The organism is Geminicoccus sp. (assembly GCF_036263595.1).
GTDB lineage: Bacteria > Pseudomonadota > Alphaproteobacteria > Geminicoccales > Geminicoccaceae > Geminicoccus.
Genome location: NZ_DATAGQ010000201.1, coordinates 1 through 57,671, shown reverse-complemented (window position 1 = coordinate 57,671; position 57,671 = coordinate 1). Strand labels below are relative to the sequence as shown.

45 protein-coding genes and 1 pseudogene (1 of these 46 running past the window's edge) are annotated in these 57,671 nt (G+C 68.7%); 24 read left to right on the top strand and 22 right to left on the bottom strand.

Translation table 11 applies throughout. The features are described from left to right. The 3 genes from VHL31_RS22220 to VHL31_RS22210 all read right to left on the bottom strand — a co-directional run. Positions 1-248, bottom strand: the 5' end (the start) of a protein-coding gene (locus tag VHL31_RS22220) for an endonuclease/exonuclease/phosphatase family protein (RefSeq protein WP_329663432.1). The gene continues 631 nt to the left of window position 1, outside the view; the window shows 248 of its 879 coding nt (coding positions 1-248); the start codon lies at positions 246-248; its stop codon lies beyond the left edge, outside the window. Between the two features lie 88 nt (positions 249-336). Beyond that, entirely contained in the window at positions 337-1,470 is a 1,134-nt protein-coding gene (locus VHL31_RS22215) for an adenylate/guanylate cyclase domain-containing protein (protein ID WP_329663431.1), read from the bottom strand. After that, the gene (locus VHL31_RS22210) at positions 1,457-1,789 is read right to left on the bottom strand and encodes a hypothetical protein (RefSeq protein WP_329663430.1); all 333 of its coding nucleotides are present in this window, start codon (positions 1,787-1,789) and stop codon (positions 1,457-1,459) included. The genes VHL31_RS22215 and VHL31_RS22210 overlap by 14 nt, the downstream gene beginning before the upstream one ends. 2 nt (positions 1,790-1,791) lie before the next feature. Here VHL31_RS22210 and VHL31_RS22205 point away from each other — a divergent pair, with 2 nt between their 5' ends. Beyond that, positions 1,792-3,144 carry an Nramp family divalent metal transporter gene (locus VHL31_RS22205; RefSeq protein WP_329663429.1) on the top strand — a complete coding sequence of 451 codons (1,353 nt, stop codon included), beginning with the start codon at positions 1,792-1,794 and terminating at the stop codon, positions 3,142-3,144. 9 nt (positions 3,145-3,153) lie between these two features. Here VHL31_RS22205 and VHL31_RS22200 read toward each other — a convergent pair whose 3' ends face one another. After that, the gene (locus tag VHL31_RS22200; RefSeq protein WP_329663428.1) at positions 3,154-3,777 is read right to left on the bottom strand and encodes a 2-dehydro-3-deoxy-6-phosphogalactonate aldolase; all 624 of its coding nucleotides are present in this window, start codon (positions 3,775-3,777) and stop codon (positions 3,154-3,156) included. After that, a complete protein-coding gene (locus VHL31_RS22195) occupies positions 3,774-4,712 on the bottom strand; it encodes a 2-dehydro-3-deoxygalactonokinase (RefSeq protein WP_329663427.1) in 939 nt (312 codons plus the stop codon). Before VHL31_RS22195 ends, VHL31_RS22200 begins: the two co-directional genes overlap by 4 nt. A gap of 143 nt (positions 4,713-4,855) precedes the next feature. Here VHL31_RS22195 and VHL31_RS22190 point away from each other — a divergent pair, with 143 nt between their 5' ends. Both VHL31_RS22190 and VHL31_RS22185 read left to right on the top strand, forming a co-directional pair. After that, a complete protein-coding gene (locus tag VHL31_RS22190) occupies positions 4,856-5,743 on the top strand; it encodes a sugar phosphate isomerase/epimerase family protein (protein WP_329663426.1) in 888 nt (295 codons plus the stop codon). Positions 5,744-5,951: 208 nt separating this feature from the next. Continuing rightward, on the top strand, positions 5,952-6,434 hold the full coding sequence (locus VHL31_RS22185; protein ID WP_349262523.1) for a cupin domain-containing protein: 483 nt from the start codon (positions 5,952-5,954) through the stop codon (positions 6,432-6,434). 55 nt (positions 6,435-6,489) lie between these two features. On the opposite strand, the gene VHL31_RS22180 is transcribed toward VHL31_RS22185, so the two are convergent. Together VHL31_RS22180 and VHL31_RS22175 are read right to left on the bottom strand one after the other, a co-directional pair. Beyond that, positions 6,490-7,281 carry a potassium channel family protein gene (locus VHL31_RS22180; RefSeq protein WP_329663424.1) on the bottom strand — a complete coding sequence of 264 codons (792 nt, stop codon included), beginning with the start codon at positions 7,279-7,281 and terminating at the stop codon, positions 6,490-6,492. A gap of 6 nt (positions 7,282-7,287) precedes the next feature. Next, positions 7,288-8,097, bottom strand: coding sequence for a DUF2243 domain-containing protein (locus VHL31_RS22175; RefSeq protein WP_329663423.1), 810 nt, complete (start codon positions 8,095-8,097; stop codon positions 7,288-7,290). A 159-nt stretch (positions 8,098-8,256) separates the two neighbouring features. Between VHL31_RS22175 and VHL31_RS22170 the strand changes: the two genes are divergently transcribed. Beyond that, positions 8,257-8,652, top strand: coding sequence for an acyl-CoA thioesterase (locus VHL31_RS22170; RefSeq protein ID WP_329663422.1), 396 nt, complete (start codon positions 8,257-8,259; stop codon positions 8,650-8,652). Between the two features lie 3 nt (positions 8,653-8,655). Here VHL31_RS22170 and VHL31_RS22165 read toward each other — a convergent pair whose 3' ends face one another. Next, positions 8,656-9,561 carry a methyltransferase domain-containing protein gene (locus VHL31_RS22165; protein WP_329663421.1) on the bottom strand — a complete coding sequence of 302 codons (906 nt, stop codon included), beginning with the start codon at positions 9,559-9,561 and terminating at the stop codon, positions 8,656-8,658. Between the two features lie 167 nt (positions 9,562-9,728). On the opposite strand from VHL31_RS22165, the gene VHL31_RS22160 reads away from it, so the two are divergent. From VHL31_RS22160 to VHL31_RS22150, 3 genes are read left to right on the top strand one after another with little or no spacing between them, the layout of a single operon-like run. Continuing rightward, a complete protein-coding gene (locus VHL31_RS22160; protein ID WP_329663420.1) occupies positions 9,729-11,168 on the top strand; it encodes a cytochrome ubiquinol oxidase subunit I in 1,440 nt (479 codons plus the stop codon). Beyond that, entirely contained in the window at positions 11,165-12,172 is a 1,008-nt protein-coding gene (cydB, locus tag VHL31_RS22155) for a cytochrome d ubiquinol oxidase subunit II (RefSeq protein ID WP_329663419.1), read from the top strand. The genes VHL31_RS22160 and cydB overlap by 4 nt, the downstream gene beginning before the upstream one ends. Before the next feature lie 2 nt (positions 12,173-12,174). After that, positions 12,175-12,291, top strand: a complete 117-nt coding sequence (locus VHL31_RS22150; protein ID WP_329663418.1) for a DUF2474 domain-containing protein — start codon at positions 12,175-12,177, stop codon at positions 12,289-12,291. Positions 12,292-12,309: 18 nt separating this feature from the next. Here VHL31_RS22150 and VHL31_RS22145 read toward each other — a convergent pair whose 3' ends face one another. After that, the gene (locus tag VHL31_RS22145; protein WP_329663417.1) at positions 12,310-13,653 is read right to left on the bottom strand and encodes an alpha/beta hydrolase fold domain-containing protein; all 1,344 of its coding nucleotides are present in this window, start codon (positions 13,651-13,653) and stop codon (positions 12,310-12,312) included. Positions 13,654-14,031: 378 nt separating this feature from the next. Further along, positions 14,032-15,444 (bottom strand): alpha/beta hydrolase fold domain-containing protein, encoded by a 1,413-nt coding sequence (locus VHL31_RS22140; RefSeq protein ID WP_329663416.1) that lies wholly within the window; start codon positions 15,442-15,444, stop codon positions 14,032-14,034. A gap of 254 nt (positions 15,445-15,698) precedes the next feature. Between VHL31_RS22140 and VHL31_RS22135 the strand changes: the two genes are divergently transcribed. After that, on the top strand, positions 15,699-17,054 hold the full coding sequence (locus VHL31_RS22135) for a dicarboxylate/amino acid:cation symporter (RefSeq protein ID WP_329663415.1): 1,356 nt from the start codon (positions 15,699-15,701) through the stop codon (positions 17,052-17,054). Positions 17,055-17,294: 240 nt separating this feature from the next. Further along, positions 17,295-18,674 carry an MFS transporter gene (locus VHL31_RS22130; RefSeq protein ID WP_414653804.1) on the top strand — a complete coding sequence of 460 codons (1,380 nt, stop codon included), beginning with the start codon at positions 17,295-17,297 and terminating at the stop codon, positions 18,672-18,674. 34 nt (positions 18,675-18,708) lie between these two features. Here the strand turns inward: VHL31_RS22130 and VHL31_RS22125 are convergent, their stop codons facing one another. Further along, positions 18,709-19,029 carry a hypothetical protein gene (locus tag VHL31_RS22125; RefSeq protein ID WP_329663413.1) on the bottom strand — a complete coding sequence of 107 codons (321 nt, stop codon included), beginning with the start codon at positions 19,027-19,029 and terminating at the stop codon, positions 18,709-18,711. Between VHL31_RS22125 and VHL31_RS22120 the strand changes: the two genes are divergently transcribed. The 3 genes from VHL31_RS22120 to VHL31_RS22110 are packed head-to-tail and all read left to right on the top strand — an operon-like array spanning position 18,992 to position 21,426. After that, complete coding sequence (locus VHL31_RS22120; protein ID WP_329663476.1) at positions 18,992-19,945, top strand: NAD-dependent epimerase/dehydratase family protein; 954 nt, start codon at positions 18,992-18,994, stop codon at positions 19,943-19,945. The two genes, VHL31_RS22125 and VHL31_RS22120, sit on opposite strands and share 38 nt — an antisense overlap. Before the next feature lie 30 nt (positions 19,946-19,975). Next, positions 19,976-21,067 (top strand): glycosyltransferase family 2 protein, encoded by a 1,092-nt coding sequence (locus VHL31_RS22115; RefSeq protein ID WP_329663412.1) that lies wholly within the window; start codon positions 19,976-19,978, stop codon positions 21,065-21,067. Then, positions 21,067-21,426 carry a hypothetical protein gene (locus tag VHL31_RS22110; protein WP_329663411.1) on the top strand — a complete coding sequence of 120 codons (360 nt, stop codon included), beginning with the start codon at positions 21,067-21,069 and terminating at the stop codon, positions 21,424-21,426. Before VHL31_RS22115 ends, VHL31_RS22110 begins: the two co-directional genes overlap by 1 nt. Positions 21,427-21,619: 193 nt before the next feature. Here the strand turns inward: VHL31_RS22110 and VHL31_RS22105 are convergent. From VHL31_RS22105 to VHL31_RS22090, 4 genes and pseudogenes are all read right to left on the bottom strand, one after another. Further along, positions 21,620-22,264, bottom strand: a pseudogene (locus VHL31_RS22105) (SLC13 family permease); the annotation flags it as partial. Positions 22,265-22,485: 221 nt separating this feature from the next. Continuing rightward, positions 22,486-23,127, bottom strand: a complete 642-nt coding sequence (locus VHL31_RS22100) for a redoxin domain-containing protein (protein ID WP_329663409.1) — start codon at positions 23,125-23,127, stop codon at positions 22,486-22,488. A 26-nt stretch (positions 23,128-23,153) separates the two neighbouring features. Beyond that, positions 23,154-25,268, bottom strand: coding sequence for a protein-disulfide reductase DsbD family protein (locus tag VHL31_RS22095; protein WP_329663408.1), 2,115 nt, complete (start codon positions 25,266-25,268; stop codon positions 23,154-23,156). Between the two features lie 153 nt (positions 25,269-25,421). Further along, on the bottom strand, positions 25,422-27,350 hold the full coding sequence (locus tag VHL31_RS22090) for a cytochrome c (protein WP_329663407.1): 1,929 nt from the start codon (positions 27,348-27,350) through the stop codon (positions 25,422-25,424). A gap of 167 nt (positions 27,351-27,517) precedes the next feature. On the opposite strand from VHL31_RS22090, the gene VHL31_RS22085 reads away from it, so the two are divergent. The 7 genes from VHL31_RS22085 (at position 27,518) to VHL31_RS22055 (ending at position 34,580) form a co-directional block, all read left to right on the top strand. Then, a complete protein-coding gene (locus VHL31_RS22085; protein WP_349262524.1) occupies positions 27,518-28,039 on the top strand; it encodes a YidB family protein in 522 nt (173 codons plus the stop codon). A 185-nt stretch (positions 28,040-28,224) separates the two neighbouring features. Further along, positions 28,225-28,788, top strand: a complete 564-nt coding sequence (locus tag VHL31_RS22080; protein WP_329663405.1) for a glucose-6-phosphate isomerase family protein — start codon at positions 28,225-28,227, stop codon at positions 28,786-28,788. Between the two features lie 58 nt (positions 28,789-28,846). Beyond that, positions 28,847-30,313, top strand: coding sequence for an ABC transporter substrate-binding protein (locus VHL31_RS22075; RefSeq protein WP_329663404.1), 1,467 nt, complete (start codon positions 28,847-28,849; stop codon positions 30,311-30,313). 61 nt (positions 30,314-30,374) lie between these two features. Next, complete coding sequence (locus VHL31_RS22070; RefSeq protein WP_329663403.1) at positions 30,375-31,520, top strand: sugar ABC transporter permease; 1,146 nt, start codon at positions 30,375-30,377, stop codon at positions 31,518-31,520. Further along, positions 31,517-32,554, top strand: coding sequence for a carbohydrate ABC transporter permease (locus VHL31_RS22065; RefSeq protein WP_329663402.1), 1,038 nt, complete (start codon positions 31,517-31,519; stop codon positions 32,552-32,554). The genes VHL31_RS22070 and VHL31_RS22065 overlap by 4 nt, the downstream gene beginning before the upstream one ends. A gap of 23 nt (positions 32,555-32,577) precedes the next feature. Then, positions 32,578-33,627, top strand: coding sequence for an ABC transporter ATP-binding protein (locus tag VHL31_RS22060; protein WP_329663401.1), 1,050 nt, complete (start codon positions 32,578-32,580; stop codon positions 33,625-33,627). Beyond that, positions 33,624-34,580: a carbohydrate kinase gene (locus VHL31_RS22055; RefSeq protein ID WP_329663400.1), complete on the top strand. Its 957-nt coding sequence runs from the start codon at positions 33,624-33,626 to the stop codon at positions 34,578-34,580. The genes VHL31_RS22060 and VHL31_RS22055 overlap by 4 nt, the downstream gene beginning before the upstream one ends. Before the next feature lie 6 nt (positions 34,581-34,586). Here the strand turns inward: VHL31_RS22055 and VHL31_RS22050 are convergent, their stop codons facing one another. The 6 genes from VHL31_RS22050 to VHL31_RS22025 all read right to left on the bottom strand — a co-directional run bounded on the left by VHL31_RS22050 (position 34,587) and on the right by VHL31_RS22025 (position 43,917). Continuing rightward, positions 34,587-35,492: an NAD(P)-dependent oxidoreductase gene (locus tag VHL31_RS22050; protein ID WP_329663399.1), complete on the bottom strand. Its 906-nt coding sequence runs from the start codon at positions 35,490-35,492 to the stop codon at positions 34,587-34,589. A gap of 63 nt (positions 35,493-35,555) precedes the next feature. Next, on the bottom strand, positions 35,556-38,366 hold the full coding sequence (locus VHL31_RS22045) for a PAS domain S-box protein (protein ID WP_329663398.1): 2,811 nt from the start codon (positions 38,364-38,366) through the stop codon (positions 35,556-35,558). 104 nt (positions 38,367-38,470) lie between these two features. Beyond that, entirely contained in the window at positions 38,471-40,447 is a 1,977-nt protein-coding gene (locus VHL31_RS22040; RefSeq protein WP_329663397.1) for a hybrid sensor histidine kinase/response regulator, read from the bottom strand. Positions 40,448-40,497: 50 nt separating this feature from the next. Then, positions 40,498-41,997: an ATPase domain-containing protein gene (locus VHL31_RS22035; RefSeq protein WP_414653800.1), complete on the bottom strand. Its 1,500-nt coding sequence runs from the start codon at positions 41,995-41,997 to the stop codon at positions 40,498-40,500. 151 nt (positions 41,998-42,148) lie between these two features. Beyond that, complete coding sequence (locus VHL31_RS22030; protein ID WP_329663395.1) at positions 42,149-43,021, bottom strand: aldo/keto reductase; 873 nt, start codon at positions 43,019-43,021, stop codon at positions 42,149-42,151. Positions 43,022-43,422: 401 nt separating this feature from the next. Then, positions 43,423-43,917, bottom strand: coding sequence for a thioesterase family protein (locus VHL31_RS22025; RefSeq protein ID WP_329663394.1), 495 nt, complete (start codon positions 43,915-43,917; stop codon positions 43,423-43,425). 125 nt (positions 43,918-44,042) lie between these two features. On the opposite strand from VHL31_RS22025, the gene VHL31_RS22020 reads away from it, so the two are divergent. The 4 genes from VHL31_RS22020 to VHL31_RS22005 all read left to right on the top strand — a co-directional run bounded on the left by VHL31_RS22020 (position 44,043) and on the right by VHL31_RS22005 (position 54,913). Then, positions 44,043-48,875, top strand: coding sequence for an alpha-2-macroglobulin (locus VHL31_RS22020; protein WP_329663393.1), 4,833 nt, complete (start codon positions 44,043-44,045; stop codon positions 48,873-48,875). After that, entirely contained in the window at positions 48,872-51,097 is a 2,226-nt protein-coding gene (gene pbpC, locus VHL31_RS22015) for a penicillin-binding protein 1C (RefSeq protein ID WP_329663392.1), read from the top strand. The genes VHL31_RS22020 and pbpC overlap by 4 nt, the downstream gene beginning before the upstream one ends. A gap of 632 nt (positions 51,098-51,729) precedes the next feature. Continuing rightward, a complete protein-coding gene (mutS, locus tag VHL31_RS22010; protein WP_329663391.1) occupies positions 51,730-54,378 on the top strand; it encodes a DNA mismatch repair protein MutS in 2,649 nt (882 codons plus the stop codon). Between the two features lie 10 nt (positions 54,379-54,388). Further along, the gene (locus tag VHL31_RS22005) at positions 54,389-54,913 is read left to right on the top strand and encodes a hypothetical protein (protein WP_329663390.1); all 525 of its coding nucleotides are present in this window, start codon (positions 54,389-54,391) and stop codon (positions 54,911-54,913) included. 12 nt (positions 54,914-54,925) lie between these two features. Here the strand turns inward: VHL31_RS22005 and VHL31_RS22000 are convergent, their stop codons facing one another. Continuing rightward, complete coding sequence (locus tag VHL31_RS22000; protein WP_329663389.1) at positions 54,926-56,263, bottom strand: dihydroorotase; 1,338 nt, start codon at positions 56,261-56,263, stop codon at positions 54,926-54,928. 98 nt (positions 56,264-56,361) lie between these two features. Between VHL31_RS22000 and VHL31_RS21995 the strand changes: the two genes are divergently transcribed. Further along, positions 56,362-57,561: a multidrug effflux MFS transporter gene (locus VHL31_RS21995; RefSeq protein ID WP_329663388.1), complete on the top strand. Its 1,200-nt coding sequence runs from the start codon at positions 56,362-56,364 to the stop codon at positions 57,559-57,561. Positions 57,562-57,671: the final 110 nt, after the last annotated feature.

Sequence of the window (57,671 nt, the reverse complement as noted above, 5' to 3'; positions counted from 1 at the left end):
GCGCCCTTCGGCCCGGGGCCGATCTGCTTGAGGATGTCCATGGCAGGCGCGAACACGTGATAGTGGTCGGGCAGCAGCTCCGCCATGCGCGCTACCTGGTCCATGTCGCCGGTACGGCGCCAGTAGCGTTCGATCTCCTGGACACCGATGATGTCGAACGTGCGAAGGAGGTCGGCCTGCCGTTCCAGGTCGACCCTGTCGTCGCGGCCGCGGCCGTATTGGATATTCCAGGTGACGAGCGAGATCATACGTGCGGGTCCAGGGTGAACAGGTTCTGCGGCCGGTTGACGCCGCGCAGGGCGTAGCGGCCGAGTGAGACCAGACGATGACGCTCGGTCACGGCGGCGTCGTGAAGTCCTGGCTCAGGATCACCGACTGATCGAGACTTCGGGACAGGGCAGCGATCCGCGCGGCCTGGTTCACGGCCTGTCCAAGCACGGTGAAGTCCATCCGGGTGTTGCTGCCGAAATTGCCGTACACCAGCTCGCCATGGTGCAGGGCGATATACACGCCGGTCGTAGGGGCGCCTTGGGCCGCGCGGTCGACGTTGAGGGCCGCCACGGCCGCCTTCACGGCCACCACCGTGCTCAGCGCCTGGCTGGCGGCATCCCTTCCGCCGTCAGTGGGAAACACCGCGAGGATGCCGTCACCGATGAACTTCAGCACGTTGCCGCCGTGGCGGGCGACCTCGTCGGATACGACGGACGCATAGTCGTTCAGCAGGGCGAGCACGCTCTGCGGCGGCATCTCATCCGTAATTTTCGTGAAGTCGGCGAGGTCGGAATACCAGATGACCGCCTCGATCGGGTGGGCATTGCCGCGGACCACGTTGCCGGCGAGAATTTTGTCTGCGGCGTCCGTGCCGAGATAGACGCCCAGCAAGGTCCTGGCCGTGGTGACGGCGGTCGCCGCGTGGAGGATCAGTACCAGGATGTTCATCAGCTTCTGCAGCGCCTCGATCGCGGCCTCGTCCAGCCGGAAGGAGCCGCCATGGCCGATCGAGAAGTACATGCTGTTGTCCTCGGCGATCTGCAGGACGCCCCCGATCTTCGCCGTGAACAGCACGTACTCGGTGATGCCTTCCTCCCTCAGCTCGGACATCATCGGGAACTGGTCGCTTTCGGCGGAATCCACCGAGAGCTGAAGGACGCTGCCGCCGGTCTCCACCAGATGGTAAATGGGGCTGCGCAGCCAGCTCTCGTCGGAATCCCAGTCGAAGCGCCGCTCCAGGCTGGTTGCGACGAGCCCGGCATGTGGCCGCCAGCGCCAGCCCCTGGCCTCGATGGTCGGATGCAGCAGCTCACCGCCGGCCGCGATGCGCAGCACCGGGATGCCCATCTCGTTCAGCCGCGTTCCCACGATGGAAATGAAGTCGCCGGGGTCGGCGAAATCCGCGGCGTGCGCCAACAGCTCGCTGCAGAGCGACGCGATCTCGGCAGCGCAGTCCGGACAGGTTTCAGTAGGGGCCACGGCCGTGCAGCTCCACGCCGGAGAGGAGGGAGATGAGGTGGGCCAGACCGAGCACGATGCCGATGATCCCCAGGCCCAGCCAGAAAATCCCCGGTACCAGTGGCACCGACGTGAAGGACAGCGGCCGGCGGTCGCGCCAGATGCCGAGGACCGTCAGCACGAGCGATGCGGCGAGCCAGCCGATGGTCCAGGGCAAGGTCATGTTGTCCAGTTCGGGGAACAGTGGCGGCAGGTCAAGGGGGGAGCGAGGAACCTCCTCATCCAGGCGCGATTTGGCTAGCGCCGACAGGCTCGGCCCGGCTTCTTCCCGAGAGTGCATGCATGGATCTTCCCGTCACGGAAGCAGCCGCCGGCCCGGCCGGTGCTGCGCCGGACCCGCAGTCACGAAGCCTGCCCGACGTGCATCGCAGCGTGGCGGTGCCCAACGCGGGTGGCTTCCTGCGCAAGCTCATGGCGTTCCTGGGGCCAGGCTATCTCGTGGCCGTGGGCTACATGGACCCCGGCAACTGGGCGACGGCCCTCGCGGGCGGGTCGGCGTTCGGCTACACGCTGCTCTCGGTAGCCCTCCTGTCGTCGCTGATGGCGATCCTGCTGCAGGCAATCTGCACCCGGGTCGGCATCGCCACCGGGCGCGACCTGGCACAGCTCTGCCGGGAGCGCTTTCCGCAGGCCGTCAACCTGCCGCTCTGGCTGCTCGCGGAAGGGGCCATCTGCGCCACTGACCTTGCCGAGCTGATCGGCACCGCCATCGCGCTGGAACTCCTGTTCGGGATCCCGCTCCTCTATGGCGTGGTGCTGACCGCGCTGGACGCCTTCCTGATCCTGTGGCTGCAGCATAAGGGCGTGCGCTGGCTGGAGGCGCTCATCTTCGGGCTGATCACGCTGATCGTGGGCTGCTTCGCCGTGCAGATCGCGCTGGCGGACCCGGTCTGGAGCGACGTGCTACGCGGCTATGTGCCCTCGGCGACGATCCTGACGGACCGGACACAGCTCTATGTCGCGATGGGCATCATCGGCGCTACGGTGATGCCGCACAATCTCTACCTGCACACGGCCCTGGTCCAGTCGCGCCGGATAGGCAGCGATCTGGGCTCGAAGCGGGAGGCGATCCGCTTCGCGTCGCTCGACAGCTCGATCGCGCTCACCCTGGCGCTCCTGATCAACTCGTCGATCCTGATCACGGCGGCTGCCACCTTCCATGCGGCCGGGCGCACGGAGATCGCGGAGATCCAGGAAGCCTATCAGGTGATGGCGCCGCTGCTCGGCAGCAGCCTCGCCGCGACGCTGTTCGCCGTGGCGCTGCTACTCTGCGGGATCAACTCGACAGTGACGGCGACGCTGGCCGGGCAGGTCGTCATGGAGGGCTTCCTCCGCTTCCGCCTGTCGCCCGTCCTGCAGCGCCTGACCACCCGCCTCGTCGCGATCGTCCCTGCCGTGATCGTTACCTGGGTCTATGGCGAGAGCGGCACGGCGCAACTGCTCGTGCTGAGCCAGGTGATCCTGTCGCTGCAGCTGCCGTTCGCGGTGGTGCCGCTCATGATGGTCGCGTCCGACCGCGGCAGGATGGGGCCGCTGCGGGCGCCGGGCTGGCAGGTGGCGCTGGGTTGGGCAATCGCAGCGCTGATCATCGGGCTGAACCTGAAGCTGATCGTGGACTTCATTACCGGCGGGTGAGGCCGGAGGTCACCCTTCGCGCCAGGCCGACACGAACGCCCGCGCGCGCAGGCCCACCTCGGAAGCACTCAGGCCCGGCTTGTAGAGGGCAGAGCCCAGGCCGAAGCCGTTGGCGCCGGCGGCGCGATAGCTGGCCATGGTACTGGGCTCGATGCCGCCGACCGGGAACAGGGGCATCGACTTCGGCAGAACCGCTCGCATCGCCTTGACCACGGCGGGCGGGATCATCTCGGCGGGAAACAGCTTCAGGCCGTCCGTCCCGGCATCGATGGCGGCGAAGGCCTCGGTGGGCGTCGCGATGCCTGGCAGCGTGAGGAGGCCGCGCTGCTTGGCGGCACGGATCAGGGCCGGATCGCCGTGCGGGGTCACCATCAGCCGTCCGCCGGCCTTCACCAGGGCATCCAGGTCGGCCTCGGTGCGCATCGTGCCGGCACCGATCAGCACGTCGTCGCCAAAGCGCCGGACCAGGGCGGCGATGCTCTGGAAGGGCTCGGGCGAGTTGAGCGGCACCTCGAGGATGGCGAAGCCGGCCTCGACCAGCGCCTCGCCGATCGGCAGGATCTCGTCGGGCCGGACGCCGCGCAGGATGGCGACGAGCGGCAGGCGGTCGGTGAAGGCGGCAAGCGTGGTCACGGGCGGTTCTCCGCGAGGAGGCCGGCCAGCCGGGCCAGGTGGAACTGGCCCTTAAAAGCGGCATCGGGATCGGACGGTCGGGTGGGAATGCCGAGCTGGGCGGCCGCACGGGCATAGCGGTCGGCAAGGGTGGCGCCGCCTACCAATGTGAGGTCCGTCGGAGGAGGCCCGAACTCGTCCTTCGCTTCCACCAGCTCCGTGCCGATCAGGAGGCCGGACAGCCAGGACGTGCCGGCTTCCCTGGACAACTCGCCGAACAGGGCCAGGGCGCGGGCGCCGAACAGCCGGCGCAGCAGACCGCCGCCGGTACCATCCGCCGCCCGCCGGACGCCGGCCGCGAAGGCATCCGCATCGAATATGTCGGGCTCGGCGGTACCTGCCATGGTATGCCGGAAGATGGTGTGCTCGCGCAGGACGGCGAACAGCTCGCCCGTCATGTAGCTGGCAAAGCCGTTGATCCGGCCGTCCGCCTCCTGGACCCATTTGGAGTGAGTGCCGGGCAGCACGAACAGGCCGCTGTCCTTGCCATCGGCCAGGCAGCCCAGGATCTGAGTCTCCTCCCCGCGCATCACGTCCGGCACGCCTGCGGCATTGCGGGTCGACATGCCCGGCACGATGCGCAGGCTGGTCCCGTCGGCTGCCTGGATGGTCAGGAGATTGGCGGCGATGTCCTCGGCACTGCCGGGGCAGTGCACATAGGGCGCTTCCCGCCAGCCGGTGCGCGCACCGACCATGCCCGAGGCGATCACCGGCAGGTCCGGTGCCGCTTGGTGCCAGCGCCCCACCGCCTGGGCGAAGGCCGCCTCGAAGCCGCCCTCGGGAAGATGAGTGATGCCGTGACCGGATGCGTAGCGGTCCCGGATCGTGCCGTCGGCGTCCATCAGCGCCGCGCGGAGCGAGCTGGTGCCCCAGTCCAGGCCGATCAGTGCCGCCAATGCCGTCCTCCCCTTGTCCTTGCCGACCGCGCGCGGACGCTAGACCCTTGCCGATGGCCACGGAAGCGCCGAAGCGCCACCGCAACGCCGCCGTCACCGAACCGGTCCAGGTTCCGGCCGGCGCACAAGCAGAGGAACACGGTATGACCAACGTGGTGGCGGTAGGGCTCACGACCCACGGGCGGGAGGGCCGGCCTGCGAGCCTTCGGTCGGAGCTGGAAGGCATCGTCGCGGCCGGGGCTGATGCCGCCGAGATCGCGCTCTATGACCTGGACGTCGTGGCCGGCGGCCGGATCGTGGAGCGGCGCTTTTGCGAGGTGCTGGAGATCGCGCGGCGCTTCCCGCTTCGCTACACGGTGCACGGGCCGATCGCCTCGAACCCCTGGGACGTCCGCCATGCGGAGATCCAGGAGGCGGCCACGCTGGCCTACCTGGAGATGACCGCCCGGCTGGGGGCGGGGGTCTATGTGCAGCACTCCGGCCGCACGGTGCATGTGACGGGGCGCGAGCTGGAAGCGCTGCGGGCGCGCGAGCGGGACTATCTTGCCCGGATGGGCGACATTGCCGGGCGGCACGGTTTTCGGATCGTCGTCGAGAACCTGTTCGGCGAGCGGCCCGGCGACCTCGTGCAGCTGCCCCACGAGGTGGCCGAGCAGGTCGAGCGCCTGGCCCACCCGCAGGTGGCGGTGCTCATTGACTTCAGCCACGCCTTCCTGGAAGCCAGCCGGCGCGGGGTCGATCCGTGGTCGTCCTGCCGGCAGGCGGCACCGCTCACCAACCACCTGCACCTCCATGACAGCTTCGGGCGGCCGCTGACGCTGCATGGCCATACCCGCTCGGAGACGGTTGCCTTCGGCATGGGCGACCTTCATTTGCCGCTCGGCTGGGGCGCCATCCCATGGGAGGAAGTTCTCGACGGCCTGACCTTCCTGCAGGGCACCATCGCCAATATCGAGCTGCCCGGACGCTACGAGGACGAGGCGGTGGCCTGCGTCGAGCGGGCGCGCCGGCTCGTCGGGCTGGAAAAATGAACGGACGCAACGGCTTCTTGGGTTCGTTCATGCAGTTTCGTGGCGGTGTGGGCGAGCCATCGTTCCTCCGGCGGCAAGGCCGTGACCAACAAGTCTAGCATGGTTGCGGCGGCGTGATCGTTGGATTCGGACGCGGTTGGCGTCTGCGTTGAATCCGCGCGGTCGTTGGGCAAGGTTGCCGCTCAAGGGCAGCAAGCGAGCAAGACCGATGAGCCAGAAAGCGCCAACCCCGATCGCCATGCTGGCATCGTCTGCGCCGCCTCGAACTAGGCCTTCGACCTATCCTGAGCCCTTCTTCAGCCGCATGGCCAAACGGGAGAAACGACCGCTCGGCGACCTGTTCGGGCTCAGGAATTTCGGCGTGAACCTGACCCGGCTCGCACCTGGCGGCGAATCGGCGCTGTTGCACCGGCACAGCAGGCAGGACGAGTTCATCTATGTGCTCGAAGGGGAACCGACCCTGGTCACGGACACCGAGGAGGTGCCGCTGGCGCCCGGCATGTGCGCCGGGTTCCCGGCGCAGGGCATCGCGCATCAACTGGTGAACAGGACCGACCGGGACGTCGTCTACCTGGAGGTCGGCGATCGCACGGCCGGCGACGAGGGAAGCTATCCGCGCGACGACCTGAAGGCCTCGCTCGGACCCGACGGGAAATGGATCTACACGCACAAGGATGGCCGGCCCTACTGATTGCCCACGCCCGCTTGCGGGACCCGAGGGCGCCGGGCGATCCTGGCGGATGCGCTCAGAGGCCCTCGTCGGGGATGTTCAGCAGGTTGCCGCAGGCCTTGCAGTGGACGGCATCCGGGTCGTGGCGCTGGAGGCCGCAATGGGTGCAGCGGAAGCGCACCTTGTGCGGGCGGAACAGGACCTGGGCCAGGCGCAGGAACAGGGTCACGCCGCAGATCATGATGAAGACCGAGATCATGCGCCCGAGCGTGCCCGGCAGCGTGATGTCGCCAAAGCCCGTGGTGGTAAGCGAGGTGACCGTGAAATAGAGGGCATCCACGTAGTTGTGGATGTCCGGGTTGTTCGGGAACTGCGTCCAGTACACGATCCCGGTCATCACGAAGATGAAGACCAGGAGGTTGACCACGGCGAGGATGGCCTCCTCGTTCTGCCGGAAGAACGGCAGGTCGGCCCGCAGGCGCTTGAGGAAGGCGTAGGTGTGCAGCAGGCGCAGCGTGCGCAGGACCCGCAGGAAGCCGCCGCCTTCGCCGACGATGGGACCCAGAAAGGAGATGAGGGCTACCATGTCCGCCAGCGTCGAGAGGCGGACGAGGTCGCGCAGCTTGGTGCGGCTGATCAGGAGGCGGGCGGCAAAATCCGCCAGCAGGGCGACCCCGAAGAAGACGTCGATGACCTCGATCAGCGTGACGCGCGGCATGAACGACGTGGCGATGATGAACACGATCGTCGTCAGGTCGAACACGAACAGCCCGTAGCGGAAGCGGTGGGCCTGGTATGAGTTGCCCTCGTAGAGCGCCCGGAGGGTCCGGATGAAGTCGTTGTTGGGCTGCGCTGACTGGCTGATCATCGAACCTCAGGCACTCGACCAGGCGAGGCAGCCGGCGGGAAGTAGGCCGGTGCCTACGAGAAGGGCACCATGAGCGTACAGCGCCGACGCCCGGCCGCCCACTCCCATCTCCACGGCCCAAAGCTGCCCTGTCGGGTCGCTCCAGACCGGCCGCGCATCCACCGCGGCCAGGGCGCCGAACGCGTCGCTGCCGCTCATGCCCGGCCGGAACAGGACCATGACCGTGTCGGTCCCGGGAGGCGGCAGCGCCGCGACCGGCCCGGCCACCAACACGGCGGCCGCCAAGGCTGCCGGCGCCAGCGAGCGGTGCTGCCGCCCCCGGCCGTTGCCGCCTCCGCCACGCCGGTCCAGCAGGATGCCGGCCAGGATGGGCACCAACCCGAATACCAGCGCCCAGCCGAGATCCCAGGCCAACGGAACAGGCGAGTCCATGCGGATGCGATGGATGCCGAGGATCCAGTGGGACAGGACGGCGTCCAGGACATGCCAGACGCCAAACCCGATCAGCGCCACCGCGAGGAGCGTCCTGCCCGATCCCGGCTCGGCGAAGGCCCGGCGGCTGCGCCACAACAACCACAGCCCGACGGCAGCCACGGCATACATCAGCACATGGAACAGGCCGTCCGCCAGGATCTGCACGCGGATGTCGCGGAAGGTCGAACTGTCCAGCGCGCTCAGCAGGTGGTGCCATTGCAGGACCTGATGGAGCAGGATCCCGTCGAAGAAGCCACTCAGCGAGAAGCCCAGCAGGTACCCGGCCCAATGGAGACGGCTGGGCAGGATCTGGGATCGCGCAGGCGCAGGACGGGAGGTCATGGTACCGGATCTTCGCTTCGTCGCTGATCGGATGGCTCGAAATGCAACCGCCAGCCAGAGCCCATCGTTCCTGCCGGCACCGACCCGGGATCGCCCGGTGGTTCCGCCGGGTCCCGAATGCCTCTAGCTTCGTCGGGCCGCACACGACGCGAGAACGCGATGCCGCCCGACCTGCCCCCGGTGATCCGCACGATCGCCATGCCGGCCGACACCAACCCGGCCGGCGACATCTTCGGCGGCTGGCTGATGGCGCACATGGACTTGGCCGCGGGCAGCCTCGCGACCAGGCGGGCGCGCGGCCGCACGGCCACCGTCGCGGTCGAGGCGATGAGCTTCATCAGCCCGGTGCTGGTGGGCGACGAGGTCAGCTTCTACGGCGAGATCGTGGCGACGGGCCGCACGTCGCTGAAGGTCCATATCGAAGCCTGGCGCAGGCCGCGTGCGGACGACGAGGCGGTCATGGTGACCGAGGCGACGTTCACCTTCGTCTCGATCGGCGAGGACCGGCGGCCGCGCTTGCTTCCGCCGGCGCAGAACGGTCCTGCGACGGGCTGACCGTCAGGGACGGGGCCCGGGCTTGCGGCCCCAGCTCTGCACGACCCGGGCGATCGAGACGAGCGTCGCCGGGTCGCCTGCCATGCGGCGCAGCTCGTCGACGATGGCATCGATCCGGGCATGGTCGGCCAAGCCCGCGGCCAGCACGGCATCGGCAATGGTTTCCATGGTCATCGCGGAGACGAGCTTCATCTCGCCCTGCAGGCCGACCGGCTGGGCGACCTGCGCCTGCACGTCGACCAGGCCCGCCGCCTGGAGCAGGCCCGGCAGCTTCGGGCCGATCTCCGGATCGGCCCCGCGGGCCCGGCCGGTGCGCAGATAGAGGTCGACGAACGCGTCGTGCGCCCAGGACGGTGGATGCACCACATGGCCGGAGATCTGGATGTCCTCCAGGACGACGAGCCCGCCCGGCCTGGCATGGGCCACGAGCTGGCCGAGAACCGCCTCCGGTGCTGGCAGGTGGCTGAGGAGGAACCGGGCATAGACGAGGTCGGCGGCGGGCAGGCTGGACAGGTCCTCGCGGACGTCGCCCACCTGGAACTGGAGGTTGTGAAGGCCGAAGGCGGCCGATTCCTCCCGGGCGATCTCGACCTTGACCGGGTCGAAGTCGATGCCCGTCACCTTGCCGGCGGGGCCGACCAGCCGTGCCAGCTCGGTGGTGACGTCGCCGCCACCGCAGCCGACGTCGAGGCAATCCATGCCGCCATGCACGCCCGCCCGCGCCAGGAGCGCCAGCGTGGCCGGACGCATCACCCGCGCCAGCAGCCGCAGCCGCTCCCGTCCGGGCAGGCCGCCGCGAATGATGTACGAGCCGGCTTCCATGCTGCCACCGATCTGCTGCGCAACGTCCGGATGGGCCCGGCGCAGGAGTGATTGTACCAGAGCGCCGGTGAGAATACGACGTGGCACACCGGATGGCGCCGCGGTGCCTCCGATCCCTGCGACAGAAGATCCTTTCTGCACGAAATTTCATGGGACTACCGCAACTGCGAACCATCTTTCCGCTCGAACCTGCATGATGCCTGGACCGATCCGGCCTGATGTGGCTGACGGCGGCGTGCACCTGGAGTTCGGAGATGCTTGAACAATTCGATGCCCTGTTGCTGGCCCGAATCCAGTTCGCGTTCACGGTCTCCTTCCACTTCATCTTCCCGGCCTTCTCCATCGGCCTGGCCAGCTATCTGGCGGTGCTGGAGGGGCTGTGGCTGTGGACCGGGCGGGAGGTCTATCTCCGGCTGTTCAAGTACTGGCTGAAGATCTTCGCCCTGGCGTTCGGCATGGGCGTCGTGTCCGGCATCGTCATGTCCTACCAGTTCGGCACGAACTGGTCGGTGTTCTCGGACAAGGTCGGGCCGGTGCTGGGCCCGGTCATGGCGTACGAGGTGCTCACCGCCTTCTTCCTTGAGGCCGGTTTCCTGGGCGTCATGCTGTTCGGCATGAACCGGGTCGGCAAGGGCCTGCACTACACGGCGACGCTGGCCGTGGCGTTCGGCACGTTCTTCTCGGCCTTCTGGATCCTCTCGGCGAACAGCTGGATGCACACGCCCGGCGGCTACAGCATCAACGATGTCGGGCAATTCGTACCGGAGGACTGGTGGGCGATCGTGTTCAACGCGTCGTTCCCCTACCGTCTCGTCCACACGGTGCTGGCGGCCTACCTGACCACCGCCCTGGTCGTGGGCGCGGTGGGCGCGTTCCACCTGCTGCGCGACAAGATCAACGAGGGCGCCAGGGTCATGTTCACCATGGCGATGGGCATGATCGCGGTGGTGGCACCGATCCAGATCTTCGCAGGCGATGCGCATGGCCTGAACACGCTGGAGCACCAGCCCGCCAAGGTCATGGCGATGGAGGGCCATTTCCAGAGCTCCGAGGGCGGCGCGCCGCTGATCCTGTTCGGCCTGCCGGACGAGGAAGCGGGCGAGGTGCATTACGAGGTCGCGATCCCGAAGCTGTCGTCCCTGATCCTGAAGCACGACCTCAACGCGCCGCTGGCGGGCCTCGACACGGTTCCGCGGGACCAGTGGCCGCCGGTGGAGATCGTGTTCTGGTCGTTCCGCATCATGGTGGGGCTGGGCTTCTTGATGCTGACCCTGGGCCTGCTCAGCGTGTTCGCCTTCTTCAAGGGACAGCTCTATCACTGGCGGCCGCTCCATCGCTTCGCGATGGCGATGGGACCCGCCGGCTTCGTGGCGGTGATCGCGGGCTGGGTGACCACGGAGGTCGGCCGGCAGCCCTTCACCGTGTACGGCCTGCTGCGGACGGCTGATTCGGTGGCGCCGCTGGAAGCACCGGCCGTGGCGACCTCGCTCCTGATGTTCGTGATCGTCTACTTCGTCGTGTTCTCGGCCGGCACGCTCTACATCCTCAAGCTGATGAGCCATCCGCCCGTCGCTGGTGAATCGGGGCCGGAAGACGTCCAGAACCGCCCGGAGCGCGCGGCCGGCATCACGCCGGCACCGGGGCTCTCGCCACCGCGGATGATGGGCGCCAGGACCGGGGAGGCCGGGGCATGAGCTTCGATATCGATCTCACCACCGTCTGGGCGTTCCTGATCGCGTTCGCGGTGTTCGCCTATGTCGTCATGGACGGGTTCGACCTGGGCATCGGGATCCTGTTCCCGATGTTCAAGCCCGGCCTGGAGCGCGACAGCGCCATCAACACCGTGGCACCCGTCTGGGATGGCAACGAGACCTGGCTGATCCTGGGCGGCGGCGGGCTGATGGCAGCCTTCCCGCTGGCCTATGCGATCATCCTGCCGGCCCTCTACGCGCCGATCATCGCCATGCTGCTGGCGCTGATCTTCCGCGGCGTGGCCTTCGAGTTCCGCTGGCGCGACCCCGGCCATCGCCGCTGGTGGGACATCGGCTTCACCACCGGTTCCGTCGTCGCGGCCCTGGCGCAGGGGATCACGCTGGGCGCGCTGCTGCAGGGTATCACCGTCGAGGGTCGCTCCTATGCGGGCGGCTGGTGGGATTGGCTGACGCCGTTCACCGTCCTGGTCGGGGTCAGCCTGGTCGTGGGCTACGCGCTGCTGGGATCGACCTGGCTGATCATGAAGACCGAAGGGCAACTCCAGGATCATTGCTTCCGGTTCGCGCGGATCCTGGGGCCGGCCATGATCGGCTGCATCGTGCTGGTCAGCCTGGCCACGCCGTTCCTCAGCGAGGCCTACTACCAGCGCTGGTTCACCTTCCCGCAGGTGCTGTTCGCGGCCCAGGTGCCGATCCTGGTGGCGGTGGCTTCGGTGCTGTTCTTCATCGGCATCCGGCGACGCTGGGAGCACCTGCCGTTCCTGCTCACGCTCGCCATGTTCGCGCTGGGGCTGATCGGCCTTGGCGTCAGCATGTTCCCCTATGTGATACCCGGTGCCATCACGATCTGGGACGCGGCATCCCCTGAGAAGAGCCAGCGCTTCATGCTGGTCGGCGCCTCGGTCCTGATCCCGGTCATCCTGGCCTACACGGCCTATTCCTACTGGGTGTTCAGGGGGAAGACCGGGCACGAGGGCTATCATTGAGCATGACTGCCGATCGGCCCTCGCGCCTGCGCCGCTGGCTGTGGTTCGTGGGCCTCTGGGCCGCCGGTGTCGCCGCGACGGGGCTGGTGTCGCTCGTCCTGCGGTTCTGGCTGGCTTGAGCGGAACGCCTGCCCTTTTCAGAGCAGGCGTTCGATCTCCAGCGCGTTGATCGACGCATTGGCGCCATTGGCGGTGGCGAAGCCCAGGTCGATACGGCCATTGCGGACGATGACGTTGAGTTCCTGGAGATCGGGCGTCGCGAACCCGCCGCCGGTCGACCTGAGCGTGTCGTGGTTGCGGAGCATCGGGATGCCGAACAGGCCGACCGTCTGCCGGCGCTGCCCGATCCTGGTGTAGCGGCACTCCGCGAAATGCAGCCGGATCCGGTAGACCCCGTTGGCGACGGGGAACCTGTAGCCGAACTTCTTGCCGTAGCGTGCGTCCCAGTAGAGCCTGGGCAGGGTCGGATGGTCGACACATCCCTGGTACAGGATGGGCGTGCCTGGCGCGGCCAGGTCCATGTACTGGTCGACCTGATAGAATGCCGGCAGGGCGTCTGGATCCCTCGTGTCGGTCCGTCCAGCGTTGATCTGCAGACTCCAGAGAACCGATTCCTCGGGGTGAGGCCGCCCCAGGCGACGCAGGAGGAAGTTCCTGGTAACCGCCTCAGCCAGGAGCGAGCCGGAAAAGCCATGGCGCCAGCCCTCGTTCAGGTAGAAGTCGGGCTTGATGCCGGCGGCGCGCAGCTTCTCGTTCAACAGGACGGAGTGGACGATATCGACCTGGGGGTCCCTGCTGCCATGCATGATCTGGACGTAGCGGACGCTGCTCGCGTTCACGTAAGGGAGAAGGCTGGCCTTCTGGAACACGGGTTTGGTTTCTGCCGTCAGGGCGGTCCCGAGCCAGTACTCATGGCAAGGCTCGCCCGCCGGCGATGCCGGCAGAGTGAAATCGCTGCGTCCGTACCAGTCCGAGACGGCGGTGACGCGGTCGGAATAGCCGTCGCTCATGCCCTCGCGATCGGTCACGGGCATCACGCCCAAAACGGTGGCCAGATAGCCGCCGGCTGATTCGCCGTGGGCGGCGACCCTGGCGGGATCGATCAGGAAACGGTCCTTGTTCCTGCGCAGGAAGCGGAGCGCCTGCTGCACGTCCTTCAGGGCCGCGGGAAAGAGCCACTTCTGGTGTGCGGTGGCTTGCGGATTAAGCGGGTCGGGCGCCAGCCGGTAGTCGACGCTGGCCACGGCGATGCCGCTGTTGGCGAGGTTCTTGAGGAAGGTCGGGATGCGGGACTTCGATCCCCGGACATAGCAGCCGCCATGGATGTAGACGAGCAGAGGGGCCGGCCCGCTCGTCAGCCTGGGCCGATACAGGTCCAATTTGAGGGTTTCCGTACGAAGCTCACCATCGGAATCACGTTCCGTCACGACATCATAAACGATGTCGAGCTGCTGGATGAAGCCTGCGCGCGCCGGTGGCATCGTTTCCAGCAGGATTGCAAAAGAAGAAGCAATACAAATGACTATCATTCTTAAGAAGACGAACGGATCCTTCCACATCGTACTCCCAATCATCTAATAATGATGGAACAGATGATGCAATATTGTTGAAGCGCATGATTCATCGCTGACCATGCAAGACTGAATCTTAGAAACATCTTCACGCTAGCTGAAGATAACAGCCTGGAAAACAGTGATCGTGCGAGATGCGCAACCTCGTGCATCTGCTGCAGGCTGGCTCAGGACCGGCGGTGGACGATGATGCCTGTGTCGGCTGACGCCTGACGGAACCAGACGCCAGAGCAGCCGCTCCGCGTCGGATCTCGGATGGTGAAGCTCCGGCCGCCTTGTGATCGGTCTCTAGAAGAGCCGCTCGAGCTGCACCGCGCTGACATAGGCGTCAGCATTGTTGGTGGTCGCGAAGTCGAGGTCGAGGCGGCCGTTGCTGACGATGGCGTGCAGCTCGCGGATGTCCGCAGTGGCGACCCGGCCACGGGTCGACCTCAGCGTATCGTAGCCGCGCAGAAGGCGGACGCCGAACAGGCCGACGTCGAAGCGCCGCTGGCCGATCTTGGTGTAGCGGCACTCGGCGAAGTGCAGCCGGACCCGATAGGCGCCGTTCGTCACGGGAATGCGATAGCCGAACGCCTTGCCGAAGCGGATATCGCGGTAGATCTGGGCCAGGGACGGGGCGGCATTGGCGATCGGCTGGGCCAGGCACCCGCCAGCCACGGTCGTGCGGCCGGGAGCGTTCGGGTTCGCGTGGCGATCGGTCTGCCAGCCGGCCGGGATGGGCGCAGCACCTTGCGTCTCGAGCCGGCCGGAATCGATCCGCAGCCGTGACAGGACAGGCTGCTGACCAAATGGCCGGAGCGCTTCCAGCAGAAAGCGGCGAGTGACGGCCTGGGCGGCCAGATCATTGTTGAACTGGTGGCCGCGTCCCTCGTTCACGTACATGACCGCCGGGATGCCGGCCGCCCGCAGCCTGTTCCACAGCGAGGTGGAGTGCACGATGTCGACCTGCGGATCCAGGTTGCCGTGGATGATCAGGAAACGGCGGGCACTAGCACCATCGACGTGGGGAATGATCCCGGCCTGCTCGAACGCGGGCCTGCTCTGCTCGTCGAGGGGCTTGGCCAGCCAGAACTCGTGACAGGGCCACCCGTTCGGCGACTTCGGCAGGGTGAAGTCGGTCCGCCCGTACCAGTCCGAGACCGTGCCGACGCGCACCGAATAGGCATCGGTCCTTCCGGCGCGGTCGGTGAGCGGCAGCACACCCAGGGCGGCGGCGAAATATCCACCGGTCGATTCGCCGTGGACAGCAATGCGCGACGGATCCAGGCCGAACCGGTCCTTGTTCTGGCGCAGGAACCGCACGGCCTGCTGTACGTCCTTCAGGGCGGCGGGGTAGGGCCAGTGCTGCTGCCCGGCCGCCGGCTTGCGCGGATCGCGCGCCATGCGGTACTCGACGCTGGCCACTGCGATCCCGCTGCCGGTGAGGCCCCGGATGAAGGAGGGCACGCCACTCTTGGTGCCGGTGACGAAGCAGCCGCCATGGACATAGACCACGAGCGGCATCGGACCGGCAGCCGAAACGGGACGGTAGAAGTCGAGCATGAGCGAAACGGTGCGCTGGACGCCATCGCCATCGCGTTCGGTGACGACGTCGTAGACGATGTCGGGCTGAAGCTCGTAGGTCGACGCCGCCGCCCGCTCGCACAGCTGGATCAGTCCGCACAGGAAAAGCAGGACGGGCAGGACAATTGAAGGCATCGCGTCGGTCGCACGGCATTGGCGACAGACCGTCCGCCGGCCCGCCGAACATCGCAGCATGTTGCCGCACCGGCCCCATGCCGCAAGCGGAAACTCCACTCGGTCTCGCCTGCGACTTCGGCTGATCCCGCCGGACGGGAACTTCCGGCTCTTCATGCTCTTCGTCCACGACGGCGGAGGACGCTGGCGGTCGACCATGGGCGCCGGCCCTGCCGCCGGTTGCGCCTGCATCGGATCCTCAGGGAGGCAGCCCCATGAATCCTGCGACAGCCCATGGTCCCGCATCCCATGCCGGACCCAGGAGGTGGTACCGCCATCTCTACGTGCAGGTGCTCATCGCGATCGCGGCCGGGATCACCCTCGGCCATTTCTATCCGGACGTCGCGACGGCGATGAAGCCGATCGGCGACGGCTTCATCAAGCTGGTGAAGATGGTGATCGCGCCGGTGATCTTCCTGACAGTGGTTTCCGGCATCGCCTCGATGAGCGACCTGAAGAAGGTCGGACGGGTCGCCGGCAAGGCGTTCCTCTACTTCTTCACCTTTTCGACCCTGGCCCTGGTCATCGGCCTGATCGTGGCGAACGTCGTGCAGCCGGGCAGCGGCCTCCATATCGACCCGGCCACGCTCGATACGAAGGCGGTGGAAGGCTATGCCAGCGCCGCGCACGAGCAGACCCTGACCGGCTTTCTCCTGAACGTCATCCCGACCACGGCGGTGAGCGGGCTCGTGACCGGCGACATCCTGCAGGTCCTGTTCTTCGCCGTGCTGTTCGGCATCGCGCTCGGCATGATCGGCGAGCGGGGCGAGCCGGTGCTGAACGTCGTCAACAGCGCGATGATGGCGATCTTCCGGGTCGTGCACATCGTCATGAAGGTGGCGCCACTCGGTGCCTTCGGCGCCATGGCCTTCACCATCGGCCGGTACGGGATCGGCTCGGTCGCCAACCTCGCGGCCCTGGTCGGCACGTTCTACCTGACCTCGGTCCTGTTCGTGCTGGTCGTGCTGGGGGCGGTCGCCAGGTACAACGGCTTCTCGATCCTTTCCCTGATCCGCTACATCAAGGAGGAACTGCTCCTGGTGCTCGGCACCAGCTCGTCCGAATCCGCGCTGCCGTCGCTCATGGAGAAGCTGGAGAAGGCAGGCTGCTCGCCGTCAGTGGTGGGCCTGGTCGTGCCGACCGGCTATTCGTTCAACCTGGATGGCACCAACATCTACATGACGCTGGCCGCCTTGTTCATCGCGCAGGCCATGGACATCGACCTGACGCTCGGCCAGGAGATCCTGCTCCTGCTGGTGGCAATGCTGAGCTCCAAGGGGGCTGCCGGCGTCACGGGTGCCGGCTTCATCACCCTGGCAGCGACCCTGTCGGTGGTGCCGACCGTGCCGGTGGCGGGCATGGCGCTGATCCTGGGCATCGATCGGTTCATGTCCGAGTGCCGGGCGCTCACCAACTTCATCGGCAACGCGGTGGCCGCGATCGTCGTGGCGCGGTGGGAAGGCGAACTGGACAAGGCGCAGCTGTCCGCTGCCCTGGCCGGCAAGGTGGACGAGGACGCGGTGCCGGAGGTGGAGGTGCACGTGCCGGCGGACCTGCGGCGGGCCAGCTAGGCGCCGCCGGTCCCATGGTCCCTTGATCACCGTCATCATCTTGAAAAACAAGCTGCCCTATGGCTCAGCACCGGGGAGGGCCGAGCGCGGTCCTCGCGTCGACCGGAGGATGAGCCCGTGCCGTTCGAACCTTCCGTCGAAGCAGCCGCGGACCCACCGGCACGCCCGCTCCAGGACTATATCGACGAGCCGCCGCAATGGCGGGACGGCACGGCACTGCCGGCGGCACCACTGACGTCCATGCAGTGGCGGATCTGGTGGCTCGCGGCTGCCGGCAAGTTTTTCGAGGGGCTGGTCGTGTTCATGACCGGCGTGGCGATGCCGCTCATGGCCGACGAGTTCGACATGAACGGCGTGCAGCACGGCATCGTGGGCGCGGCCAGCCTGTTCGGAATCCTGGTGGGCGCCCTGGCGCTGGGCCATCTGGCCGACCAGTTCGGCCGCAAGTTCATGTTCATCGTCGAGATGGTGATCTTCGTCCTCTTCCTGATGCTGCTGTCGGTAAGCCCGAACTTCGGCTGGACGGTGTTCTTCCTGTTCGGGGTCGGCGTGGCGCTGGGCTGCGACTACCCGACCGCGCACCTCGTCATTTCCGAGAGCATCCCGACCGGCGCGCGCGGCCGCTTGGTCCTCGGCGCGTTCGGGTTCCAGGCCGTGGGCGCGCTCTGCGGCACGGCCGTCGGCTATGTCGTCCTCTCCAACGTCGACGGGGTCGGTGCCTGGCGCTGGATGTATGCGGTCACGATCATTCCGGCCCTGCTCGTGACGCTGGGGCGGCTGTTCGTGAGCGAGAGCCCGCACTGGCTCGTCAGCCATGGCCGCACCGAGGAGGCGGAGCAGGAGGCCAGGCGGCTGCTCGACCGCCGGCCGCCCTACCCGAAGGTCGTCCGGCTCGCCCGCGCGCGCCACGGCCATGTCTCGGCGCGCAGCCTGAAGACCCTGTTCCAGCCCTCCCACTGGCGCGCCACCGTCCTGGCCTCGGTCCCATGGTTCCTGCAGGACCTCGGCACCTATGGGATCGGCATCTTCACGCCCACCATCCTGGCCATGGCGCTCGGGCACGCCGCGACGCATGGCCACGATCTGAGCGACATCGTCGCCAACGACCTTCTGGCCGTGGAGGGGGCGGCGCTGATCGACCTCCTGCTCATCGTGGGCGTGGCCGCGGCGGTGATGCTGGCGGACCGGGCCGGGCGGATCCCGCTCCAGGTGCTGGGCTTCGTCGGCTGCGCGGCGGGCCTGCTGCTGGCGTCCCTGTCGCTGGACCATGCCGGCTGGGTACAGACGCTCCTCCTGTTCGCCGGCTTCATGCTGTTCAACTTCATGACGAATCTTGGACCGAACGCGCAGACCTATCTGATCGCCGGGGAGGTGTTCCCGACCCATATCCGCGGCCTGGGCGCCGGCTTCGCCGCCGCCTTCGGCAAGGTCGGGGCTGTGGCCACGGCGTTCCTGTTCCCGATCCTGCTGGAGGACATCGGGACGCAGACCCTGCTCTACCTGCTGGCCGGAACCTCGGTGCTGGGTGCAGTGGTGACCTGGCTGTTCCGGATCGAGACGTCAGGCGTGAGCCTGGAAACGGTCGGCCATCCTGATCCCGCTAAAGCGCTGGTAGATTAAGTTCATTTAAATTTCCATTTAATGATCAACTGCCCTATGTGATCGCCGTCATCCCGAACGGATGGACGGTCCTTCGGACGTCCGCGTCAGTTGTGTTCTCAGCCGGCCGAAGAAAGGCCGGCTGATCAGTCGTCTGTCGATTGCCAGATTTTCCGGGAAAAATGTAGAACATGATGGCGGTCATGTTTTGCTGCTGGATTGCTGTTGTTCGTCCAAGGCTGAGAAACTCGTCGAGAAGTTTGTCTTCCTGCGGAAGGCGTGACAAGCACTGGGGCAAGTGCCGTCGGTCGATCCGGCTGCCTTCGGAGTAACCTACACTGTCGAACTTCCTCGTTACCGGCGGCTGCGGCTTCATCGGCTCGCACCTGTCCGACGCGCTCGTTGCGCAGGACCACGACGTGACGATCCTGGACGACCTGTCGACGGGCCATCTCGCCCATGCACCTGCAGCAGCCCGGGTCGTCATCGGCGACGTACGGGATGCGGCGCTGGTCGGGCAGTTGATGCGGGAAGCGGACGGGTGCTTCCACTTAGCCGCCATCGCTTCGGTGTTCCGGGCCAACGAGGACTGGCAGGGGACCCATGCGGTGAACCAGACCGGCACCGTCAACGTCCTGGACGCTGCACGGAGCGGCCGGGGCGGACGATCCGTGCCGGTCGTCTATGCCTCGTCGGCCGCCGTCTATGGCGATGCACCGGCCGTGCCATTGTCGGAGCGCGAGCATGCCTGCCCGCTGACGGCCTATGGTGCCGACAAGCTCGGCAGCGAGATCCATGCGCGCGTGGCCTGGACGGTGCACGGCGTGCCGACCACCGGCCTGCGCTTCTTCAATGTCTACGGGCCGCGCCAGGACCCGCGCTCTCCCTATTCGGGCGTGATCTCCGTGTTCGTCGACCGGATCGGCCGGGGCGAGGCGATCACCCTGTTCGGCGATGGCGGGCAGACCCGCGACTTCGTGTTCGTCGCCGATGTCGTGGCACATCTGCAGGCCGCCATGGAGCGCACGCGCTCGGGCGCCAACGTCTTCAACGTGTGCACCGGGCGCTCCGTGAGCATCCTGGAGCTTGCGCGGACGATCGGGCGCCTGGCTGGGCGCAGGCCGCGCCTGATCCACGCCGACCCGCGTCCCGGCGACATCAGGGTGTCGCTCGGCGATCCGGGAGCGGCCATCGACATGCTGGGCATCTCGGCCCGCACCAGCCTGGAGGAAGGGCTCCGGCACACGCTGAACCAGGCGGCGGACGCGCTGCCGCTCCCTCACGCCGCATGATCCAGCATCCACGCCCATAAGGCTCCCGACATGACCATGGTTGCGGCTCCGCCGCTGTCGACCTTCCCGGCCGAGCGGACCGAGGTGGGTCCCACCTCGCGTGCCGACCGGCTCACCATCATCGTGCCCGCCTATAACGAGGCGGCGTCCATTCGCGACACGGTGGAAAGCCTCCTGGGGCAGACGACACGGCCGGCCGAGGTGATCGTCATCGACGACTGCTCGACCGACGACACGGCCGCCATCGCGCGAGAGGCCGGTGCTACCGTCATCCAGCCGCCGCAGAACACCGGGTCCAAGGCCGGCGCGCAGAACTTCGCGCTGACCCAGGTGACGACCGAGTATGTGATGGCGATCGACGCGGACACGGTGCTGGCGCCGGACGCGGTCGAGCTGATCATGGCGGCGTTCGATGAGCCTGGCGTGGCGGTGGCCTGCGGCTTCGTGCTGCCGCGCCATGTCGAGACGATCTGGGAGCGGGGCCGCTATGTCGAGTACCTGTTCGCCTTCACCTACTTCAAGCGGATCCAGGACTGGCACGACAAGGCGCTGATCGCGTCGGGCTGCTTCTCGGTCTATCGCAGCGACGTGCTGATGCCATTGGGCGGCTGGCCGACCCGCACCATGGCGGAGGACATGGACCTCACCTGGACCCTGCACGAGCAGGGCCGGGGCGTGCGGTTCGTGCCGGAAGCGCTCAGCTATCCGATCGAGCCGCGCGACTACAACTTCATGAGCAAGCAGTTGCGCCGCTGGTCGCACGGCTTCGTCCAGAACGTCCGCCAGCACTGGCGGGGCATCGTCGAGGTCTCCTATCTGCGCAGCGCCGTGGCCGTAGGCCTGTGGGATGCGAGCGTGGCGTCGATCCTCTTCCTGGTGGCGATGCCGCTGTTGGCCCTGTTCGTCAGCCCCTGGTTCCTGCTGGGCTACCTGATCGACCTGCCGGTGGTGGCGGTGCCCGTGCTGGCGGCGGCCATTCCTCGTGGCGAGACGATGAAGGCCTTGGCGAGCCTGCCGTCCTTTGCGGTGCTCAGGCTCGTGAACAGCCTGTTCTTCCTGAGGGCTCTCTGGAGCGAGCTGGTGCTGGGCCGGTCGCTCACCGTCTACGAAAAGGGACACTGATGATCGCGGGACTTCCTGGCGTCGGCCTGGGCGGCCTCTACTATGTCTGCCTGGCCCTCCTGATGCCGCTGCGCTTCCTGTTCGGCGACAAGCGTGCCCGCCAGCCGCGACAGAAACGCATCATGATGAGCGTCCTGCCGCTGACCCTGGCGATCCTGGCGGTGCTGGCGCTGGAAGGATTGGGACTGCACGCCCTGGCTGGCCTGATCGAGCCAGGGACGGGGGTGGCAGCTGATCTCGGCGGCCTGCGCGGCTCGGCACCGCGCCTGGCCCTGCTGCCTTTCGTGCTGCTGGCGGTGCTGATCGGGGTCACGCACCTGGTCAGGCTGGCACGGCGGCCATCGCGCCAGCCGGGCTGAGGAGCGCGCTTAAGTGAAGAGCGCGCCCAGGATCAGGACCATGACGAGGCCGACCACGGACACGAGCGTGGTCGCGACCGTCCAGGACTGGAGCGCCTCCTTCTCGGTCAGGCCGAAGAATCGGGTGACCACCCAGAAGCCGCTGTCGTTGACGTGGCTGGCGATCGTGCTGCCGGCCGCGATCGCGATGACCGTCCAGCCAGTCGGGCAGCCCGCGGGTGATCCGGCGCGAGATGATGCTGCCCCATAAGGGACCGGCGATTGCCATAGCCGGCAGGGCGCAGATCGTGCCGAACAGGATGACGAGGCCGAGATCGGCGTTGAGCAGGTTGGCGACCGCGATGGGTCCCGGCGTGGGCGGAATGAAGGCATGGGTCGCGGCACCGCCGGCGATCAGCGGCACGCCGTAATAGAGGATCGGGCGCTTGCCGTTGCGGGTCAGCTCGTAGATCACTGAGACCAGGATCACGAGGGCGACGTCGAAGAACACCGGAATCGAGACGAGAAAGCCGGTGAGGCCCAGCGCCCATGGCACCCGATCCTGGCCGAACTTGGCGACCAGCGTGGTGGCGAGGCGCTGGGCGCCGCCGGAGACTTCGAGCATCTGGCCGAACATGGCGCCGAGGCCGACCACGATGGCGACGAAGCCGAGCGTGCTGCCCATCCCGCGCTCGAAGGCCTTGATGATGTCGGGCAGCGGCATGCCGGCAGCGACCGCGACCAGCAGGCTGACCAGGAGCAGCGCCACGAAGGCATGCAGCCGCACCTTGATGATCAGGTACAGGAGGACGGCAATGCCCAGGGCCGCCACGAGGATGAGGTAAGCGTCGAAGTTCAAGCCGATGATCTCCCTGCTACGTTGCTGCTCCCTGCTGGCAGCCGACCGTGGGCCATCGTTCGCCGCATCGCGCGGTGGCGGCGGTTTCCGGAACCATGCCCGACTGCGGAACATGGACCGACGGCCCCAACGGTCCAGGGGTGGCAGGCATCATCCGCCGGGATGGCGGCTATCGAAGCTGCGGGCTGATCAGGCCGATGCGGAAGGGGGCGTGCTCGGCCTCAGGCGGACGGGGCGTACTTCACCGCGCAGCCATAGGGCTGCGTCACCGCCTTGGCGACCGGACGTCCGGCCAGCACGTCCAGCATCGCGTTCCTGAAGTAGGGCTCGGCCTTGGCGATGTCGGCCGGGCGGGTCGAGCGGATGGAATCGATTCCGCCCATGTAGAGCAGGGTGCCGTCCGGGCCGATGATGAACATCTCGGGCGTGGTGGTCGCGGCATAGGCACGGGAGGCCTGGCTTTGCGGGTCGAGCAGGACGGCGGTGGGCCTGGCGCCGCGGCTGGCGGTGAGTTCCCTGGCCTCGGTGCCGGTGACATGGCCCTGCATGCCTTCCGGAGACGAGGCCATCGAGAGCCAGACGATTCCGCTGCCGGTGGCTTCCGCCTGCAGGGCCTGCATGTTGCCGCTGCCATAGTGCTTCCGAACATAGGGGCACTCGTGGTTGGTCCACTCCAGCACCATGATCCTGCCCCGGAAGTCGGCGAGCCGGTGGATGGCGCCGTCCTGGTCGGGGAGTTCGAACCCTGGTGCCGGGGAGCCGACCGAGGGGGCCGCGTGGGCGAGACGGGGCAGGAGCGGGACGACCGCGCTGGCGAGCAGGGCCGAGCGGAGTGCTAAACGGCGGGTGATCGCAGCGGTCATGGCGGGAACTCCTGGTCGGTGGATCGTCAGCTGCTGCGCTGGCCTGGCACCCTCGCAGCCGTCCGGGTGGTGGCCTCGATCGCCTGAAGGACGATGTTCTCCGTCAGGATCTGCGGCAGGACGGTGGGGGTCCCGCCGGAGGCCGAGTAGAGGAGGTAGAGGGGCACGCCTTCGCGGCCCTGGCTCTTCAGGAGTGCCGAGATGGCGGGGTCGCCATTGGTCCAGTCGCCCTCGAGAAGGGCGACATTGCCGGCCCTGAACGCCGCCTGCACCGCGTCGGTATCGAGCGCGATCCGCTCGTTGACCTTGCAGGTGATGCACCAGGCCGCTGTCATGTTGACGAAGACGGGCTGCCCCTTCGCCTGCAGTTCGCTCACGCGTGCAGCGCTCCAGGGCTCGGCGGCGCCGGCCACCGGGATGCGCGGGGCGGCGGTGGCACCCTGGAGCTGGGGGAGCAGGGCAAGGGCCCCCAGCACCGCCAGGCCCGCCGCGGCCTTGGCGAGCAGGCCGGTCCTGCCGCTGCCCGCCTGGGCGGCGCCAATGGCCCAAGCAGCAAACGCGATCAGCAGGCCGCCGCCCAGGGCCAGCAGCACGCCGTCGGCACCGGTCTGCATCGTCAGGACCCAGACCAGCCAGATGGCGGCCCCGTACATGGGGAAGGCCAGGAACTGCTTGAGCCGCTCCATCCAGCTGCCGGGGCGGGGCAGCAGGCGGGCCAGATGAGGGAACAGGGCCAGGAGCGCATAGGGCAGCGCCATGCCGATCCCCATGGCCAGGAAGACCGCGAGCGTGGCGGCCGGCGGCATCGCGAACGCGGCGCCGATCGCGGCAGCCATGAACGGGGCGGTGCAGGGCGTCGCAACCAGGACGGCCAGGGCACCGGTGGCGAAGCTGCCGGCATGGCCGCCCTTGGCCGCGAGCCCGCTGCCGGACGAGGCGGGGCCGCCCACCGCATAAACGCCGGAAAGGTTCAGGCCCACCGCCAGCATCAGCCAGGACATGGCGGCCACGAAGATCGGCGAGGTGAACTGGAAACCCCAGCCGGCGACCATCCCGCCGGCCTTGAGGGCCAGCAGCAAGCCGCCCAGCGCCAGGAAGGACAGGACCACGCCGCCCGTGTACGACACGGCATGGCCGCGGATGGTCCGGCGCTCGGCACCGGACAGGCCGGCGATGCCGACCGCCTTCATCGCGAGGATCGGGAACACGCAGGGCATCAGGTTCAAGAGGAGCCCGCCCGCCAGCGCGAAGAGGGCGGCCTGCCAGAGCCCCAGCGCCGGCGAGGCGGCGGCGGGAACGGGTCCCAACGGCGCGCTGACGGTGTAGGTGCTGCGGCTGCCGGCCTGGTCGGTGATGGCGATGACGCCGTCCAGCCGCTCGGGCAGCTCGCCCTTGGCGCGGGCCAGCGAGAGGGTGAGCGTGCCCGGCCCTACCGTCAGTTCCTGCGGGGCTGCGTTCTCGACGACGCCCCACTCGGCCGGAAAGAAGAAGGCTTCCTCGACCGAGGCCGGTGAGAAGGTGTCGCCGGCCAGCTGGAGGGCGCCGGCCTCGCCGGCAAAACCCGCCGTTGCCGGCCAGGGCGATGGCCGGGGCAGGGCGGCCTCGGCCGCGGCGAACATGGGCGCCGTATCAGGGGACAGGCGCGGCGTCGCCTCGATCGGAAGGTCGAGCGTGAAGCTCGCTTCCTCGGGAATGCAGATCTCCGCGCAGACGAGCCAGTAGCCGTCGGCCTTGACCGAGAAGGTCTGGCCCGGAACGAGCGTGGCAGGCGGCGTCACCGAGATCGGGAACACGACCTCGTTCTCGTAACCAAAATTGACGAGCGGGCCGTAAGGGATGCGCTCCGGTGCGGGAAAGACCAGCTCGCCGGCTTTTGCGCCCTCGGGCAGGCCCAGGGTGAGCTGCGGCGGCTCGCCGGCATCGCCCGGGTTGCTCCAGTAGGTGTGCCAGCCGGACGCGATGCGCTGGCGCAGGCCCAGCCGGAAGGGCTGGCCGGGTGCGATGGCCTGGGCCTCGCTGACCACGGTGACGGTGGTCTGCGGCGAGGTGAACGGCGCGCTCTCCTGGGCCAGCGCCGGCGGCGCGGACAGGATGGCCAGGAGGCCGGCCAGGTAGGCCAATGGGGCGTGCCGCCAGGGCATGTCGCCTGGGATCCTCAGCGCTGCGAAAAGACATGGGGCACCGGATCCACACCGGTCCCTTGCACGGGCAATATCGTCCGGTGCAGGGCCGGGTGCAACCGCAGCCCGTCCATGCAGGCGTAAGGAAGTGTAACGGGCGCCGGCCGGGCCGGATCAGCGCGCCGTGGCGGTCTGCATCTGCAGATCGGCGATGATCTCGTCGCTGAAGCCTTCCAGCCAGGCGCGCTGCTGGGCCTCGCTGGTCGAGCCGTCGGCGGTCACCAGCCTGCAATAGGCGGAGATCAGCGCGTTGGCGGCGTCGGCCGGCGCGGCTTTCGGGTCCTTGGCGAGCAGCGCGTTCACCAGGCTCTTGCGCATGTCGCCGTTCACCGGGAGCACCGGGCTGCCGAGGATGCCCGTGGCATCGGCCACCAGCTGCCGCGGCACGAGCTTGCCATCGTCCGCCGGGCAGATCAGCCGGCCGGCTGTGCCGGTCGGCTGGCTGCTGACCAGCGTGTGCCCGACCGGCAGGGCCCAGGTGATGTCGACCTTCGGGAACGGCACGGCGGCTGCCTGCGGCGACACGGTGGCTGCGACCTGCCTGGCAAAGCGGCTGAGTTCGGCGTTCCTGGCATAGGTCGGCCCGGCGCTCCCTGCGACCACCGGGCAGTAGGCCGAGATCAGCGCGTTCACCACGTCCGCGGGATCGTCGTCGGAGGCACTCGCGCGATAGGCATCGACCAGGTCGGGCACGTTGCGGTCGCCACCCTGGAGCATGGCTGTCACGGCGGCGACCGCATCGGCATCCGGACCGGCTGCCCCCGGTGCGCCGCCCACCTTCGGGCAGTCGAACGCTTCGGCCGCCTCGCTGCCATAGCTCGGCACCGCTGCGGTCGCACGCCAGGCCGCCACCATGTTCGCCGTGGCGTTGGGCTGGGCCGGGTTGCCCCAGCTCGTGCGCACATAGTTGGTGAGGTCGGCGACCTGCTGGTCCGACAGCCGGCCGGCAAAGGATGGCATCGCGCCGTAGGCCCCGCCGGGCGGCAGGCCCTGCAGCACCGCCATCATCACGTTGTAGGGCTCGGCCGCGGTGACGGCCGGGTTGCCCTGGAGCGGCGGGACCGAGCCGGCCAGCCCGGTGCCGTGCGGCTGATGGCAGCCAGCACATTGGTCGACATAGAGCCTGGACGCCTGCTGGTAGACGTCGGCCGGCAGCGGCGAGAGCTGCTGCGGCCTGGGCGCATCTGGCGGGGGCGGACTGTCCATGAGGTAGGCGACCGTGGCGGATAGGTCGGCGTCGGTCAGCTGCGACGTGCTGTGCTGCACCACCTCCGCCATCGGGCCGAACACGGTTGTCTTGCCGGGCGCCGACCCGGTCTTGAGGAAGGTGACGAGGCTGGCCTCGGTCCAGTTCTTCGCCAGGGCCGCCGAGGTGAGGGCGGGCGCATAGAAGCCGTCGATCTCCGAGCCGGTGAACTGCTCCTTTCCCTTGATGGCGCCCATGATGTTGCGCGGGCTGTGGCAGTCCGAGCAGTGGCCCAGCGCCTCGACTAGGTACGCGCCGCGATTCCACTGGTCGCTCTTGCCGGCGGTCGGCTGGAAGTACTCGGGCGCGAAGAACAGTTCGCGCCAGGCGAGCATGCCCATGCGGATGTTGAACGGGAAGCCCAGCTGGTTCTCCGGATTCGGCGCCTCGACCGGGGGGATCGTCTGCACGTAGGCCCAAAGCGCCTTCAGGTCCTCGTCCGGGATCTTCGTGTAGGCATCGAACGGCATGGCGGGATAAAGATAGGCGCCGTCCGCGCGAATGCCATCATGCAGGGCGCCCTTGAACTGCTCGAAAGTCCAGCCGCCGATCCCGGTCGTCGGGTCCGAGGTGATGTTCACGGAATAGAGCGCGCCGAACGGCGTGTTCAGGGCAAGGCCGCCCGCATATGGCTTCCCGCCCGGTGCGGTATGGCAGGGCATGCAGTCGGCCGCCCGCGCCAGATACTCGCCGCGCTGGACCAGTGCCGCGTCCGGAACGGCTTCCTGCCCCTGAGCTGCCCCCATCCCGAGCATCATGACGGTGGAAGCTGCCAACGCGCTGCCGCGAAAAAGCATTCGTCTACCTCCCGCATGCCGCGCGGCACGTCCCCATCGGACTCACGCTACCGAGTGTGTATGACAGTTTCAACGCTGGGATTGGCAAGGGCCGTCGCCCCGCGTGTCAGGAACTCCGTCGCATGGCCCATGTTGTTCGAGGCACCTGGCACCAAAGGAGAAACATGATGAGTCGCGGTCTGCCATCGATGACGGCCCTGTTGGGCCTGCTTGCCGTGGCCGGTTACCAGAACCGGGACAAGCTTGCCGAGATGTTCGGCGGCAGCCAGGGAACTGCCGGCGGCGCCACCCAGCCGCACCCGCAAGGCGGCGGCTTCGGCCAGTCCACCGGTGCTGCCCAGCAGACCGGTGGCGGCGGGCTCGGCGGATTGCTGGGCGGCCTTGGCGGTCTGCTTGGCGGCGGCGGGGGTGCCAGCACCCATCCGGACAGCATCCTGAGCGGCGGGCTCGGCGACCTGGTCGATCGCTTCCGGCAGAGCGGCCATGGCGAGGTCGCGGATTCCTGGGTCCAGTCCGGCCCGAACAAGGAAGTCGCGCCGCACCAGCTGGAACAGGCGATCGGCCCCGATGCCCTGGCCACGCTGATGCAGCATACCGGCCTCTCGCGTGAGGAACTCCTGTCGCGGCTGACCCGGGAGCTGCCGAACGCCGTCGACAAGTACACGCCGGACGGGCGCCTGCCTGCCTGACCGCGCGATCCGCCAGGAGCGGGCTCCCGGTGCCACGGCCCGGGCAGCCCGCTCCCGGCGCGCCCGCTGGACGGAGGCGCCGGGCCGGGCAGGGGCAACGGCCAGAACGACCTTGAAAAACAGGACGTTTGGCCGGACAACCCGGCTAAGGGGGCGTGGCGGGCACGCCTGGCCGGAGGCCGAGAATGTTGCTGCCAGCGGGCGTTCGCATCGACGGAAGATCGGGAGCGGTGACGCCCGCCACCGGCAGCTACGCCAAGCATCTGAGCGAGCTTGCCGGGCTCTACCGGGACAAGGCGGCGCACGCGGCGATGGTGGCCGGACAGGATCCGCTCGCCTACGAGGTCGTGGACTACCGCCACCAGGACAGCGACCTCGCGTTCGGCACGACGATCATGGCGCCCGGCCGGGTCGGCGACGAGTTCTTCATGACTCGCGGCCATTTCCACGAGCGGCGCGAATGCGGCGAGACCTACTACACCCAGTCCGGTGAAGGCATCCTGCTGCTGCAGTCGCGGGATGGTCTGGTGCGGACGGTCGAGATGAAGCCGGGCATCTGCGCGTTCATCCCGCCGGACTGGGCGCATCGCTCGATCAACACGGGCGACGAGAAGCTGGTCTTCGTCTGGCACTGTGCCCCCGATGCGGGCCACGAATATGGCGAGATCCTGGAAAAGGGCATGCGCAAGCTCGTGGTCGCGAGGGACGGTCGGGTCGAGATCGTGGACAATCCGAATTTCGTCAGCTGAGGTCGTCGCCAAGGACGGCAGGTCCGTTCGTCTGGTTTTCGGGGAGGATGAGATGAAAATGAGAAACTGGGTCGCAAGCGCCGCCATGATGGGCGTGGCCGCCGCCGCACTTCCGGCGATGGCCGCCGAGTTTGACGGCGTCACGGTGAACATCCTGACGCAGACCGGGCCGGCGATCTCCGGGCCGATGCAGGCGCGCGCGCCTGAGTTCGAGAAGCTGAGCGGTGCCAAGGTGAACGTGATCACCGTGCCGTTCTCGGACATCTACCAGAAGCTTTTGACCGACTGGTCGACCGGCACCAACTCCATCGACGCCGCCGTCTTTGCGCCGCAATGGATGGTCGACTACGCCGCGGCCGGGTTCCTGGAGGACCTGACCCCGCGCATGGAAGGCGACCAGGCACTGGCGCAGGACGACATCGCGCCGTTCTTCCGCGAGTTCTCGCAGAAGTATGCTGACAAGACGTACATGATGACGTTCGACGGCGACTTCCACATGATCTTCTATCGGACGGATGTCCTGGAAGAGCTGGGCAAGCAGCCGCCCAAGACCTGGGAAGACTATCTGGACATCGCCGCGGCCGCCAACGGCAAGGACATGAACGGCGACGGCCAGCCCGACTTCGGCTCCTGCATCGGCAAGAAGCGCAACGCCCAGGGCTACTGGTTCCTGACTTCGGTGGCCGGCGGCTATATCCAGGCCAAGGGGACGAGCGAAGGCGTGTTCTTCAACACCGAGGACATGACCCCGCTCATCGACAATGCCGGGTTCAAGAAGGCGCTGGAGGTCTACAAGAAGACCTCCGAGTACGGCCCGCCGGATGAGCTGAACCTGGACGTGGCCGACACCCGCGTGATGTTCGTGGCCGGGCGCTGTGCGCTGTCGATGGACTGGGGCGACATCGGCTCGATGTCGGTCGACCCGTCGATGAGCAAGGTGACCGGCAAGGTCGGTGCAACCATCCTCCCGGGCTCCAAGGAGGTGATCGACCGCGAGACCGGCGAGTTCGTGGCGTGTGACGCCAACACATGTCCGCACGCGATCGACGGGCTGAACCATGCGCCCTATGCGGCGTTCGGCGGCTGGGGCGGCGGCATCAACGCCAATGCCGATCCCAAGGTGAAGGACGCAGCCTACGCCTTCTTCTCCTACCTCTCGCAGCCCGCCCAGTCCAACCAGGACGTGACCAAGGGCGAGACCGGCTTCAATCCCTACCGCATGTCCCAGCTCGAGGACGTCGCGACCTGGGAGAAGATGGGCATGGGCAAGGAGAACGCGGAGAGCTATCTCGGCGCGATCAAGACCAGCCTGAACAGCCCGAACATGATCCTGGACCTGCGCATCCCGCAGAACCAGCGCTACCAGCAGGTGGTGCTCGACACGGCGGTAGCTCGCTACCTCGCCGGCGAACTGGATGTCGACGCCACCGTGGAAACGGTGGTCGAGGGCTGGAACGAGGTCAACGAGGAACTGGGTACCGAGGAGCAGCTCGAGGCCTACAAGGCGACCATCGGCGCGAAGTGATCCGCGCTGGGGCGTCCGGTCCAACGGGCGCCCCGTCTTCCTTCGACAGGGCAGTACGGCCATGGCCTTGACCTCGACCGCCGGGTTGGCAGCGGCGCCGGCGGAACGCGAAAGCATCCAGGATTGGCTCGACCGGCAGGCGGGGCGCCTGTTCATCATGCCCGCGGTCGTCCTGATCCTCGGATTCTCGATCTTTCCGCTGATCGCGTCGGCCTATCTCGCGCTGTCGCGCTTCAAGCTGGCACCGGGCGGCTACACGCTGACCTTCATCGGCACCCTCAACTTCAGGAAGATGCTGACCGGCTCCCAGCAGTTCCACCTGCTGGGCACGTTCGGCACGATCACGCTGCTGGGCTGGGCGATCATCGCCGGCACGGCTGTCCTGGTGGCATGGGGCACCCTCCGCTACCTGCGCTCCGGCCAGGTCGGCATCGTCGGCTCGATCGGACGGTTGATCACGTTCGCGACCGCCCTGGCGCTGGCGGTGATGTTCGCGCTGGACCTGGGCGAGGGCGGCCAGCTCGGCACGATCGCGACGACCTTGTTCTATGTCGTGGGCGGCGTGACCCTGCAGTTCGTGATCGGGCTGGGCCTGGCGCTGATCTGTGCCAAGCCCATCCGTGGCCGAAGCTTCTTCCGCGTCCTGTTCTTCGTGCCGCTGATGGTGACACCCGTCGGCATCGCCTACACCTTCCGGATGCTGGCCGACACGGCGGTCGGGCCCTTCGCGCCGCTCTGGCGCTGGCTGGGCTATGCCCAGACCTCCTGGTCCGCGGATGCCTGGACCGCCCGCTTCGTCGTGCTGATCGGCGACAGCTGGCAGTGGATCCCGTTCATCTTCATCGTGCTGCTGGCCGCCATCGAGAGCCAGCCGCGCGACGAGGTCGAGGCGGCCCAGCTGGATGGCGCCAGCGGCTGGCAGATCTTCCGTGACATCACCTGGCCGTCGATCGCCCCCGTGGCCGCCACGGTCGTGCTGATCCGTGCCATCGAGGCCTTCAAGATCATCGACCTGCCGAACGTGCTCACCAATGGCGGCCCTGGCATCGCGACCGAATCGCTGACCCTGCACGCCTTCATCGAGTGGCGGGCGCTCAACCTCGGCGGCTCCGCCGCGGTCGCCTACATGCTCCTCTTCCTGTCCACGATCGCCTGCGTCTCGTTCTTCAATTTCGTCGTGAAGCCGATGCGGGGAGCAAGGGCATGAGCGTGCTCAAGCGCCTGACCGAGCCGAAATCGCTGGAGACCATGTCGCCGCTGGGCTCGGTGCTGGTCTACGGCGCCCTGATCGTCTGGAGCCTGGTGGTCCTGTTCCCGCTCTACTGGATCGCGATCACGTCCCTGAAGCTGCCGATCCATGTCTCCGCCGGCCCGGTCTACCTGCCGTACATCGACTTCATGCCGTCGACGCATGCCTGGCACTACATCTTCTACGACCTCGGCAACGACACGCTGCGGCCGTACATGAACTCGATCGTCGTGGCGCTGGTCTCGACCGTGCTGGCGATGCTGATCGGCTCGATGGCCGCCTATGCGCTCTCGCGCCTGGAGTTCGCGCCAAGGCTGGCCTCGATCCTGCTCTTCATCTTCCTGGGCGGGGTGATGATCGTGGCGGTAGCCGGGTTCGGCGTGCCCTGGTGGATCGCGGCGGTGGTGGCGCTGGCCATCTTCCTGCTTCTGGCGCGCGCGGTCGGGCGGACCATGCGGGCCTCGCTCGGCAATGGCGACATCCTGTTCTGGATCATCTCCCAGCGCATCCTTCCGCCGGTGGTGGCAGCATTGCCGATCTACGTGATGTTCCAGAGCCTGAGCCTGCTGGACACCCGCACGGCGCTGATCGCCACCTACACGACGGTCAACCTGCCGATCGTGGTCTGGCTGATGTACGACTTCTTCGTCACCATTCCCAAGGACCTGGAGGAGAGCGCGTCGCTGGACGGCGCTTCGCGGTTTGCGATCTTCTTCGGGATCGTGCTGCCGCTGGCCCGGCCGGGACTGGTGGCGACCGGGCTGCTCGTGCTGATCCTGGCCTGGAACGAGTACCTGCTGGCCCTCTTCCTCTCCAGCGCCAATGCGCAGACCATGCCGGTCCTGGTGGCCGCCCAGAACGCCACCCGCGGGCCGCAATGGTGGTACATGTCGGTCCTGATCCTGCTCATGATCCTGCCGGTGATCGGGCTGACCCTTCTTCTCCAGCGCTTCATCGCCAAGGGCCTGCTGCTCGGCGCGGTGAAGGGCTGACGCGTCATGACGAGCACCATTCCATGACCATCGTTCTCGACCGGATCTCCAAGTCCTTCGGCCAGGTGGAGGTGCTGAAGACGCTCTCCCTCGAGGTGAACCCGGGCGAGTTCCTGGTGCTGCTGGGCGCGTCCGGCTCGGGCAAGACCACGGCCCTGCGCATGATCGCCGGCCTGGAGAGCGTTTCCTCGGGCCGGATCGTGATCGGCCAGCGCGACGTCACCAACGTGCTGCCCAAGAACCGCGACGTCGCGATGGTCTTCCAGTCCTACGCGCTCTACCCGCACAAGACGGTGTTCGACAACATCGCCTACCCGCTCGCCGTCCGGAAGCGGCCGAAGGCCGAGATCGAGAGCAGCGTGCGCGACGTGGCCAGGCAGGTGCAGCTGGACCAGCTGCTCGACCGCTTCCCGCGGCAGCTCTCGGGCGGCCAGCGCCAGCGCGTGGCCCTGGCCCGGGCGATCGTGCGCCGACCCAGCGCCTTCCTCATGGACGAGCCGCTGTCCAACCTGGACGCCAAGCTGCGCGGCCACATGCGCGCCGAGCTCAAGCACATGCAGCACGAGCTGGGCATCGCCACCATCTACGTGACCCACGACCAGATCGAGGCGATGACGCTGGCGCACCGCGTGGCGATCCTGGAACGCGGCGTGTTGCAGCAACTGGACACGCCGGCCAACATCTACAACCGGCCGGCCAACCTGTTCGTGGCCGGGTTCATCGGCTCGCCGCCGATGAACGTGCTGGAAGGCAGCCTGACGCAGGGCCGGTTCGAGTGCGGGTCGGGCAGCTTCGGCACAGCCAGCACGAGCAGCGGCAAGGCGGTCGTGGCGGGCATCCGGCCCGAGGACGGGCGGCTGACTGCCGAAGGCAGCGGCCATCTGGCCGGCGAGATCTATGCCAGCGAGCTGATCGGCGACCACACGCTGGTCACCTGCCGCTGCGGCGACGCAACCGTGACGGTCAAGGCCGACAAGGACTTCGACGGCGCCATCGGCCAGCGCGTCGGGGTCGGCTTCGAGCCGCGCGTGGTCCATCTGTTCGACAAGGCAACCGGCGAGCGCATCTCATGAGCAGCTTCGATGTCGTCTCGATCGGCGAGCTGCTGATCGACCTGGTGCCGCTTCCTGCCGCCGACGACAGCATGCGGTTCGTCGCCAAGCCCGGTGGCGCGCCCGGCAACGTCGCGGTCGGCGTGGCGCGCCTGGGCGGACGCTCGGCCATGCTGACCAAGGTCGGCGACGAGGCGTTCGGCCGGATGCTGGTCGACACGCTGCGGGGCAACGGCGTGTCCATCGACGGGATCCGCACGACCCGCGAGCGGCGCACCGGCCTTGCCGTCGTCACCCTGACCCCGGAAGGGGACCGCGACTTCTTCTTCTATCGGGATGGCTGCGCGGATTCCGACCTGTCGCCGGACGACCTGGACCAGGACATCCTGCGCGCTACGAAGGTCTTCCATGTCGGCAGCCTGTTCCTGGCCCAGCCGACCTCGGCCAGCGCCCAGCGCCACGGGATGGCCTTCGCGAAGGAGAAGGGCATCCGCATCTCGGCGGATCCGAACCTGCGGGTGCACCTGTGGGGCGACCAGGCCGCCATGCTCGCCGCCGGGCGCGAGGTCATCCAGGCGGCGAACATCCTCAAGGTGAGCGACGACGAGCTGCGCATGCTCACGGGCATCGAGGACATCGCCCAGGCGGTCTGCGCGCTCTGGCATCCGGACCTCCAGTTCGCCGCGGTGACCAAGGGGCCGAAGGGGGCGGAGCTGTACACGGCGAACGCGTCGATGGCGGTCGACGGCTTCGTCGTCGAGACGGTCGACACCATCGGCTGCGGCGACGCCTTCATGGCCACGCTGCTGACCGAGCTCGTCGCCCGCGACTTCCAGCTGGAGGGTAAGCCGGCGCTGGAGCAGGTCGCCAGGCGGGCCTGTGCCGCCGGCGCGCTCACCGCGACCCGCACCGGCGGCATGGAAAGCCTGCCGGGCCCGGAGGCCATCGACGCCTTCCTCGCCAGCCGGGCGTGAGCCGGGTCAGGCCCCGCGCAGCCTGTCCGCCATGTCGCGGATGCCCTGTTCCAGCGTCACGGCCGGCTCGTAGCCGAGGTCGCGTCGCGCAGCACTGATATCGAACCGGTGCTGCACGTCGTCGCCCGGCTCCGGCCCGGGGCCGATCTCGATGTCGGCCTCGGGCAGCACGCTGCGCACCAGGGCCGCGGCCTCGGTCACGGTGCGGAAGTCGTCGCCAGTCACGGTATAGGCGCGCTGGCCGAGCTTCTCTGCGTCCAGCGCGTCGATGAGAGCGGCGGCAGCGTCGTCGGCATGGATGTACTGCCGCATGGCGTCACCACCGGTGGCCAGCCGGACCGGCCGCCCGACCAGCGTGTCCGCCACCATCTGGCGGAGCAGGCAGAAGGTGGTGCGGTTGGGGCCATAGACCCAGGCCAGCCGCAGCGACACCGCATCCACCCCATGCTCCTGCCAGTAGGCCGTCGCGATCTTCTCGGCGGCGAGCTTGGTGGCGCCGTAGACGGTGGATGGCCGCAGCGGCGCTTCCTCGGTCACCAGGCCGGAGGGCGTATCGCCATAGGCACTGACCGATGAGCAGTTCACCAGGCGGCGGACCCTCCAGATCCGCGCGATCTCCAGCACGTTGGCGGTGCCGACCACGTTGACCTGCACGAGGTCGTAGGGGTTGTCCCGCGCGACCATCGGGCCGGAATGGGCGCCGCAGTGGATGATGCCGTCGAACGGCGTGGCTGCCGCGATGGCATGGAGCCGGTGGCTGTCGCGGAGGTCGCAGTCGCGGACCGCGCTCCTGCCGCTGCCCGAGGCCGCCCGGTCGATGGCGACGACCTCGTCGCCGCGCGCCAGGAGCTGTTCCACGACCGCCCTGCCGATCAGGCCGGCCGCACCGGTCACGAGAATCGTCCTGCTCATCCATTCCCCCACATCGTCGGCGCCGAACGCGACCCCCGCTGTGGGGATCGTGCCGACGTCGGCTCATTCCATGTTGCCGTTCAGGATCCTGCGGACGCGATCGACCAGTCCGTCCATGGGGAACGGCTTGGTGATCAGCGCCATGTTCGGTCCGAGAAAGCCGTTCGCGAGCGCTGCGTTCTCCGCGTAGCCGGTCATGAACAGCACCTTCAGGTCCGGCCTGCAGGCACGCGCACCGCTGGCGACCTGCCGGCCGTTCAGCCCGGGCAGGCCGATATCGGTGAGGAGGAGATCGATCCGCTCGGGCGATTCCAGGATCTGCAGCCCGCTCGGGCCGTCGCTCGCCTCCAGCGTGCGATAGCCCAACTCCTGCAGGATCTCCACCACCAGGGCACGAACGGTGAGGTCGTCCTCGACCACCAGCACCGTCCAGCCATCCTCGACCTCGGGTGCCACCGGACGGACGGGCGCGGCCTCCTCGACCGGGGCCGCCGACTGATGGCGGGGCAGGTAGAGGCTGACCGTGGTGCCGCGGCCCGGCTCCGAACGGATCCGGCAAAAACCGTCGGACTGGCGGGTGAATCCGTAGATCATGGACAGGCCGAGCCCGGTGCCTTTGCCGATCGGCTTGGTCGTGAAGAACGGGTCGAAGGCGCGTTCCACCACGTCGGGCGGCATGCCGGTCCCGGTGTCGGTCACGGCGATGCAGACATAGGGCCCCGGCCGCACCTCACCCGCCCTGGCGGCCTCTTCCTCGTCGAGCCAGGCATTGCTCGTTTCGACCATCAGCCTGCCGCCCGACGGCATGGCGTCACGGGCATTGATGGCGAGGTTCAGGACCGCACTTTCGAGCTGGTTGGCATCGCAGAGCGTCTCCCAGAGATCATTGGCCGTTACCAGCGCGAGGTCGATGGACATACCGATCGTCCGCCGCAGCAGGTCTTCCATCGATCCCAGCAGCGGATTGGCCCGCAACGGCTTCGGGTCGAGCGGCTGGCGGCGGGAGAACGCCAGGAGGCGGTGGGTAAGGGCGGCGGCACGGTTGGCAGACGCCATGGCACCGCTCACGAAGCGGTCGACATCGTCCACGCGCCCCTGGCCAAGCCGGCGCTGCACGATGTCCAGCGAGCCGACGATCCCTTGCAGCAGGTTGTTGAAATCATGGGCGATCCCGCCCGTCAACTGGCCGACCGCCTCCATCTTCTGGCTCTGCCGGAGCGCCTCGTGGGCCCTGGTCAGCTCCGCGGTTCGCTCGGCAACCCGCTCCTCCAGGGTTTCGGCCAGCCTAGCCAGGGCGTCCGAGGTCGACTTTCGGTCGTCGATATCGGTGTTGGTGCCGATCCAGCGGCGGATCTGCCCGTCCTCCGACCGGATTGGCAGTGCCCGGGCGATGTGCCAGCGATAGACACCGTCATGGCGCCGAAGGCGGAACTCGGTCTGGTAGGCACTGCCGTCAGCCAGCGCCGCCTTCCAGTGCAGGGTGGTGGTCGCCTGGTCCTCGGGATGGACGATGGACTCCCAGCCGTCGCCGGAAAGCGTTGCCGCGTCCATCCCGCTGTAGCGGCAGACCCGGTCGTTGAACCAGTCCAGCCGGCCGTCCGGTCCGGCCGCCCAGACATGGTTCGGGACCGACTGCGCCAATGAGCGAAAGCGTGCCTCGCTCTCGGCCAGGGCCGTCTCGATGAGCTTGCGGGTGGTGATGTCGATGAACAGGACCGCGAACCGGTCGCCGCCGACCAGCCGGGCCCGTGCCTCGAACCAGCGGTCCTCCAGAGCCGGGATCTGCGCCTCGAACTGCTCGGGCGTGCCCGTCTCGACCACCCGGGCGAAGATCGGCAGCAGGTGCTCCAGCGCCCCGGGGATGACGTCCCGGACCCTCTTTCCGATCATGGCATGCCAGGGCAGGCCGGTATGCACCTCGAAGGCCGGATTGACCTCGACGAAGCGAAAGTCGACGGGCATGTCGCTCGCATCGCGGATCAGGTCGCCGATATAGAAGCCTTCCTGCATCTGCTCGAACAGGCCGCGCCAGCGGGCCTCGCTGGTCCGCACCGCCTCTTCGGCCTGCTTGCGGTCGGTGATGTCGATCGAGACGCCGAGGAAGCGAAGCTGGCCGCCGGGTGCGGTGATCACTTCGCCGCGGCGGGCGATCCAGCGCAACTCGCCGTCATCGGCCCGACGGATGCGGTACTCGGCGTATTCCAGGGGATTGGCTTGATCGATCCTGGCCGGCCCCGTCCGTGGCAGGTCGATCGGATCCACCAGGTCCATGAGCATCCGGTCCGTCACCTGGACGTGCGGCCCGAAGCCCCAGATCTTCCGGAACTCCGGGGAGACGTCCAGCCGGCCAGTGTCCGGGTACCATTCGAAGGTCCCGATCCCGCCGGATTCCTGAGCCATCCGCAGACGCTGTTCGGTACGCAGCGTATCGGTCGTCTCGGTCACGACCATCAGGACGCCGGCCGGCACGCCCTGGGCGTCGACGACCGGGCTGTAGTCAAGGTCGAACCAACCGTCCTCGGGCCCGTGCTCGCGGTGCAGCACCAAGTGCTGGTCCCGGTAGTGCAGGACCTGGCCGCCAAGGACGACGTCCAGCATCTGGGCGTTGAGGCGGGCGGGCTCGGGCCAGGCATCCGAGAACTTCTTGCCGAGGATCGCCGGATGACGGCCGCCCGCGATCGCCCGATAGCCGTCATTGTAGATCAGCACCCCGTCCGCCCCCCATAGAAGGGCCATCGGGATCCTGGCGTGGAGGATCAGGTCGACCGTCGCCTTCAGGCGATCGGGCCAGGATTCCATGGGCCCAAGGACGGTCCTCGACCAGTCGAACGCTCGTACCAGCGACGCCATTTCGCCGGACGGGCGGGCGGGCATGCCGGCGCCTCCGTCCAGATCGCCTGCCACCAACGGCCGGCTGGCATGCGTCGATCGACGGCTCGTTTCAATCATGGTCGTACGACGTCACCGACCGAGCATGATCAGGAGGCGGTGCCGGCCGTGCGGACCGTCTGGGATGCCAATGGCCGATCCTTGCCCGGCAGCAGCTTGGACAGCTTCTCGACCAGATCGCGCTGCTGATAGGGCTTGCCGAGGCGCGGCAGGTCGATCTCCATCCCCGCGGGCAGCTCCGCATAACCGGTCGCCAGCAGGATCGGGATCGCAGGCCTCAACTCCCGCGCCCTGATCGCGAACTCGACGCCGGTCATGCCGGGCATGGCATGATCGGTGATGATCGCATCGACATGGACGCCGGATTCCAGGATCTCCAGCGCCTGACGTCCCGAATAGGCATCGAGCACGATGTGGCCGAGATCCTCCAGCATATCCGTCGTGCTCATCGCGATCAGGGCATCATCGTCCACGAGCAGGATGGTGGCGCCCGACGTTTGCTCGATATGGTCGACCCGCGATTCGGCAGGTTGCACGCACGCCTCCGATATCGGCAGCCAGAGTTCTGCCGTCGTCCCCGATCCCGGTCTGCTCGACAGGCCGAGGGCGCCGCCCAACTGAACGGCCAAGCCATGTACCATGGAAAGGCCGAGACCGGTACCTTTGCCTCGTTCCTTCGTCGAGAAGAACGGCTCTATCGCCCGTTCCAGCGTGGCCTCGTCCATGCCGTTGCCGGTGTCGGTGATGCACAGGCGCAGAAAAGGCTGGCGGCCGAGGCCCAGCCCGCTGGGCGGTATGGCCTGGTCCAGCGAGATGGTGAGGTGGCCGCCGTTTGGCATGGCGTCGCGCGCATTCACCGTCAGGTTCAGGATGGCCAGCTCCAGCTGGTTGGCATCCACCACCGCCGGCGGCAGGCTGCGCGGCAGTTCGATGTCCAGGAGGATCAACGGACCGAGCGAGCGCTCGATCAGCGGCTGGATATCCTCGATCAGGCGGATCAGGTCGACTGGCTCGGGCTTCAGGTCCTGGCGGCGCGCGAACGCCAGCAGGCGTTGGGTCAGGGCGGCACCGCGCCTGGCGCCCTGCAGGGCACCGTCGAGGTAGCGATGCAGCAGGGGGTCGTCGGGGATCCTTCGCTGCAGCAGCTCCAGATTGCCCAGCACCGCCATCAGCAGGTTGTTGAAGTCGTGCGCGACACCGCCGGTGAGTTCGCCGATCGCCTCCATCTTCTGGATGTGGCGCAGGGCCTCCTCCTTCTGATGGAGTTCGGCCGTGCGCTCCTGCACCTGCTGCTCCAGCGTCTCGCTGAACCGGACCAGGTCCTCCTCGGCCTTCTTCTGGGCGGTGACGTCCCTGGACACGCCGATCAGCCGGGAGCCCCGCCGGTCCTGGACGCGCCGGCCCTTGATCTCGAGCCAGTGGACGCTGCCGTCGGGCCAGACCACGCGATAGTCGATCATGTAGTCGGCCCCGGTCGCGATGGAGTGCTCGACGGCGGCCTGCATCCTTGGCCGGTCGTCCGGGTGGATGGTGTCCACGAGTGCCTTGCAGGTGAATTCCTGGCCTTCGGTCCTGCCGAAATGGATCCTGCACTGACCGGAGGCCGACAGCATGCCGGTGCCGAGGTCGATTTCCCAGGTACCCAGCCGCCCGGCCGTGAGCGCGATGCCGAGGCGCTCCTCGCTTTCGCGGATGGCCTCCATCTGCGCACGGGCTTGGTACTGCCGCCTGCGTCCGCGCAGGGCGCTGCGGACGATCCCGATCAGGGTAGTCGGATGAAACGGCCGCTCGAGGAAGATGACATTGCCCAGCACGTTCGACAGCCGGGTCGCCAGCGGGTTGCGCTCAGGCCCGTCGCCCCGCTCGGTGAGCAGGATGAAAGGAAAGTCGGACCAGGCGGGCTGCTGCTCGATCCAGTCCGCCAGCCCGCGCAGGTCTGCGGTCCGCAACGCCTCCTCGGTGACGATGGCGAGCCCGGATCCTGCCGCCAGGCCCGCCACCAGTTCGCCGACATCACGGCAGATGGCCGATTCGACTCCGCCCTCCTGCAGCAGGGCTGCGGCCAAGGCTGCATCCCGTCCGTTGGGTGCAAGAATGAGCGCTCGCTCAGAGACGGTCACGCCTCGTCTTTCTCCAGCAGCGGCTCGATGTCACCGACATAGGTTGGCGCGCCAAGAAGGACACCCTGGAACCCATGCAGCGGCATGCCGATCTTGATCCCGTTGGTGGTGATCTGGAACTCCCTGATTGTATCCTCGTGAGGGCCGGCCCGCTTCTTGATCACCGAGATGGCGCGGCGGATCCGGCCGGCCGCCTCGAAATATCGCAGGAGGATCACCGTGTCGGCCATGTAGGTGATGTCGATCGGCACCCGAAGCTCGCCGACCAGCCCATGGGACGCGATTGTCAGGAAGGTCGCGGCGCCCTGGCGGTTCAGGTACTGCAGGAGCTCGTGCAGGTGCAGGATGAGGAAGCTCTCGTCCGGCATGGAGGCCTGGTAGCCGTTCAGGCCATCGATCACGACCGTGCGCACCTGATGGATCGAGACGAGGTCGCGAACCCAGTGGGTGAACTCGCCCGGCGACATCTCCGCCGCGTCGACCTGCTCGATCAGAAGATGGCCGGACTCCTTGAGGCCGGCGAGGTCGATCCCGATGCTCCGGGCGCGCTTGAGCAGCAGGCCCAGTTCCTCATCGAAGATGAACAGCGCGGCCTTCTCGCCCCGCGCAATGGCAGCGCTGATGAACTGCAGGGTCAGGATCGACTTGCCGATTCCGGCCGGCCCGAGCAGCACGGCGTTCGAGCCCGCATCGATGCCGCCGCCAAGCAACGCGTCCAGTTCGGGGATCTGGCAGGTGAGCACCCTGCTGGCAACGGATGCCCTGTGCTCGCTCGCCACGAGCCTGGGGAAGACGAACACGCCACCCGTCTTGATGGTCATGTCGTGGTAGCCGCCGCGGAAGCTCTGGCCGCGATACTTCATCACCCGCAGGCGGCGCCGCTGGGCGCCGTAGTTGGGGGCAAGCTCCTCCATCCGGATCACGCCATGCGCGATGCTGTGGACCGTGCGGTCCAGCGTGTCCGAAGTCAGGTCGTCCAGCATCAGCACCGTGGAGCCGATGCGTGCGAAATAATGCTTGAGTGCCAGGATCTGGCGACGGTAGCGCAGCGAGCTTTGTGCGAGCAGCCTGATCTCGGACAGGCTGTCCAGCACGATCAGGTCCGGCTGCTCCCGCTCCACCACCTCGAAGATCAGGCGCGTGGTCTCACCCAGCTCGAGGTCGGCCGAGTAGAGAAGGCTCTGCTGCTGGTTCGAATCCAGCAGGCTCTCGGGCGGTACGAGCTCGAACACCTTGATCGTGTCGTTCAGGGTCCAGCCATGAGAGGTCGCACCGGCCTTCAGCTCGCGCTCGGTCTCCGACAAGGTGATGTAGAGGCACTTCTCGCCCCTGGCCGCGCCGTCGATCAGGAAATGGAGCGCGACGGTCGTCTTGCCGGTGCCGGGATTCCCTTCGAGCAGGTAGAGATGGCCCCGGGCCAGGCCGCCGCCCAGCACGTTGTCCAGGCCTGGCAGCCCGGTTCTGGCCTTGCCCGACAGGTGGGCGTTCATCGTCATTGCCTCCAATAGCCCGGGCGGCCAGACGCGCGAGCTTTCCCTGGGGCCATAGATCGTTCCCTTCGGGCTTGCCAGCCGAGTCGGACCCGCTGCATCCAACAGGTCCAGCGGCCATGGTGCCGCACGCCTTCGTCATGGATACGGCAGGTTGCTAGTCGGCCAGCGCCGCCACCTCGTCGGCCGTGAGCCTGATCGTCCCGGCCGCGACGTTCTCCTCCAGATGGTGGCGAGACGTGGTTCCCGGGATCGGGAGGATGATGGGGCTTCGTGCCAGCAGCCAGGCGAGAGCGAGCTGGGCCGGCGTACAGTGCTTCAAGGCGGCGGCACCGGCGAGCCGGCCCGACGCCGATGCGAGCGGCGCCCCGTGGCGCGAGGCGTCGGCGCCGAGCGGACCGTAGGGAAAGAAGACGATCCCGGCCTCGGTACAGGCATCCACGATCGGGTCGTGGGTCAGGTCGGCCAGGCTGTAGCGGTTCTGCACCGAAGCGATCGGTGCTGCGCCCCTGGCGCGGTTGAACTCGTCGAGCGTGACGTTGGAGATCCCGATATGGCGGACCTTACCCTCGCGCACGAGGTCATGCATCGTCCCGACCGTCTCCTCGATGGGCGTATCCTGGTCGACCCAGTGCAGCTGGAGCAGATCGACATGGTCGCGCCGCAACTGCAGCAGGCTGGCTTCCAGGATGGCGCGGACCGCCTTGGGCCGACCGTCGCGGTAGTTGAGGCCGGGCCCGACCTTGGCGATCCCGCACTTGGTCGTGATGACGAGATTGTCGGGGTAGGGATGGAGCGCGTCGGCGATGAGGGCTTCGTTGAAGCCGGGGCCGTAGGCATGGGCGGTGTCGATCAGGGTGACGCCGAGCTCGACCGCCCGCCGCAGCACCGCGATGCCGTGCTCGTGGTCGGGGTAGGGCCCCCAGTTGCCGGGCTGGCCGGTCAGGCGCATGGCGCCGAACCCGATGCGGGCGACTTCCAGCTCACCGCCAATCTTCACGGTGCCTGCACTGTTCGCGGTGACGGTCATGAGTCCTTCGGCCTCTCGATCCTGTGGCGATCCTAGCTGCACATTCCTGGCAGCTGACAAGGCACAGGTCACCTCGCGACTTCACGACTGGTGCAAACATCTTTCGGACGACATCGCCATGGGCCAGACGAGGCTAAGGTTCCATTGAATCACGCATTTGTGATCAACTGGGTGGGTGGTGGTGCAGGTGACAGAAATTCAAGCATGATTTATGTGTGGAATTGCAGATCGCTGACGACATGAACGGCGATTGCTCAATACTGTCGGGCCCTTGGCTAATTGTTCACGTGCGATGCAAGGGCTCTGGCCGGACGGCACGGTCTTTTCACTCATCGGAGACGGTGTCGGCTGGCCGGAGTCCAATATTGCATGGTGGTGCCCCCGTCGCGGATGGCAATCTGCTAGCTGCCCTTGTTCGGCCGGGTCAACACGATCGATCGGCCAGCGCCGTCGGGCCAGGGTTCTCCCGCGCGGCAGGCCAAAAGCTCGTTCAGTCGCGCGTGCACAGGGTCCGTCCATGCGGCCGAGCGTGGGCCACGCTGGTCGATATGCACCAGCAGCATTTCCGCCGTGGCCAGCAGCGTCCCGTCATCGTCGCGGAGCATGCTGTGGAACAGGCGCAGGCGCTTGTGGTCCAGTTCGAGCAGGCGACAGCTGACCCTCACGGCCGCCCCGGTGCCGACCTCGTGGAGATAGCGCACATGCGTCTCCAGCGTGTAGACCGTCATCAGGTTCTGCCGGCGCCAGCCGTCGTCCATCCCGATCAGGTCGATGAGCGCGTCGGTCGCATGGCTGAAGATCAGGACGTAGTAGGCCTCGTTCAGGTGGCCGTTATAGTCGAGCCACTCCTCGGCCACCACCGCACGGTGGATCGGCTCCAACGGACTGTCCTGCACGTTCGTTTCCTCCTGCCCGCAGCTGTCGGTCGATTGCCGCACCCCGTCGGTCTTCTTGGTGTGCGACGCCGTTCACGGTGGGCTGTAGTTGAACGAAGCGGGCCTTTCGGTCCACGATCACCGCCATGGTGGGCTGGAATTCCCGACCGACGGAGCGCGAGAACCGCGACATGCGCCAGGCGTCCTTGTTCCTTGTGATGACGCTGATCGCCGGGATCTGGCTCGGCGCGCCGGCCGTTCTCGGCCAGTCGTCCGACCAGCCCGCGACCGGCGCGATCGAGGCCACCGGAATCGACGTGTCGGCCGAGCGTGCGTCGCCGGAAGCCTGCGTCACCTTCGACCGCCCACTGGCCGAGCTTTCCGACCTGGACCTCCGCTCCTTCGTCCAGGTTGACCCTGGCGGGGACCGTGCCCTGTCCGCACGCGGCGAGCGGCTCTGCGTGGGCGGCCTTGCCCATGGCAGCCGCTACCACATCCTGGTCAGGGCCGGGCTGGCGGCCGCGGACGGCTCGCAGCTGGCGGCCACGGCGGAGTTCGACGCCGCCATTCCCGACCAGGCACCTGCGGTCAGCTTCCGCGGGCGCGGCGACGTGTTGCCGCTCTCGGCCGACCCGGTGCTGCCGGTCACCAGCGTGAACGTCCCGCGGATCCACCTGGAGCTGTTCCAGGTCACCGACCGCAGCCTCGTCGAGCGGATCGCCCAGGGAGCACTCGGCTGGCAGCAGAGCGGCTGGGACATGCAGCAGCTGCGCGAGCGGACGGGCCGTCGGCTGTTCGCCGGCGAGGTGCTGGTCGAGCAGGAACTGAACCGCGAGGTCACCACGGCCGTGCCGCTGGCGGGGATGCTCGGCGAGCGCACGCCCGGCGTCTATGTCGCGGTGGCACGGCCGGCCGACGCGGCGCCCGAGGACTGGCAGAGCCTGCCGACCCGGTGGTTCGCGCTGACCGACACCGGCCTGTTCACCTGGCAGGGCGATGACGGCCTCCTCGTCCATGCCGCCAGCCTTGCCGATGGCCGGCCGCTGGGCGGGCGCGACCTCGTCCTGATGACGCGCAGCAACCGCGCGATCGCACGGGCGACGACGGGCCCGGACGGCTTTGCGCAGTTCACGGCGGGCGACCTGCGGGGGCAGGGCGGCGATGCCCCGCAGGCCCTGTTCGCCTATGGCGGCGACGGCGACTTCATCTGGCTGGACCTCGAGCGGGCCGGCCTCGACCTGACCGACCGGGGCGTGGAGGGGCGCACGCCGCCGGGTGCCCTGGATGCCTTCCTCTGGACGGAGCGGGGCATCTACCGCCCGGGCGAGACCGTGCATCTGGGCGTGATGCTGCGCGACCGCACTGCCCAGGCCGTGCCCGGCCAGCCGCTGGTGCTGGTGGTCTCCCGTCCCGACCAGGTCGAGGTCGACCGGGTGCGCGTCGACCCGAAGGATGCCGGTGGTGCCCTCGTCGACCTGCCCCTGGCGGCGGGCGCCTTTCCCGGCACATGGACGGTCACCGCGCATGTGGGCGATGGCGCCCCGGCGATCGGGCGCGTCGCCTTTGCCGTCGACGACATCGTCCCGCCGCGGCTGGAGGTCTCGCTGGCAGGGCCCAACCGGATCGCACCGGGGCAGCCGGTAGAGGTCGTCGCTTCCGCGGACTACCTGTTCGGCGCCCCCGGCGCGGACCTGCCTGCCACGGCGGACCTGGTCGTGCGCGCCGCGCAAGCGTCGTTTGCCGCATGGAAGGGCTGGCGGTTCGGGCTGGAGGAGGAGCCCTTCCTGCCCGAGCGCCGCGTCCTGGCCAGCCTGCAGACGGATGCATCGGGCAAGGCGATCTTCCCCGTCGATATCGGGCAACCCAAGGCCGGCCAGCCGCTGGAAGCGGTGGTGAGCGTGCAGGTGAGCGATGTCGACGGGCGGCCCGTCAGCGCCGAGCGCGTGCTGGCGGTCGATGCGCCGCAAGGCCATGTGGCGCTGCTGCCTGCCTTCGACGGCGGCCTGCCGGAGAACGGGACGGCGTCGTTTCGTTTCGGCGCCATGGACGACCGCGGCCGCCCGCGCGGCGACATCCCGCTCGACTGGCGGCTCTTCCAGGAGGACGTGGACTATCTCTGGGTACGCCAGGGGACCGACTGGAGCGTCGAGACGGTCGTGACCGACCGGCTGCTCGATTCGGGCAGCCTGCGCAGCGGTCCCGACGGCACCGTGGCCCTGGACCAGCCGGTCGCGAGCGGACGCTACCGCATGGAGGTGGCGGAAGCAGGCAGCATCGCTGCCGCGAGCATCCGGTTCAGTGCCGGCTGGTGGTCGGCTGCGGATGGCGAAGAGCGGCCGGACCAGGTCGAGGTGCGGCCGGTCGATCAGGCCAGGGCCGCGAGCGGCCAAGACCCGATCCAGGTCTTCGTGCGCCCGCCCTACCGCTCGCGCGTCATCGTGGCGCTGGCGGACCGTCGCCTGCGCGCCCGCGTGGAAGCCGAGCTCGGCCCGGAAGGCGGGCTCGTCACCTTGCCCCCGACCACGGTCGATCCCGGCGGCATCTACGTGCTCGCGACAGCGCTGGCCGCGCCGGGCGCGGCCCATCCCCGGCTGCCGGCGCGTGCCTTGGGCGTGAGCCATCTGCCCGGGCCGGTGGCGGAGCGCCGGCTGGACGTGGCGCTGGACGTGCCGGCCGTAGTCCGGCCGGAAGGCCCGCTGCCGGTGACGGTCAAGGTGCAGGGCCTGGCGGCGGACGAGCCCGCCTTTGTCGCCCTGGCCGTGGTCGACGACGCGGTCCTGCGGCTGACGGGTTTCCAGCCCGCCGATCCCGCAGGCTATTTCCTGGGCCAGCGCGCGCTGGGCGTGGCACTCAGGGACGTCTATGGCCGCCTGATCGATCCTGACGGCGTGCGCGGGCGGGTCGTGTCGGGTGGCGATGCGCGGATGTCGCTACAGTTCGCCGGCAACGAGGTCCGCTCCTACCGGATCGTCAGCCTGGCCCAAGGCCCGCTCCGGCTGGCCGGCGACGGCACGGCCACCGCTACCTTCGCCATGCCCGATTTCGCCGGTCGCGTCGATGTCGCGGCACTTGTCTGGAGTGCCAAGCGGATGGGTCGTGCCGGTGCGAAGAGCATCGTGCGCGGCCCGATCGTCGCCGAGCTGACCCGGCCCCGGTTCCTTGCCACCGGCGACGAGGCGCAGCTCACGCTGGATGCCCACCATGTGGATGGACCGACCGGCCTGTGGTCCGCCGAGGTCGCGACCGCCGGGCCGCTCACCATCGAGCCCGCCCGTCCCCTGCCGCTGGACTTGGCACCCGGCAAGGCAGCACGCCGCTCGCTGACCGCCCGGGCCGGCGAGGCACCCGGCACGGCAGGCGCCCAGATGAAGCTGACCGCACCGGACGGAACAACGGTCCGCCAGGGCTTTCCGCTGGCCGTGCGCAGCCCCTGGCCTCACCAGGCCGAGCGGACCGTCGGCGACCTCGGACCCGGCCAGTCCCTGGTGATCGACGAGGCGCTGGCGGCAGGCTTCCTGCCCGGAACGGTCAAGGTCGAGGTGTCGGTCGGCCCGCTGCCGGAGCTGGGCCTGGCCCGTCTGGTCGAGAGCCTGTCGGATTATCCCTATGGCTGCGTCGAGCAGACCGTCAGCAAGGCGGCACCGCTGCTGGCCGCCCGCAGCCTGCGCGACGCGCTGGGCCTGGGGCCGGAGCCGGCGGCGGCCACGGTCGGGCTTGCCGACAGCGTGCGGCGCCTGATCGACCTGCAGAATGCCGGGGGCGCCTTCGGCCTATGGTCGCCGACCTCGCCGGTCGAGACCTGGCTGTCCGCCTATGTCGGGGATTTCCTGCTCCGCGCGCGCGAGCAGGGCGTGCACGTGCCGGGCCGGCCGCTGGACCGGCTGGCCGACCGGCTGGCCGTCGCATTCTCCAGCGACGATGCCAGCCCGCCGGGCCTGCAGGCCCGGGCCTATGCGGCCTATGTGCTGGCGCGGATGGGGCGGCTGGACGTGGCGAGCCTGCGCTGGCTCGAGGGGCGCTATCTCACGAGCCTGCCGAGCGACCTGGCCCGTGCGCAGCTGGCTTCGGCTCTCGCCCTGTCCGGCGATCGCCCGCGGGCCGAGCGCGTGGCGGCGAGCCTGGACGGGGTGCGCGATACGAGTGCCGCGCTGTTGGACTATGGCAACGAGCTGCGCGATGCTGCCGGCAGCCTGTCCCTCCTGGTGGAAAGCGACCTGATCGCTTCGGACGAGCAGGAGCGGCGCGTCTCGCAGATCGCCGCTGCCTATGGCGATCCCGGCACGCTCGACACCCAGACCCAGGCCTGGCTCCTGCGCGCGGGCGCCAGCCTCCTGGCCGGGCGTGGCGGGCCGGTCGAGCTGGCGGTGGATGGCGCGTCGCGGCCATCTCAAGCCGGACCGCTCCGTCTCGTGCGCGACCTGTCCCCGGGCATGCCGCCGCTTCGCATCGAGAACCGGGGCGACCAGCCGCTCTACCGCACGATCACGGTCTATGGCCTGCCCGTGGAAGCGCAGCCGCCAGCCGCCGAAGGCTTCGCGCTCAGGCGGACGGTGCTGCGCATGGACGGCCGCCCGGTCCCGCAGCGGCGCGACGTAGATGGCACCATCGCCCTTCAACAGGGGGAGCGGGTCGTGGTGCTGCTGGAAGGGCAGGTCGTACAGCCGGGCGACCGCGAGGCCCTGCTGGTCGACCTGCTGCCGGCGGGGCTGGAGATCGAGCCGCTGCGGCTGGAAGGAGCACAGCAGACCGACGAGCTTTCTTGGCTGGGCGACCTGACATCGCCGGTGGCCCGGGTCTCGCGGGACGATCGCTTCGCCGTGGCCCTGGACGGCTGGTCGGACCGCTTCCGCCTGGCCTATGTCGCACGGGCGACCACGCCCGGCCGCTTCGTCTGGCCTTCCTCCAGGGTGGAGGACATGTACGACCCGGCGAGCTTCGCCCGGACGGCGAAGGGAAGGCTGGAGGTCGTGGCAAGGTGACCGCCGGCCGGCTGCGGGCGATCATGCCGAGGTTGTGGCCGGGCCTGATCCTGGCCGGGCTGCTGGCGGTGCTGATCGCCGGTGCCGCCGTGGGCCTCCTTCTCGACCGGCTGTTCCCGCTGCCGCTTGCCCGGTTCCACGACCGCTCGCCACTCGTCGTGGCCGAGGACGGGGCCTGGCTGCGGGCCTTTCCCAGCGGGGACGGAAGCTGGCGGCTTATGACCCGCGCCGACCAGGTCCCGCCTTTGTTCCTGGACATGCTGGTCGCCGCGGAGGACCGGCGCTTCTTCCTTCATCCCGGCATCGACCCGCTGGCGCTGGTCCGCGCCGGCCTGCAGTGGCTGGCCAGGGGCAGGGTGGTCTCGGGCGGGTCCACGCTCACCATGCAGGTGGCCAAGCTCCTGGACCCGCAGCCGCGCACCCTTTCGGCCAAGCTGGTGGAGATCTTCCGCGCCCTGCAGCTCGGGCTGCGCCACGACCGCGATGACGTCCTCGCGATGTGGCTGACGCTGGCTCCCTTCGGCGGCAACCTGGAGGGCGTGCGCGTGGCATCGCTCGCCTGGTTTGGCCGCGAGCCGGCCGAGCTGGCACCGGCCGAGATGGCCCTGCTGGTGGCCTTGCCGCGCGCGCCCGAGCAGCTGCGCCCCGACCGTCATCCCGAGCGGGCGCGGATCGCGCGGGACCGGCTGATCCGGCGCCTGGCAGCGCGTGGTGCCATCGATGCCGACACGGCCGCCGCCGCGACCGCCATGCCGGTGCCAACAAAGCGCCGGCGCCTGCCCATGCTGGCCCCGCATCTGGCCGAGCAACTGCTGGCCCGCCGCCCCGCCGCCGCTGCCGACCCCTTGGTGACGACGCTGGACCGGCCTCTCCAGGAGGGCGTGGAGCGCCTGCTGCGGGCCAGGGCCGCCACGCTGGCGGCACCCGTCAACGTGGCGGTCGTCGTGATCGAGCATGCCACCGGCAAGGTCCGTGCATGGGCGGGCTCGGCCGCCTATGCCGATCACGCCCGCCACGGCATGGTCGACCATGCCAGGGCGATCCGCTCGCCCGGCTCGACCTTGAAGCCCTTCGTCTACGGCCTGGCGTTCGATCGCTTCCAGGCCCACCCGCGCAGCATCGTGCGGGACGAGCCCAGGCGGTTTGCGGACTATGCACCCGACAATTTCGACGATGGCTTCTCCGGCGAGACGACCGTCACCGCGGCCCTGCAGCGCTCGCTGAACCTGCCCGCCGTGACCGTGCTGGACCGGCTGGGACCGGTGGGCTTCGTGCAGGGGCTCGCCGATGCTGGTCTGGATCTGCAGCTGGACCCGCGCCGGCCGGCCGGGCTGCCGGTCATCCTGGGCGGCGTCGGCACCTCGCTGGTCCAGCTGGTGGCGGCCTATGGCGCGATCGCAGGCGACGGGCAGGTGCGCCAGCCTCGCATGATGCCTGGCCAGACCGTGCCGTCGGACCGGCCCCTGCTCACGCCGGCGGCAGCGGCAGCGCTCCGGTCGATCCTGGCGCAGGTTCCACGGCCGATCGGTGCCCGGCCGGACCGGGTGCTCGCCTACAAGACCGGCACGTCGTTCCGCTTTAAGGATGGCTGGGCCATCGGCTTCGACGGACGCCATGCCGCCGGCGTGTGGGTGGGGCGTTCCGATGCGGCCCCTTGTGCGCGTGCCTGCAGCGGCCTGGGCGGTGCCGCCCCCATCCTGGCGGCGATCTTCGATCTCGTCGAACCGGCACCGTTGCCGCCGGCACCGGCCGACAGCCCGTTTCTGGGTGACCCGCCCGCCGCCTTGGCGCGGCTGGACCAGCTCGCGGGCCAGCCCGATGCCGGGCCGCCCTTGCGGCTGGAATTTCCGGCGGATGCCAGCGTGCTGGAGGCGGGCCGGGCGGACGCGGTGCCGCTGCGAGCGGCCGGTGGCCGGCTGCCCTATCGTTGGTATGTCGAGGGAGCGCCGCTCGCCGCCGGTGCCACGCGACGGCGCGAAACGGTCTGGCGGTCGCCGGGCCCTGGCTGGAACGAGATCATGGTGGTGGATGCCGACGGTCGTGCCGCACGCGCGCGCGTGCGCCTGCTGGCAGGGAACGGATCAGGCGAACCGGCCGGCATGATCCCCGCCATGCTCCCGGGTCTGCCCGAGCATGGCGTCCCAGAAGGCATCGCGCGCCAGGAAGCTTTCGACGGAGTCATCCTGGGTGGCGGCCAGGATGAGGAAGGCGAACCCCGGTAGCGCCGACAGGTGGCCCCGCAGCGCGCCCGGATCCACCGAGCGCAGCCAAGTCGATGCCGCCTCGTGCTCATGGGCGCGGCGGCTCAGGAGCCAGGTCAGCCCCTGCCAAGCCGACTCCACGACGGCCCGCTCGTCCAACTCCATCAGGGCGGCCGTCAGGACGCATTTGACATGGTGGACATAGGCGGCGACCGCCTTGGCCTGGGCCTGGCCCAGCACCTGGCGGTTGATCACCATGGTGATCTCCTCCTGGCCCAGCTGCTCGTTGGCGCGCGTCCAGAAGAATCGGTCCAGCTGCCGTGCCCGGTCCGGCCAGGTCAGGTACTCCAGCCGGGTGAAGAGCTGGCGGGCCTCCTCGGCGGCGGCCGGCCCGTCGGCGGTCAGCTCGGCCGAAAGCCAGGCATCGGTGGAATGATGGTTCTGGGTCATCGCCTGCCACGCCCGCCCATGCAGCGCCAAGGCACCGACACTAACGCAGCGCGTCAGACTTGCAAGTGTTCATCAACTAAAGCGCGATAACCCCATGGCGACTGTGCCGTTGCGTGCTGGACCGCTGGAAAAGTTCCTGCCAGCTTCCGCGCCGGGCGAGATCCGCATGGGCGGCGTGCCGGTCCAGAACATGGGAGCTGAGGGTGCGGGACGACGAGGCGTCGACCCCGATGATCGCGCAGTGGCGACGCCTGAAGGAGGCTCACCCAGAAGCGCTCCTGTTCTTCCGCATGGGCGACTTCTACGAGCTGTTCTTCGAGGACGCGGTGGCGGCGGCACCGGTCCTGGAAGTGTCGCTGACCAAGCGCGGCCGCGATCGGGGCCAGGAGGTGCCCATGTGCGGGGTGCCGGTCCACGCGGTCGAGACCTACCTGCACCGGGCGATCCGCAAGGGCTTCAAGGTCGCGGTCTGCGAGCAGGTCGAGGACCCGGCCGAGGCCCGCAAGCGCGCGGGCAAGACGCTGGTCGAGCGCGACATCATCCGCCTGGTGACGCCCGGCACGCTCACGGAGGACGCGCTCCTCGACCCGTTGCAGCACAACTGGCTGGCAGCGGTCACTATCCAGGGCAATCGCGGTGCGATCGCACGGGTCGACCTGTCGACCGGGCGCCTCGAGATGGAGGCGCTGCCCAAGGAGGCGCTGGCCGCGGCCCTGGCCCGCCTGGCCCCTGCCGAACTGCTGGTCCCGGCCGAGCGGCTCCAGGAAGACGGGTTCGCCACCCAGCTGCGTGACCTCGCCGAGCGGCTGACACCCTTGCCCGCGGTCCGGTTCGACCCCGCGGCCGGCACCAGGCGGCTGAAGCTGCGCTTCGGCGTGGCGGACCTGGCACCGTTCGGCGCGTTCGAGCCGGCCGAGACGGGTGCGGCCGGCGCCCTGGTCGACTACCTGGAGCTCACCCAGAAATCCGGCAGCTTTCACCTTCACGAACCCGTGCGGATCGACGACGCGACGCTGCTCCAGATCGACCCGGCGACAAGGCGTTCGCTGGAACTCATGCGCGGTCCCGACGGCGAGCGGGCGGGGTCGCTGCTGGCGGTCGTGGACCGGACTACCAGCGCCATCGGCGCCCGCCTGCTCGCCCGGCGGATCGCGGAGCCGGCGGCCCGGCTGGAGCTGATCCGCCCGCGCGCCGACAAGGTCTCGTTCCTGGCCGACGATGACCGCCTGCGTGCGAGGCTGCGCGCGATCCTGGCGGGCATGTCCGACCCGGAGCGGCCGCTGGCGCGGCTTGCGGCTGAGCGCGGCGGCCCGCGCGATCTCCGCTCGCTGGGGGATGCCGCGGATCGGGCCGGCCGGATCGCGCTGGAGCTGGGCGACACGCCGTCGCCGCTGGCAGGCCTGCTCCCGCAGCTCACCGGCCTGGAGCCGCTCGCCCGCTCCATCCTGGAAACCCTGGCGGAGCCGGCACCGCTGCGCGTCGAGGATGGCAGCCTGCTCCGCCCTGGGGTGGATGCCGAGTACGACCGGCTCGTCTCCATGCGCGACGCCGGTCGTGCCCACCTGGAGGTCTTCGAGCGCCGCCTGCGCGAGGACACCGGCATCGGCAACCTGAAGGTCCGGCATAACGGGATGCTCGGCTGGTATGTCGAGGTGCCGACCGCGCAGGACGGCAAGGTGCCGCCCGACTTCGTCCGCCGGCAGGGCCTGTCTGGCGCCATGCGCTACACCACCGTGGAGCTCCAGGCCCTGGAGCGGGCACTGGGCGAGGCCGCCGACGGTGCCCAGGCCCGCGAGCGGGCGATCTTCGCCGCGCTCTGCGCGCAGGCGCTGGATCACGCCCCCGCTCTGCGCCTTGCCGCCGAGGCGCTGGCCGAACTCGACGTGGCGGCTGGCCTGGCGGAGCTGGCGCGCGAGCGCAACTGGGTCCGGCCGGAACTGGTCGAGGAACCCGTCTTCCTCGTGCGCGGTGGCCGCCACCCGGTCGTGGAGGCGGCGCTGGCCGCGGCGGGCCAGCCGTTCGTGGCGAACGACTGCGACCTGGCGCCCGAGCAGCGGCTCTGGCTCCTGACCGGTCCGAACATGGCGGGCAAGAGCACGTTCCTCCGCCAGAACGCGCTGATCGCAGTCCTGGCTCAGGCCGGCTCGTTCGTGCCGGCCCAGGAAGCCCGCATCGGTCTGGTCGATCGCCTGTTCTCCCGCGTGGGCGCTGCCGATGATCTGGCGCGCGGGCGTTCCACCTTCATGGTGGAGATGCTGGAGACCTCCACGATCCTGGCACGGGCCACCGAGCGGAGCCTCGTGGTCCTGGATGAGATCGGCCGTGGCACCTCGACCTGGGACGGCCTCTCGATCGCCTGGGCGGTGGTCGAGCATCTCCACGACAAGATCCGCTGCCGGGGCCTGTTCGCCACCCATTACCACGAGCTGACCCATCTGGCGGCGAGCCTGCCCCGGCTGGCGCTGCAGCGGGTGAAGGTGAAGGAGTGGCAGGGCAGCATCGTGTTCCTGCACGAGATCGGCCGGGGTGCCGCGGAAAGCTCCTACGGGATCCATGTCGCGGCCCTGGCCGGCCTGCCCAAGCCCGTGCTGCGCCGCGCCCGCGAGATCCTGGGCAAGCTGGAGAGGAACGAGGCGAAGGGCACCGCGGCCCGGCTGGCGCAGGACCTGCCGCTCCTGGCGCTCCTGGAGCACGAGGAGGAGCCGAGCGACATGCAGGGGGAGGTGCAGCAGGCCGATGATGCCGGTCGGGAGCTGCGTCGCATCCTGGATAGTGTCGATCCGGACACGCTGGCGCCAAAGGCGGCATTGGAGCTCATCTACCAGCTGAAGGCGGTGGCAGGTTCCTGCTAGGCTCGGGCACATGAACAAGCTCATGATCGCCGCTTCGTTCCTCCTCCTGCCGCTCGCGGGCGCAGTCGATGCAGCCACGCCCACGCCTGCCGCCTTCGACCGGTTCGTGCGGGAAACCGGCTCGGCCTGCGCGTCGGCGGCGTCGAGTGCCTGCTTCGAGCGCATCTTCCGCTTCGCGGACAACAACCGCGACGGAGCGCTGGATCTGGCCGAAGCCGAGATCATGCGCGACCATGCGCGCCAGTGGGTGCTGGCCCATTCCGGCGAGCTGCATCCGGCGGACAAGCGCGGTGCAGTCGTGACCCTGCTCGCCATCGACTATGTCGGCATCGACGAACTGTTCGCCAGCTACGACGTGGATGGCGACGGCCTGCTGACCCGCGAGGAAGTCTCGGCCGACATCGCCTTGGATGATCGGCCGGTGATGGAGGTGGCGCGGGATCCCGATGCGGTCGACTGGGACCGGCTGATCGGCCGGCTCGGCAGCGGGGCTGCGATGCTCAAGGACGTCCTGCCCAAGCGCAAGACCTCCTGATCAGGCCGGCGGTCAGGTCAGCAGGGTTTCCGCGAACCGGGCAGGCTTGCCCAACGGCTCGCCGACCAGGGCGCCGTCCCGTGCCACCACCTGCCCGCGCAGCAGCGTGGCGACCGGGCGCCCCGTCACCTCGACATCCTCGTAGGGACTCCAGCCCGCGCGCGAGCGCAGCCAGGACCGGTCGATCCGCCAGCGTGCCCCAAGGTCGACCAGGACGAGGTCCGCATCGTAGCCGCGCATGATGCGGCCCTTGCCGGCCAGCTGGAAGATCCGCTGCGGCCCGTGCGCCGTCAGGTCGACCAGCCGCTCCAGCGTGAGCCTTCCCTGGGCGACATGGTCGAGCATCAAGGGCAGCAGGGTCTGCACGCCCGTCATCCCGGACGGGCTGGCCGGGTAGGGCTTGCTCTTCTCCTCCAGCGTATGCGGCGCGTGGTCCGAGCCCAGCACGTCGACCACGCCGTCGGCGATCGCCTGCCATAGCGCCGCCTTGTGTCGCCCATCGCGCACCGGCGGGTTCATCTGTGCCCGCGTGCCGAGCCGCCGGTAGCAGTCCGGCGCCTCCAGGGTCAGGTGATGCGGCGTCACCTCCACTGTCGCGATGTCGCGGGCCGCTGCCAGCAGCTCGATTTCCTCGGCGGTCGTCACGTGCAGCACATGGACGCGGCGCCCGGTCGTGCCGGCAGCGCGCAGCAGCCGCGTGGTGGCCGTGACCGCGGTCTCCACGTCGCGCCACGTCGGATGGAACTCCGCCTGGCCCGACGCTTCGGCCAATGCCTTGCGTTCCCGCAGCCGCGGCTCGTGCTCGGCATGCACCGCGACCCGGCGCTGCCCCGAGCGCAGGACGTCCGCCAGGGCCCCATCGTCCTCCACCAGCAGCGAGCCGGTCGAACTGCCCATGAAGATCTTGATCCCGGCACTTCCCGGCAGCCGCTCCAGGCTGGCGAGATCGCCGATGTTCGCGGCCGTCGCCCCGACATAGAAGGCGTGGTCGCAGTGCATCCGCCCCTCGGCCCGGCGCAGCTTGTCGGCCAGGGCGGCGGCGTCGGTGGTGGCCGGCTGCGTGTTGGGCATCTCGAACACGGTGGTGACCCCGCCCAGCACCGCCGCCTCGCTGCCCGACGCCAGGTCTTCCTTGTGCTCGAGGCCCGGCTCGCGGAAATGCACCTGGCTGTCGATGACGCCCGGCAGGACGTGCAGGCCGCTGGCGTCCAGCGTCTCGGCGGCAGGATGCGCCGTCAGCGCGCCGATGGCCGCGATCCTGCCGGCGGTCACCCCGACATCGGCGGCGACGACGCCGCCCGGCGTGGCGACCGAACCGCCGCGGATCACCAGATCGAAGGACTGCAACACGGATCTCCCCGGCCGATGCCTGCGCGACGCTCTTGCCAAATGGCCGCCGCTCCATCCATCCGTGCCCGCCAAACGGGCTGAGCGGAAGGGTGAACGTGATGAAGGCGCCAGCCGACGGGCGTGGGTTCCTGGCGCTGCTCGTGGTCCTGACCGGGCTGGGGCCGGCGGCCCTGCAGATCTTCCTGCCGGCGATCCCGGCCATCCAGTCCCACTTCATGGTCAGCAGCGCATTGGCGCAGCTCACCTTGTCGCTCTCGACCCTGTCGATTGCGGTCGCCACGCTCCTGTTCGGGCCGCTTTCGGACCGGATCGGCCGGCGCCCCGCCGTGCTGATCGGCCTGGTCGTCTTCCTGGTCGGCAGCATCGGGTCCGTCCTGGCCAGCTCGATCGTCATGCTGGTGGTGGCTCGGGTGGTCCAGGCGGCCGGAGGTGCCGCCGGGATGGTGATCGTGCGGGCGATGATCCGCGACCGGCACGGGCCCGAGGATGCGGCCTCGATGATCGCCGTCGTGACCACGGCCATGGTGGTGGCGCCGATGATCAGCCCGATCCTGGGAGGTGCGCTGACCGATCTGTTCGGCTGGCGCTCGACCTTCGGCGCGGCCGGCCTGGCCGGTCTGCTGATCCTGGCCGCTTCCGCGATGTCGCTGCCGGAGACGCGCCCGGCCCATGTCGGCGTGGCCGGTGGGCCTGGCCTCCTGCACGGCAGCCTGCGCCTTCTCCGCGACCGGAACTTCCTGGCCTACGCCCTGCAGGGTGCCTTCTCGCTGGCCCTCTATTACGCCCTGCTCGGCGGCGGCCCGTACGTGGTCATGGAAGTGATGGGTGGCACGGCCACGCATTACGCGCTGTGGTTCCTGCCGGTGGCCGGCATGTTCATGGCGGGCAACCTGGTGGCTTCCAGGATCTCCCGCAGCTTCGGGATCGACCGGATGGTCCTGGTCGGCAGCATCGGCAACGTGGGCGGCGCTGGCCTGGCCGTTCTCCTGGTGGCATGGGTCTCGGTCGCACCCTGGGCGATCTTCCTGCCGACGGCGCTCGTGGCGTTCTTCCAGGGCCTCTCCGTGCCGAACGCGCAGGCCGGGGCCTTGTCGGTGGAGCCCAAGCTCGCCGGCACCGCGTCGGGCCTTGCCGGCTTCCTGCAGATGGCGCTGGCGGCGGCGGCAGCGCAGCTGGTGGGTACGGTGCATGACGGGACAGCCTGGCCCATGCTCCTCACGATGTTCGGCTGCGCCCTGCTCAGCCTGCTGGCCTTCCTTCCCCGTGCTTTCCCCCGCGGTGCAGTTCTTGCCGGGTAGGAATTGCCGGGTGTGGCGTGGTTTGCCTTGTGGTGGGGTCCGGGTTTGGCGGCTGTGGTGTGGCTGGTGGAGGGGATGGCGGGGGTGGGGTGGGTTGGCACGGGCTGTGC

Coding starts and splice junctions, on each gene's coding strand:
- cydB (WP_329663419.1), top strand. CDS start 11,165: ATGAGCTTCGATATCGATCTCACCACCGTCTGGGCGTTCCTGATCGCG.
- VHL31_RS22080 (WP_329663405.1), top strand. CDS start 28,225: ATGTTGCTGCCAGCGGGCGTTCGCATCGACGGAAGATCGGGAGCGGTG.
- VHL31_RS22005 (WP_329663390.1), top strand. CDS start 54,389: ATGAACAAGCTCATGATCGCCGCTTCGTTCCTCCTCCTGCCGCTCGCG.
- VHL31_RS22090 (WP_329663407.1), bottom strand. CDS start 27,350: ATGCTTTTTCGCGGCAGCGCGTTGGCAGCTTCCACCGTCATGATGCTC.
- VHL31_RS22160 (WP_329663420.1), top strand. CDS start 9,729: ATGCTTGAACAATTCGATGCCCTGTTGCTGGCCCGAATCCAGTTCGCG.
- VHL31_RS22100 (WP_329663409.1), bottom strand. CDS start 23,127: ATGACCGCTGCGATCACCCGCCGTTTAGCACTCCGCTCGGCCCTGCTC.
- VHL31_RS22130 (WP_414653804.1), top strand. CDS start 17,295: ATGCAGTGGCGGATCTGGTGGCTCGCGGCTGCCGGCAAGTTTTTCGAG.
- VHL31_RS22205 (WP_329663429.1), top strand. CDS start 1,792: ATGGATCTTCCCGTCACGGAAGCAGCCGCCGGCCCGGCCGGTGCTGCG.
- VHL31_RS22125 (WP_329663413.1), bottom strand. CDS start 19,029: ATGAAGCCGCAGCCGCCGGTAACGAGGAAGTTCGACAGTGTAGGTTAC.
- VHL31_RS22030 (WP_329663395.1), bottom strand. CDS start 43,021: ATGACCGTCACCGCGAACAGTGCAGGCACCGTGAAGATTGGCGGTGAG.
- VHL31_RS22115 (WP_329663412.1), top strand. CDS start 19,976: ATGACCATGGTTGCGGCTCCGCCGCTGTCGACCTTCCCGGCCGAGCGG.
- VHL31_RS22110 (WP_329663411.1), top strand. CDS start 21,067: ATGATCGCGGGACTTCCTGGCGTCGGCCTGGGCGGCCTCTACTATGTC.
- VHL31_RS22210 (WP_329663430.1), bottom strand. CDS start 1,789: ATGCACTCTCGGGAAGAAGCCGGGCCGAGCCTGTCGGCGCTAGCCAAA.
- VHL31_RS22020 (WP_329663393.1), top strand. CDS start 44,043: ATGGTGGGCTGGAATTCCCGACCGACGGAGCGCGAGAACCGCGACATG.
- VHL31_RS22145 (WP_329663417.1), bottom strand. CDS start 13,653: ATGCCACCGGCGCGCGCAGGCTTCATCCAGCAGCTCGACATCGTTTAT.
- VHL31_RS22180 (WP_329663424.1), bottom strand. CDS start 7,281: ATGATCAGCCAGTCAGCGCAGCCCAACAACGACTTCATCCGGACCCTC.
- VHL31_RS22140 (WP_329663416.1), bottom strand. CDS start 15,444: ATGCCTTCAATTGTCCTGCCCGTCCTGCTTTTCCTGTGCGGACTGATC.
- VHL31_RS21995 (WP_329663388.1), top strand. CDS start 56,362: ATGAAGGCGCCAGCCGACGGGCGTGGGTTCCTGGCGCTGCTCGTGGTC.
- VHL31_RS22065 (WP_329663402.1), top strand. CDS start 31,517: ATGAGCGTGCTCAAGCGCCTGACCGAGCCGAAATCGCTGGAGACCATG.
- VHL31_RS22070 (WP_329663403.1), top strand. CDS start 30,375: ATGGCCTTGACCTCGACCGCCGGGTTGGCAGCGGCGCCGGCGGAACGC.
- VHL31_RS22150 (WP_329663418.1), top strand. CDS start 12,175: ATGACTGCCGATCGGCCCTCGCGCCTGCGCCGCTGGCTGTGGTTCGTG.
- VHL31_RS22190 (WP_329663426.1), top strand. CDS start 4,856: ATGACCAACGTGGTGGCGGTAGGGCTCACGACCCACGGGCGGGAGGGC.
- VHL31_RS22050 (WP_329663399.1), bottom strand. CDS start 35,492: ATGAGCAGGACGATTCTCGTGACCGGTGCGGCCGGCCTGATCGGCAGG.
- VHL31_RS22185 (WP_349262523.1), top strand. CDS start 5,952: ATGAGCCAGAAAGCGCCAACCCCGATCGCCATGCTGGCATCGTCTGCG.
- VHL31_RS22060 (WP_329663401.1), top strand. CDS start 32,578: ATGACCATCGTTCTCGACCGGATCTCCAAGTCCTTCGGCCAGGTGGAG.
- VHL31_RS22135 (WP_329663415.1), top strand. CDS start 15,699: ATGAATCCTGCGACAGCCCATGGTCCCGCATCCCATGCCGGACCCAGG.
- VHL31_RS22175 (WP_329663423.1), bottom strand. CDS start 8,097: ATGACCTCCCGTCCTGCGCCTGCGCGATCCCAGATCCTGCCCAGCCGT.
- VHL31_RS22035 (WP_414653800.1), bottom strand. CDS start 41,997: ATGACGATGAACGCCCACCTGTCGGGCAAGGCCAGAACCGGGCTGCCA.
- VHL31_RS22085 (WP_349262524.1), top strand. CDS start 27,518: ATGAGTCGCGGTCTGCCATCGATGACGGCCCTGTTGGGCCTGCTTGCC.
- VHL31_RS22075 (WP_329663404.1), top strand. CDS start 28,847: ATGAGAAACTGGGTCGCAAGCGCCGCCATGATGGGCGTGGCCGCCGCC.
- VHL31_RS22055 (WP_329663400.1), top strand. CDS start 33,624: ATGAGCAGCTTCGATGTCGTCTCGATCGGCGAGCTGCTGATCGACCTG.
- VHL31_RS22045 (WP_329663398.1), bottom strand. CDS start 38,366: ATGCCCGCCCGCCCGTCCGGCGAAATGGCGTCGCTGGTACGAGCGTTC.
- VHL31_RS22095 (WP_329663408.1), bottom strand. CDS start 25,268: ATGCCCTGGCGGCACGCCCCATTGGCCTACCTGGCCGGCCTCCTGGCC.
- VHL31_RS22170 (WP_329663422.1), top strand. CDS start 8,257: ATGCCGCCCGACCTGCCCCCGGTGATCCGCACGATCGCCATGCCGGCC.